We start from the raw sequence: 56,620 nt of genomic DNA on the forward strand, positions 1-56,620 counted from the left end.
TTCCATCTTCATCGCCTCGATCGACAGCAGCACGTCGCCGGCCTTGATGGGCTGGCCAGCCGCGACGGCCAGCGTCGAGACGACACCCGGCATCGGCGCGCCGATATGAGCATCATTGCCGGGCTCTGCCTTGCGCCTTGCCTTGGACGCGGATGCGCCATGCGCCCGATCCGGCACCTTGACGCGGCGCGGCTGGCCGTTGAGTTCGAAGAACACCGTCACCATGCCCTTTTCGTCGACATCGCCGACGGCGAGGCAGCGGATGACCAGCGTCTTGCCCTTCTCGATGTCGACGAAGACCTCGTCCTCGGGCTTCATGCCGTAGAAATAGACCGGCGTCGGCAACACGCTGACCGGGCCATAATTGTCCTGCGCGCCGACGAAATCCGAGAACACCTTCGGGTACATCAGGAAGGAAGCGAACTCGTTTTCCGAGAGCTTGCGGCCGAGCTTGGTCTCGACGTCACTGCGGTTGGCCTTGAGATCGGCCGCCTTGAGCAGCGAACCGGGGCGAGCGATGATCGGCTTCTCGCCCTTCAGCACCTTCTTCTGCAACGCTGCCGGCCAGCCGCCGGGCGACTGGCCGAGATCTCCGCGCAGCATCGACACGACCGAGTCCGGGAAGGCAATGTCCTTGGCCGGGCTCTCGACATCGGCGACGGTGAGTTCCTGGCTCACCATCATCAGCGCCATGTCGCCGACGACCTTGGACGACGGCGTTACCTTGACGATGTCGCCGAACATCAGGTTGACGTCGTGATAGGCCTGAGCCACCTCGTGCCAGCGGGTTTCGAGGCCGAGCGAGCGCGCCTGCTCCTTGAGGTTGGTGAACTGGCCGCCCGGCATCTCATGCAGGTAGACTTCCGAGGCCGGCCCCTTCAAGTCGCTCTCGAAGGCCGCATACTGGTTGCGCACGGCTTCCCAATAAAACGAGATGCGGCGGATCCATTCGGGCGCCAGGCCCGGATCGCGATCTGAGCCACGCAGCGCCTCGACGATCGAGCCCAGGCAAGGCTGCGAGGTATTGCCCGAAAAGGCATCCATCGCCGCGTCGATGGCATCGACACCGCTTTCCACCGCAGCCAGCACCGTTGCCGCCGACAGGCCCGACGTGTCGTGTGTGTGGAAATGGATCGGCAGGTCGGTCGCCTCGCGCAACGCCTTGAACAGCACCCGCGCCGCCGCCGGCTTGAGCAGGCCGGCCATGTCCTTGACGGCAATGATGTGAGCGCCGGCGGCCTCGAGTTCCTTGGCCAGCCCGACGTAATATTTGAGATCGTACTTGGCGCGATTCGGATCGAGGATATCGCCGGTGTAGCAGATTGCCGCTTCGCACAGCTTGCCCTCGGCGCCTACCGCATCCATCGACACGCGCATGTTGTCGACCCAGTTCAGGCAGTCGAAGACGCGGAACAGGTCGACGCCACCGGCCGCCGCCTGGCGCACGAAATGCTGGACGACATTGTCGGGGTAGTTGGTGTAGCCGACGCCGTTGGCGCCGCGCAGCAGCATCTGCAGCAGGATGTTCGGTGCCGCCTGGCGCACCTTGTCCAGCCGCTCCCACGGATCCTCGGTCAGGAAGCGCATGGCGACGTCGAAAGTCGCCCCACCCCAGCATTCGAGCGACAGGAGCTGCGGCAGCGCCCGTGCGTAGGTGCCTGCGATCCTGGCGATGTCATGGGTGCGGACACGGGTGGCGAGCAGCGACTGATGGCCATCGCGCATCGTCGTGTCGGTGATCAGCACCTGCTTCTGGCCGCGCATCCAGGCGGCGAATTTCTCCGGGCCAAGATCATCGAGCCGCTGCTTGGTGCCGTCCGGGATCGGGCCGGTGAACCAAGGCACCACCGGCGCAGCCGCTTCCGGGTTGGGCAGTGCGCGGCCACGCGTTTCCGGGTGGCCGTTGACGGTAACGTCGGCGAGATAGTTGAGCAGCTTGGTGGCGCGGTCCTGGCGCTTGACCTGGGCGAACAGTTCCGGCGTCGAGTCGATGAACCTCGTCGTATAGGAATTGTCGTGGAAGGCCGGGTGCGTGATGATCGCTTCGAGGAAGGTCAGGTTGGTCGCCACCCCGCGGATACGGAACTCGCGCAGTGCCCGGTGCATGCGCGCGATGGTCTCGTGCGGTGTCGGTGCCCAGGCCGTGACTTTCTCCAGCAGCGGATCGTAGAAACGGGTGATGACCGCGCCCGAATAGGCCGTGCCGCCGTCGAGGCGGATGCCGAAGCCGGTGGCACCGCGATAGGCGGTAATGCGGCCATAGTCGGGAATGAAGTTCTGCTCCGGATCCTCGGTCGTGATGCGGCACTGCAGCGCGTGGCCGTTCAGCCTGATGTCCGCCTGGACAGGCACGCCCGATTCCGGCGTACCGATGGCGAAGCCGTCGAGGATGTGGATCTGCGCCTTGACGATGTCGATGCCGGTCACCTGCTCGGTGACGGTGTGCTCGACCTGGATACGCGGATTGACCTCGATGAAATAGAACTTGCCGGTATCGGCGTCCTGCAGGAACTCGACCGTGCCGGCGCCGATATAGGCGGTGTCTCGCGCAAGCTTGAGGGCATAACCACACAGCTCCTGGCGCAGTTCCTCGCTGAGATAGGGCGCAGGCGCACGCTCGACGACCTTCTGGTTGCGGCGCTGGATCGAGCAGTCGCGCTCGAACAGGTGTACCGCATTGCCATGCGTGTCGCCGAGGATCTGCACTTCGACGTGGCGGGCACGCTCGATCAGTTTCTCCAGATAGACCTCGTCCTTGCCGAACGCCGCCTTGGCCTCGCGCTTGCCTTCCACCACTTCGCGGACGAGGTCGGCCTCGCTCCGAATAGCGCGCATGCCGCGGCCGCCGCCGCCCCATGACGCCTTGAGCATGACCGGATAGCCGACCTGTGCGGCAAGCCTCTTCACCTCGTCCATGTCGTCAGGCAGAGGATCAGTGGCTGGAATGACCGGCACGCCGACTTCGATCGCCAGATTGCGCGCGGCAACCTTGTTGCCAAGCCGGCGCATCGTTTCGGCCTTCGGCCCGATAAACGTGATGCCGTTTGCAGCGCAGGCATCGACGAATTCGGGGCTTTCCGACAACAGGCCGTAGCCGGGATGGATCGCGTCGGCGCCCGACAATTTGGCGACGCGCATGATTTCTTCGATCGACAGGTAGCTTTCGATCGGCCCCATGTCCTTGGCAAGATGCGGACCGCGCCCGACCTGGTAGCTTTCGTCGGCCTTGAAGCGATGCAGCGAGTATTTGTCCTCTTCAGCCCAGATCGCCACGGTTTTGATGCCCAGCTCGTTGGCCGCGCGGAACACGCGAATGGCAATTTCGGATCGGTTGGCGACGAGGATCTTGCTGATCGGCACGAAAACACTCCAGAAACCGGATATTTAAGAGGCGGCGCATGATTAGCGGGAAAATGCTGCGGTGCAACCGAAATCACACCCCCTTAAATCGATTTAATTTCCGCAGCGTCAGATAGATATTTTTTCCACGGCCACAAAAAAATGCCCGGCGCAAAGCGCCGGGCATCTATCGGTTAGCTGTGCTGGAGAATTACTTCTGCTGCACGTAGGTGTACTTGCCGTCGGCACCCTTCTGCCACTCGTACATGACGTAGCCGGGGAGCTTCGGATCGCCCTTCTCGTCGAAGGAGATATCGCCGAGCGCCGTCTTGAACGGGCCCTTCTCCTTGAGAGCCTTGGCCACTTCCTGCGTGTCGATCGAGCCGGCAGCAGCGGCGGCCGCTGCGATCGACTGCATCGCGGCATAGGAGTAGAGCGTGTAGGCTTCCGGCTCGAAGCCAGCGGCGCGGAATTTCTCGACCAGATCCTTGTTCTCGGGGATCAGGCGCGGGTCCGGGCCGAAGGTGTTGAGCGTGCCGGCAACGGCGTCGCCAGCGATCGAGGCGAGTTCGTTGGAGACGATGCCGTCACCCGAAACGAGCGTTGCCTTGAGGCCCTGGTCGGCCGACTGGCGGATGATCAGGCCGGCTTCGGTGTGAAGACCGCCCCAGTAGATGATCGAAACGCCGGCTTCCTTCATCTTGGCGATGAGCGCCGAGAAGTCCTTGTCGCCGATGTTGACGCCTTCATACATGACTTCGGTGACGCCCGCGGCGTTCATCGCCTTCTTGGTTTCGTCAGCGAGGCCTTGGCCGTAAGGCGTCTTGTCGTGGATGACTGCGATCTTGGCGTCCTTGAACTTCTCAGCGAGGTACGCACCGGCAATGCCGCCCTGCTGGTCGTCGCGGCCGCAGGTGCGGAACACGTTCCACAGGCCACGCTCGGTGAAGGTCGGGTTGGTCGCCGCCGGGGTGACTTCGAGGATCCCGTTCTCGGCGTAGACTTCCGAGGCCGGGATCGAAACGCCCGAGTTGAAGTGGCCGACCACGAACTTGACGCCGTCAGCAACGAACTTGTTGGCAACCGAGATGCCCTGCTTCGGATCGGAGACGTCGTCGCCGACAACAAGCTTGATCTGCTCGCCGTTGATGCCGCCAGCCGCGTTGATGTCGGCGACCGCCTGCTCAGCGCCCTTCTGGAGTTGCGCACCAAAGGCCGCGTTCGGGCCGGTGATCGGACCGGCGACGCCGACCAGGATATCGGCCCATGCGCTGCCGCTGAACGCTACGAGCGCGGTCAGCGCAACAGCCGACAAAAGTGACTTTTTCATTGAAACACTCCCATTAATTGAGTGGGCGTGGAGTTTCTTTCGTGCGATGCCCACCCATATCGCAGAAAGGTGAGTTTGCCGATTTTCCGGCAGTTGTCACGCCGATTCATTGGCGAACCGGCGTCGATATTGAAGTTCTGGTGTTCAGGACTTCGATTTCCAAGAAAGCGGCGATACCTTTTCATAAAGCCAGTTGTATTGCGTCACCATCTGGTTGGTGCGGGTGTATTTATATCCAAGGATTGCAAACGCCATCAGCACGATAGTGTCGACGATGTAATATTGCAGCGTGAACATCGTGCCGTCGAACAGCGCGTGATGGATGAAGCGAACCGCAATGCCAAGGCCCAGAATGTAAAGCACCAGCTGGCCGTAGCTGCGCCATGTCTGGGCGCAGGCGCGGCCTGTCATCCAGGCCGCCCATCCGCCCAGGAGGCAGGTGACGAAAAAGAACTGCCAGATCGAGGGTTCCTCGTAGAGAATGCCCTGCATGATGGAATCTCCTAGTGACGCCCGCCTTCGAGATAGGCAGCGCGAACCTCGGGATCGGCGAGCAGGTCCTTGCCGGTGCCGCTCATCGTGACGACGCCGTTGACCATGACGTAACCGCGCGTGGCGAGCTTGAGCGCGCCGAAGGCGTTCTGCTCGACGAGGAAGACGGTCAGGCCCTGGGTGCGGTTGAGCTCGCGAATGGCGTCGAAGATCTGCTTGACGATCAGCGGCGCCAGGCCCAGCGACGGCTCGTCGAGCAGAAGCAGCTTGGGCCGCGCCATCAGCGCACGGCCGATGGACAGCATCTGCTGCTCGCCGCCTGACAGCGTGCCACCGCGTTGGGCGATGCGTTCCTTGAGCCTCGGGAACAGGGTGAATACCTTCTCGACGTCCTCATCGAAGAATTTGAGGTTGTCGAGGCTGGCCCCCATCTGCAGGTTTTCCATCACCGTCATGCGCGGGAAGATGCGCCGTCCCTCGGGTGACTGCGCGATGCGCATCCGGGCGATCTCGTGCGTCGGCAGATCGGTGATGTCGGTACCGGCAAAAGTGATGGTACCGCGGCGCGCCCGAGGAGTGCCGAAGATGGTCATCATCAGCGTCGACTTGCCGGCGCCGTTGGCGCCGATCAAGGCAACGATCTCGCCTTCGTTGACCGAAACGTCGACGCCGTTCAGCGCGCGAATGTTGCCGTAGTAGGTCTCGACACCCCTGATGTCGAGCAAGCTCTTACCCGCCGTCACTTGCCACCTCCGCGCTTGGCTTTCGCCGGCTTGGCCGCTTCACGCGCCAGCGCCTTGGCCTGCCCCACCCAGTCTTCACGCTCTATCCGGCCATCGAAGGCGAGATAGGCCTCCGCCGCCGCAATGTCCGACTTCTTCCACGCCGCCACCTGGTCGAAATGGAAGATGCCGTGTTCGTTGAGCTTCTTCTCGTTGACCGGTCCGATGCCCTTGATCAGGATCAGCCGGTCCGGCACCCCGCCGCGCGGAGCGGCGAGCACATTGGAGATGGTCTTGGCAGCCGGGGCCTTAGCCACAGGTGCCTTGCCAGCCGGAGCCTTGGGCGCCGCAGTCTTGGCTGCGGGGGTCTTGGTTGCCGATTTCGTGGCCGCCTTGGCTGCTGGCGCGGGCTTCGGAGATGCCTTCGACGCAGCAGGAGCGGCCTTGGCTGCCTTTGGCGCCTCGGCCTTTACAGGCGTGGCTGCAGCTTTTGGAGCTGCCGCAGGCTTTGCCACGGGTTTCGCAGCGGCCTTCGCGGCCGGCGCTTTGGCCGGCTTGGAAGCAACCTTCGTCGCCTCTGCCTTCACCGCTGCCGGCTTCGCTTGTGCGTTAGCTGCAGGCATAGGCTTCGCAGATGCCTTGACCGGAGCAGGCTTAGGAACCGGAGGCGCCTTTGGCGCCTCGGCCTTAGCCGGCTTGGCCGCCGCTTTCGGAGCCGCCGCTGCAGGCTTTGCCACGGGTTTCGCCACTGCCTTCGGGGCTGCGGCCTTGACCGGCTTGGAAACCACCTTCGCCGGCTCTGCCTTAACCGTCGCCGGCTTGGTCGGCGCCTTGGAGGCCGGTACCACGACCTTCGAGATGGGAGCCGCCTTGGCCGGAGCCTTCGCAGGCGCCCCCTTCGCAGGCTTTGGCGCAGCCATCAGGCCGGCAGGTGGCGTGGCCGTCGACTTGGCCTTGGGCGTCTTGGCAGGGGCAGCCTTTGTCGCCGGCTTGGACGCGGCCCTGGCGTCGCGCGCCTCGACCTGTGCCGCCTTCGACGCGCCCTTGGAAACGGTCACGATCTCGCCGTGCCCGTCGCTGTGGCTGATCGTATCGCTGACCGGACCCGCCATCATCGAGGAAGACGAGCTCGGGCCATGCGCCGGATCGGGCACGCCCTCCAGTTCTTCGATCACCTGCTCGTCGCCGACTTCGACCAGGACGGTCGCGACTTCCTCATCGTCGACGCCGAGATAGGCGGCAATGACCTTCGGATCGGTCCTGACCGACATCGGGTCGCCGTCGGAGATCTTGCGGCCGTATTCGAGCACGACGACATGGTCGGAAATCTGCATGACCACCGACATGTCGTGCTCGATGAGCAGGATCGACGTGCCGGTGTTATCCTTGATGTCGTTGAGCAGCGTGTTGAGCGCCAGCGACTCCTTCGGATTGAGACCGGCCGCCGGCTCGTCGAGGCAGAGCAGTTCCGGCCCGGTGCACATGGCGCGTGCGATCTCGAGCCGCCGTTGCGCGCCGTAGGGCAGGTCGCCCGCCGGATCGTCCGCCCGCTCGATCAGCTCGGCCTTTTCGAGCCAGTGCTTGGCAAGCTCGACCGATTCTGCCGACGCCTTGCGGTAGCCGCCAAGTCCCAGCAGGCCCATGACGGTGTAGCCCGAGGCCTTCATCAGCTTGTTGTGCTGCGCCACCAGGAGGTTTTCGAGCAGCGTCATGCCCGAAAACAGCCGGATGTTCTGGAACGTGCGCGCCACCTTCGCCTTGGCAGTGATCTGGAAATCGGGCATGCGTTCGAGCAGAAACTCGCCGCCTTCCCGACCGTTGAAACGGATCATCCCTTCCGTCGGCTTGTAGAAGCCGGTGATGCAGTTGAAGACCGTCGTCTTGCCGGCGCCGTTCGGGCCGATCAGCGCGGTGATCTCGCCGCGCTTGGCTTCGAACGACAGGTCGCCGATGGCAACCAGGCCGCCGAACTTCATCGACAGATGCTCGACCTGCAGGATCGCATTGTTCATGGAGGTGCTCGCGTTCATCAGCCGTGTCCTTCCTTGGTGAAGGAACTGGAGACGGATTTTCGCTCATGCAGGAAGGCTGTGGGTTCTCGACTGCCGACGAAACCTCGCGGCTTCCACAGCATCACGATGACCATCGCCATGCCGAACAGCAGCATGCGGTAGAGTTCGGGCGTGAAGTCCGACCCGAACACCGCCTTCAGGAACTCCATCTCGCGCAGGATCTCGGTGCCGCCGATCATCACCGCCGCCGCTACCGCGATGCCGACCAGCGAGCCCATGCCGCCGAGCACGACGATGGCAAGGATGATCGCCGATTCCAGGAAGACGAAGGATTCGGGCGACACGAAACCCTGGCGCGCAGCGAAGAACGAGCCGGCGAAGCCGCCGAACATCGCGCCGGTGGCGAAGGCAGTGAGCTTGGTCGTTGTCGTGTTGATGCCGAGCGAACGGCAAGCGATCTCGTCCTCGCGCAGCGCTTCCCAGGCACGGCCGACAGGCATGCGCCGCAGCCGGATGGTGACGAATGCGGTCAGTAGGGCCAGGCCGAGGATGAGGTAGTAGAGGAATATCTTGTAGTAGGCGCCGGACTGGGCAATGCCGAACACCTTGGCGATGTAGTTGGGGTCGGACACGTTGAACGAAATCAGGCCAAAGAAGCTGACCTTGGGAATACCGGAGATGCCGGCAGCACCGTTGGTCACTTCGCGCCAGTTGATCAGCACCAGGCGAATGATTTCGCCGAACGCCAGCGTCACGATCGCCAGATAGTCGCCTCGAAGACGTAGCACCGGGAACCCGAGCATGACGCCCCAGAAGGCGGCCATGATGCCGGCTACCGGCAGCAGGATCCAGAACGACCATCCGAGTTGCGTCGCCAGCAGCGCATAGGCGTAGGCGCCGACGGCGTAGAAGGCGACATAGCCAAGGTCGAGCAGGCCGGCGAGGCCGACGACGATGTTCAGGCCCCAGGCGAGCATCACATAGATCAGGATCTGGATGCCGAAATTGTCGACCCATTTGAGCGAGCCCTGGAAGCCGCCTGCCATCGAACCCGAGATCAGGGTCAGGGCCACCACCACGACGATCGGATAAGCCACCAGAACGCCGATGCCGAGCGCCGAGAAATGCGCCTGGATGAAAGCGCGGAAATAGAACATCACCGATGCCAGCGCGTAGATGATCGCCAGCGCGCGGAAGAAGCGCATGTAGCCGGCGAGCGCAGGCCCGAAGATCCCATCGAGCGACCCGGCGAAAACCATGAGCAGCCCGACGACAACGAGTGACGCGATGAAGTAGGGCAACTTGAAGAACCGCGTCGCCACGCTGTCCGGCAACAGGCCGCTGGCAACATTGACGATCTTCTGCCTCGCCATGAACGGCTGGCCGTAGGCGACGTAGACGAAGCGTCCGAGCATCACCAGGCCGACGACGATGGCGAGCAGTCCCCAGCGCGGAACCAGGATCAGTTCGTTACGGATGTTCTGGTCGGTCCGCAGCCCGATGAACAGGAAGAACAGGCCGAAGGAGATGGCGCCCGCGTAGAGCGCCTCCTTGATGCCGCGCTGGAATGGGGTAGCGGATGCTTCGCGTGTGGCTTGAGCGATGTTGGCCATGGGCTCAGACCTTCTCGACTTCGGGCCGGCCAAGGATGCCGGAGGGCAGGAAGATCAGCACGATCGCAAGGATCGAGAACGCCGCGACGTCCTTGTAGTCGATCGAGAAGTACGCCGACCACATGCTTTCGATGAAGCCGATCAACAGCCCACCCAACATGGCGCCGGGCAGCGAGCCGATGCCGCCGAGAACGGCTGCGGTGAACGCTTTGACGCCTGGCACGAAGCCGTCGGAGAAGGCGACGACGCCGTAGTACATCAGGAACAGCGTGCCGGCGACGGCGGCAAGGGCCGCGCCCATGATGAAGGTGATGGAGATCGTGCGGTCGACGTCGACGCCGAGCAGGGCGGCCATCTTGCGGTCCTGCTCACAGGCCCTTTGGGCCCGGCCGAGCGAGGTCTTGTTGACCAGGTACCAGAACAGCGCCAGCAGCGAGACGGTGACGATGACGATGATGATCTGCTTGAGCGAGATCGAGATGCCGCCGACATTGTAGACCGTCGAGACCATCGGCGGGATCGGCTTGTTGCGCGGACCTTGCGTCACCTGGACGAAGTTCGACAGCGCGATCGACATGCCGATTGCAGTGATCAGCGGCGCCAGCCGGAACGAACCACGCAGCGGCCGATAGGCGACCTTTTCGATGGTCCAGTTGTAGAGGCTGGTCATCAGCATCGCCACGACCATCATGACCAGCAAGGCGACGACCACGGGCACCGAATAGAACATGGCGGTGAGGGTCAGGAACACGATCAGGGCGACAAATGCCCCAAGCATGAAAATGTCGCCGTGGGCGAAATTGATCATCCCGATGATGCCGTAGACCATCGTGTAGCCGATAGCGATGAGGCCATAGATGGACCCCAGCGTCAGCCCGTTGACCATCTGCTGGACGAAGTACTGCATGTGAATGCGGCTCCCCTGGAATGTCGCGCTATGCACGCATTCCTTTTGATATTTCCCCTAGTCCTAAAGTTTCGAGCCTGGATTGCAACGTGATTCTTACACCCGTTGCCGCCTGCCGGACGGCACTTGAAGCCGCCTCTGTTTTTATGTTGTCCAGGCCCTGGACCATTGCGCAACCTATCATTGGCTCAACGCAATGTCTTTGCCGATTCCGGTGATTTTGCGCGCCAGTTTCGAAGAATGTAGCGTCAAAATACACCCCGGCAATACTTCCTTGCGCCTTGCCGCCGATATCCTCCTTAAGATTGTCTAGACATATTTGCCGTTTCTGCCTCCCGCCATACGACTAAGTGACTACAAAGCCATGGGCGAACGGATCGCGGTCGTCGATGAAGATGGTGTTCAATCCGGTCATCCGCGCCCAACCACCGATCGAGGGGATGATAGCCGGTTTGCCGGCCACTTCGACCTCGCGCTCGACGCGTCCCTTGAACAGCGAACCGATGACCGATTCGTGCACGAAATCGTCGCCGGCCTTGAGCCTGCCCTTGCCATGAAGCTGCGCCATGCGCGCCGACGTTCCGGTGCCGCAAGGCGAACGGTCGATCGCCTTGTCGCCGTAGAAGACGGCATTTCGGGCATGCGCCTCAGGGTGTTTTGCGACACCGGTCCACAACAGATGGGACAGCCTGTTGATGCCGGGATTCTCGGGATGGACGAACGAATACTTGTCGTTGAGACGCTGGCGCACGATCGGGCTCCAGGCGATGAAATCGCCGGCGCCGTAATCGGCCATGTCGCGATAGTTCTCCTGCGGTTCGACGATGGCGTAGAAATTGCCGCCATAGGCGACATCGACCCTGATCTCGCCGAGACAGGGGCACTCGACCGACAGCCCTGCTGCGTAGAGGAAGGACGGCACGTTGGTGATGCGCACCTCCTCGACATAGTCGCCGACCTGCTTGTACTCGGCGATGACCAGGCCGGCCGGCGTGTCGAGACGAAGGATGCCCGGCGTCTTCGGTTTCACCAGCCCGTGCTCGATCGCCATGGTGACGGTGCCGATGGTACCGTGTCCGCACATCGGCAGGCAGCCGGAGGTCTCGATGAACAGGATGGCGACGTCGCAATCCTCGCGTGTCGGCGGGTAGAGGATCGATCCGGACATGACGTCGTGGCCGCGCGGCTCGAACATCAGCCCGGTGCGGATCCAGTCAAATTCAGCGAGGAAATGCGCCCGCCGCTCCATCATCGTCGAGCCTTCGAGGCGTGGACCGCCGCCAGCCACCAACCGCACCGGATTGCCGCAGGTGTGGCCGTCGATACAGAAGAAGGAATGGCGCGCCATGATGGGAGATACCTTGCGTCAGAAACGTTGGGCCGAAAAGGGGGTGAGATCGAGCGGCGGCTTCTGGCCCAGCATATGCTCCCGCACCAGCCGGCCGGTGGCCGCTGCCTGGGTCAGGCCGAGGTGACCATGGCCGAAGGCGTAGTGCACGTTGGGGTGATTGCGGGAGCCGCCGATGACCGGCAGCGAGTCGGGCAGCGACGGACGGAACCCCATCCACTCGCGCCCGCCTGACGGATCCAGTCCCGGCAGGAACTGCTTGGCCTTCTCTAGCATCGCTTTCGAGCGGGCATAGTTCGGCGCCCGCGAAAGGCCGCCGAGCTCGACCGCCCCGCCGACACGCAGGCCGGTGGCGAGCGGGGTGATGACGAAGCCGTGGCCCGGGAAGATGAGTTGACGCTTCACGTCGAAGGCAATGGTCGGAAGCGTGGTATTGTAGCCGCGCTCGGTTTCGAGCGGGATGACATCGCCAAGCTGGCGCGCGAGCAGATGCGACCAGGCCCCGGCAGCAATCAGCACCTTTTGCGCAAAAAGCGTGCGGCCCTGCTTGAGCTGGATCAGGACGCGGTCGCCGGCCGGATGAACCAGCCCGACATCTCCCTTGACGAAGGCCGCACCGTTGGTTTCGGCGTGGCGCCAGATCGACTTGCCGAGATCCTTTGGATCGGAGACGGTCTTCCAGACTGGCACGAAAGTGCCGCGCGTGAAGCGGTCGGCAAGGCCGGGCTGGTAGGCGGCCAGTTCGCGTTTATCGAGGTGCTGGTAAGCGATGCCGAAGCGGTCACGCGCAGCCCAGCTCGGTAGCGCCTCCTTGAACTCCGCCTCGCTCTCGTAAAGCTCGAGCGAGCCGTCTTCGCGCAGCAGCGAGCCGGTGCCGGAGCGTGCCATCAGCGACGCCCATTCCTGCTCGGCGAGCTTCATCAGCCCAGCTTGCGTCGCAAGGCTCGCCTCATAGTTAGCCGGCGCGCCGGCACGCCAGAAGCGATACAACCAGGGCAGGAGCTTTGGCAGGTAGGCGGGCGGGATGCTGAGCGGGCCGAGCGGATCGGCCAGCCATTTCGGCACGTTGCGCATCATGCCCTTGTGGGCGAGCGGTAGCACGTCGGAGAAGGCGAAAGCCCCGGCATTGCCGGAGCTGGTTTCCTCGCAGATGCCGGTACGGTCGAACACCGTCACCTTGCGCCCGGCATCGACGAGATAGGCAGCCGCCGCGATGCCGACGATGCCGGCACCGATGATGGCGATGTCGATCTCCTCGACCGCTGCGTTCATGCTTTGCTCCCCCCCGGGGTCTCCCCTCCCCGATCAGAACGACGGCAGTTTGGGCCGGATCGCCAGCGCATCCTTGATGATCTTCTCGGCCGCGTTACGGCGCTCGCCGGAAAGCGGCTTGCGCGGCATGCGCACACGATCATTGGAGCCGATCGCCAGCACCTCCGCCAGCTTGATGTTCTGGACCAGATAGGTCGAGACGTCGAGATCGAGCAGCGGGCGGAACCAGCGGTAGATGGCGAGCGCCTCTTCGCGGCGGCCCTGCTTCATCAGCTGGTAGATGGCGACAGTCTCGCGCGGGAAGGCGACGACCAGCCCCGCGACCCAGCCGATGGCACCGACCGACAGCGCTTCGAAGGCAAGATTGTCGACGCCGGTGAACAGGTCGTAGCGGTTGCCCAGGCGATTGATGATCTCGGTCGATCGGCGAATGTCGTCGGACGATTCCTTGACTGCGACGAAGCGCTTGTCCGACGCCAGCTCCTCCATCTGGTCGACGGTCACGTCGACCCGGTAGGCGAGACGATTGGAATAGATCATGACCGGCAGGTCGCCGGCCTCGGCCACGGCGCGAAGGGCCGCCACCGTCTCTTCCGGATTGGTGTGATAGATCGGGCTCGGCACGACCATCAGGCCGGACGCGCCTTCCTTGGCGGCGCGCTTGGCGATCGCTGCCGCCTCCCGCGTGCCGGCCTCGTTGACGGTCAAAAGCACCGGCTTGCCGGCGGCGACCTTCTGGGCGGTCTTCAGCACTTCGATCTTTTCGTCATGCGACAGCATCGGGCCCTCGCCGAGCGAGCCGGCGACGATCAGGCCGTCGCATCCCGCCTCCATCTGCAGCGCAAAGCAGCGCTCCATCTCGGCGTGGTCGAGGCGGTCGTCCGCGGTGAACTTGGTGGTGACTGCTGGAAAGACTCCGGCCCACATGGCGCTTCCTCCATCTGATATATCAGTGATATATGACGAAAAAACCAGTGCTGTCAATCCGGATTCGGCTCTGATATATCAAAAATATATCATTGCGCTTTCAAACGATTCGATCATGCAAGTTGAGAAACTGGAACCGGCAGCGACACGCGCCTATCACGAGCTGGAACGGCTGATCGTGACGCTTGAACTCGCTCCCGGCAGCGTCGCCACCGAAGGCGGGCTGATCGACCGGCTCGGCCTTGGCCGCACGCCCGTGCGCGAGGCGATCCAGCGACTGGCATGGGAAGGGCTTGTCGAGATCAGGCCGCGCGCCGGACTGGCGATCGCGCCGCTGCATCCCGGCGACTGGCTGCGCGTGCTCGACGCGCGCCGTGGCATCGAGGTGGTGTTGGCCCGATCGGCGGCACGTTTCGTCACCCGCGACGCCGCCAACCAGTTCCATGCCGCGGCCCTGGCCATGCAGAAGGCGGTGATATCAGCCGACGTGCTCGGCTTCCTCGAAGCCGACAAGGCGCTCGACGAAGCGCTGGCGCTCGCCGCCGACAATGATTTCGCCGCCCGGCTTGCGGCACCGTTGCAGACCCACAGCCGCCGCTTCTGGTTCCGCTACCAGCGCGACACCGGGCTCGCCGCATCGGCAGAGCACCACGTCGCGTTGATCCGCTCGATCCTCGAGCATGACGAGGATGGCGCTGCCCAGGAAGCTGAGCGGCTGATGTCGATGCTGCGCGCCCACGCCGAGGCCGCCGCTACGCGCTAAATTGCTGAGGTCCAGTTTCAGATTTCAAGCATCGCCGCAAAGAGCGGATGCGGGCTATCGGCGAACGGATTGACAACGGTGACTCCGCCCCATGTGAAGCCATCCTGCATGTCTTCGGACAGCAACAGGCGACACCCGGCGCCCGACGCGGCACAGAGTATGACAGCGTCCCAAATACTCAACTGATGGTCCACGGCGAGATCAGCTGCCTTGATCATTGTTTCAGGCGTTGTGTGGGCGACGGCGAACGTGTCACGCCACTGCAAGATCGCATCGCGTGCTTCCATTGGGGTACGCCCAGCCTTGCGCACAAGAACCGTGAAAAGTTCGCCCAGAACTTGGACAGGCACCAAGGTCTCGTCTTGTGGAATGCGCGCCAGAAGATCGAGCGCCAAGGCTGCTCGACCGGCGTCATTGACGCCTTCCGCATAAGCCAGGACGTTGGTGTCGAGCGCAAACCGCATCAGTCGTCGTAAAGCTCTTCGCGTGTCCACCGCCCAGCATTGGCAGAAGTCTGCAGGCGCAGGCGACCCAACAGGATCTGCTTTGCGGCACGCGACGCTTGGCTGGGTTCAGTGGCAGGCACAAGGCGCGCGACGGGCCGACCGTGGCTGGTCACCAAAAAACTGTTGCCGTCGCGCGTTTCCCGTAGCAAGCGCGAAAACTCCCGGTTGGCATCAGCGGCCGAAATTGTTTCGTCCATTCGATTTCACCAGAATGTAGTTATTTACACTACTATATGGCAATCATTCCTGGCCTTCAAGAGAGGCCGCCGCCACGCAGCCGTCTCGCCGAACAAGCAAGCCGGTCCAAACGTAAAACGGGCGCCCATTGGGCGCCCGCTTCATATTCAGTCTCGACAACGAGATCAGTTCATCGTCGGGATGACGAACTCCGCACCGTCCTTGACACCCGACGGCCAGCGCGACGTCACCGTCTTGGTCTTGGTGTAGAAGCGGAAGGCATCGGTGCCATGCTGGTTCAGGTCGCCGAAGGAAGACGCCTTCCAGCCGCCGAAGGTGTAGTAGGCAATCGGCACCGGGATCGGCACGTTGATACCGACCATGCCGACCTGGACGCGGGATGCGAAATCGCGCGCTGCGTCGCCGTCACGGGTGAAGATGGCAACGCCGTTGCCCATCTCGTGGTCGTTGGCGAGCTTGATCGCGTTCTCATAGGAGGGCGCGCGGACGACCGATAGCACCGGGCCGAAGATCTCTTCCTTGTAGATGCGCATGTCCGATGTGACATGGTCGAACAGGCAGCCGCCCATGTAGAAGCCGTTCTCGTAGCCCTGCATCTTGAAGCCGCGGCCGTCGACGACCAGCTTGGCGCCTTCGTTGACGCCGATGTCGACGTAACCCTTGATGCGCTCGAGCGCCTCGCGCGTCACCACCGGACCGAAATCGGCCGAGGAGTCGGTCGAAGGCCCGACCTTCAGGCTTTCGACGCGCGGGACGAGCTTTTCCATCAGCCGCTCGGCCGTGTCGTGACCGACGGGCACGGCCACCGAGATCGCCATGCAGCGCTCGCCGGCCGAGCCGTAGCCGGCGCCGATCAGCGCGTCGACGGTCTGGTCCATGTCCGCGTCGGGCATGATGATCATGTGGTTCTTGGCACCGCCGAAGCACTGCACGCGCTTGCCGTTGGCGCAACCGCGGCTGTAGATGTACTGCGCGATCGGCGTCGAGCCGACGAAGCCGACAGCCTTGACATCGGGATCGTCGAGGATCGCATCGACAACCGTCTTGTCGCCGTTGACGACGTTGAGAATGCCGGCGGGAAGGCCCGCTTCGAGGAACAGTTCGGCGATGCGCATCGGCACGCCCGGATCGCGCTCGGAAGGCTTCAGGATGAAGGCGTTGCCGCAGGCAATTGCCGGGGCGATCTTCCACAACGGGATCATTGCGGGGAAGTTGAACGGGGTGATGCCGGCGACGACGCCGAGCGCCTGGCGCATCGAGTAGACGTCGATGCCGGGGCCCGCGCCATCGGTGAACTCGCCCTTCATCATGTGCGGGGCGCCGATGCAGACTTCGACCACTTCAAGGCCGCGCTGGATGTCGCCCTTGGCGTCGGCAATGGTCTTGCCATGCTCGCGAGCGAGCAGTTCGGCCAGCGAGTCGTATTCCTTGTTGACCAGTTCGAGGAAGCGCATCAGCACGCGCACGCGGCGCTGCGGATTGGTCGCAGCCCATGCCGGCTGCGCTGCCTTGGCGTTTTCGACAGCGGCGCGCAGTTCCTGCGCCGAGGCAAGTGCCACGGTGGCGCGCACCGAGCCGTCCATCGGCTGCAGCACGTCCTGCTTGCGTCCGCTGGTGCCGGCAACATGCTTGCCGCCGATGAAATGACCGTAGTCGACCATTGCTTCTCTCCCAATTCCTTGATGATGGCCCATTGTCCCGCTTAACACGCGCCTTTGCAACGCGAGGGCGAACGCAACCGTTGTGCATGGAATAAAGTACGCAGGGAGCTTGAATGCGATTTCACGCATAGTAGGGTGAACGGACTGCAGCCTTCCTCGCCTTCACCATGGGAACCGCCGATGAACTGGGACGACGTACGCATCTTCCTCGCTGTCGCCCGCTCCGGCCAGATCCTGGGTGCTGCGCGCCGCCTGGAGCTCAACCACGCAACGGTTTCGCGTCGCGTGGCCGCACTCGAGGAGGCGTTGAAGACAAAGCTGTTCCGGCGGCTGACCACCGGCAGCGAACTGACGCCGGCGGGCGAACGCTTCCTCGAAGTCGCCGAGCGCATGGAAGCCGACATGCTGACCGCCCGCGCCGAGATCTCGGGCGAAGGCGACGAGGTGTCGGGCACCGTGCGCATCGGCGCTCCCGACGGCTTTGGCGTCGCCTTCCTGGCGCAGCGCCTGGGCGCGCTGACGGCCCAGCACGCCGACCTCCGCATCCAACTCGTCCCCGTGCCTAGGACCTTTTCGCTGTCGCGGCGCGAGGCCGACATCGCCATCACCACAGAGCGGCCCAGCGAAGGCAGGCTGGTGGCAGCCAAACTCGTCGACTATTCGCTCGGCCTGTTTGCCTCGCGCGCCTATGTCGAAGAACACGGCCTGCCCACCTCGCGCGAAGAGCTTTCAGCCCACCGCCTGATCGGCTACGTGCCGGACCTCGTGGTCAGCCCGTCGCTCAACTATGCCGCCGAGTTCAGCCCCTCCTGGGAGTCCGCCTTTTCGATTTCGTCCGCGCTCGGACAGGTCGAGGCCGTGCGCTCGGGCGCCGGCATCGGCATCCTGCACACCTTCATTGCCCGCACGATTGCCGAGATCGTACCGGTGACGGCCATCGCACCCATCCGCCGCGCCTACTGGCTGGTCTACCACGAGTCCGTGCGGCCGCTGCGCCGCATCCAGACGGTGGCGGGCTTCATCACCAAGGCGGTGGAGCGCGAACGGGCCCTTTTCATCTAGTCCCTTCCGACAATCTCGCACATCCGCTAACACTACAGCGCCGCGTCCAATTGAACGCGCAAAGGACGCTGTGGCATTTTGAAATGTGCATGATCCTTTCCGAAAATCAGTTCCGATTTTCGTGGGTCATGCACGCATTCCATGCGAGGAACCCGATTTGCTGCCCCGCCCCTACGCAGAATTGCTGCGCAAGGCCCGGCGCGCCACACGACGCGCCGACGAGGCTGAGGACCTGCTTCAAACGGTCCTTGTCGCGGCGCTCGAAGCGGGGCGCACCGACCTGTCGAAGATCGAGAACCGACGCTGGCTGGAAGGCGCGCTGCGGCGCCGCGCTGCCTTCGATGCGCGTTCGACCGTGCGGCGCCGAAAGCGCGAGGCGCCGTTTGCTGCCGGCAGTTGCGAACCGACCAGTCCCGAAACCGTGCCTGTGCGTTTCGTGGCAACCTTGCCGCCCAGCCTGCGCACGACGACGCTGCTGGCCCTGACCGGTCACACGCGGCAGGAAATCGCCTGGCTGCAGCGCCTTGCCGACCCGGCACTTCGCCAGCGCATCGCCGAAATCCGGCGGCGCTGGCTGGCCTTTGGTGGCGATCCCATTGCGGAAATCCCCGGCCTGACCGGGGCGCTCGCCTTCGGAAGCATCCGGCGCTCCTTGCTGGCGATAACGAAGCAACCAGGCACCCTGCTCGCAAGCCACGACCCCGACGGGCATCTTTTTGTGATCGGCACCTCACAAAACCCTATGCCGCGGCAACTCAACAGACGTGCAACCGAAATCACGGAGTGATCAAAATGTTCGGCAAACGCAAACTCGGCAACATCTGCTACTACGTCTCGGATATCGACAGGACCGAGGCCTTCTACCGCGACGTCATGGGGCTGGATGTCCAGCGCATGGAGGGCGACGGAGAGGGCGAGGGCGACTGGCTCATCGCAAGCACCGTCAACGGCATCGACCTCATCTTCTTCAAGATGGAATCGCACCCGGGCAACTCCCCCATCATCGTCTTCGAAATCGCCGACGGCGGCATCGACGACATCGTCTCGTCGCTGGCCGGCAAGGGCGTGACCATCGTCACCCCGGTGAGTCATGCGCCGGGCGGCTGGTCGTCCGAATTCGCCGATCCTGACGGCCACGTCATCTCGATGTACCAGACGACGGAAGTGCCGCGCTCGCTGAAGAAGGTCGCGTGAAAACTCAGGCCCAATAGCGCTCGGGGCCGAGGCCCCTGACGTCGATCTCCGGCTCGCGACCGGAAATCATGTCGGCCAGGATTTTCCCCGAGCCGCAGGCCATCGTCCAGCCAAGCATGCCGTGGCCGGAATTGATATAGAGGTTCGTCAGCTTGGTCCGGCCGACAATGGGCGGCCCGTCAGGTGTCATCGGCCGCAAGCCGCACCAGAAATGCGCCTCGCGCAGATCGCCTGCGCCCGGAAACAGTTCGCGCAGCGACCGTTCGAGTGGGGCGCGACGCGATTCATACAAGGTCAGGTCGAAGCCCGACATCTCCACCGTGCCACCGATGCGGATGCGATCGCCGAGCCGGGTGATGGCGACCTTGTAGGTTTCGTCGATGACGGTTGAAACCGGAGCACTTTCCGCATCCGCGACCGGAACGGTCAATGAGTAGCCCTTGAGCGGATAGATAGGCACACGCTGATGCAGCTTTCGCATGAAGCGTTCCGTATAACTGCCGGTGGCCAGCACCACAGCGTCGGCCCGAATGTGGCCGTCGGTGGAATCGATCTGCCGGACCCGGCCATCCCTATGGTCCAGCGAGTGGACGCCATTGCCGAACCGGAAGACGACACCGCGTTGCGCGCAAAGCTCCGCAAGGCGCTCGGTGAACAGCCGGCAATCGCCGGTCTCGTCATCAGCCAGCCGCAGGCCGCCGGCTATCTTCTGATGCCCTCCGGCCAGGCCCGGTTCGGCCGCGATGCAGCCCGCCGCATCGAGAATTTCGTAAGGCACTTCAAACTTGTCGAGCACCGCGACATCGGAGGCAATGGCGTCGAGCTGTTGCTGGGTGCGAAACAGCTGCAACGTGCCTTGGCTACGCTCGTCGTAGGAGATGTCGGTACCTTCGCGCAACACCCGTAGCATGTCGCGGCTGTATTCGGCGAGCGGCATCATGATCGCCTTGTTGGCGGCATAGCGAGCCGCCGTGCAGTTGCGCAGCATCCTCGCCAGCCACAACCACATCTTGGGATCGAATTTCGGCCGGAAGGAGAATGGCCCGTCCTTCATGGCGAGCCATTTGAGCGCCTTGAGCGGCACGCCGGGGGCAGCCAAAGGAGAGGCGTAGCCGGACGAAATCTCGCCCGAATTTGCAAAGCTGGTCTCCTGCGCCGGCGCCTTCTGTCGATCGCAGACGACCACCTCATGCCCCGCCTCGGCAAGATAATAGGCAGTCGTCACCCCTATGACGCCGCCGCCGACGACTATCACCTTCATTGCGCCCCCAGGTGCTTGTCCCTCCGATATCAGATTTTCGGAGGGGACCATGCACAAACACAAGATCCTACTGCGCTGTTGCGCAGCTTGGGGATGCGCAATGCGGTAGGGGGCGCCTCCTCAAGCCGCCGAAGGGCCTGGATCATCGCCATTGCTGGAGCTGTGCCGGATTTTTTTCTGCGCGCCAAGTGTTTGTGGCGCATCGGCGCTGAACACCAGCACCGGGAAGCGACGGATGGATGTTTCGGGGTCGACTTCCGGCGCCGTGATTGCCGGGCGGGCCGCTTCCGGCTGATAATGGATCTCGTCGACCCGGATGGTCTCGGTCGCGCCGCGGCCGCAATCGACCGAAATCGACTGGCCCTTGCGCAAGCCAAGCAGGGCCAGGCCGCGCGGCACGGTGATCGGAATGATCTGGCCGACCATGCCATCCATCGGCCCATGCGCAACGATGCGGGTGTGAGGCGCGCCACCGTCGACGCTGAAGGTGACTCGGCTGTTCAGCGTCACCACGTCGGCGTCCGCTTCGTTGGAGAACACCACCTGCGCCGAAGCGAGCTTGCGACGCAGGAGCGCAACGAGCGGGCCACCCGACCAGGCCAGGCGGTCGAGCATCGTTTTCACGATGGCGAAGTCCTTGGTCGTCAACTGACATTCGGTCATGGCGTGTCTCCGCAAGTGCTGCCATCGGCCCTGCACTCGCACAGTTCGAAACTGGGTTGGACGGGCGGTCAGTTGACGCCTTCGACTGGTGCTTCCACCGAAACGATCTCGATCTCGAGGCGGCGGCCGGCCCTGGAGGTCCAGGCAACCGACTGACCCTCGCGCAGGCCGATCAATGCGGCACCGACCGGGGTCAGGATGGACACTTTGCCCTCGGCGATATCGGCCTTGCCAGGATAGACCAGCGTGACTGTCTTGACCTCGCCGTCGCCACTGCGGAACGTCACCTTCGAGCCCATGCGGATGACATTGGCCGGGATGCGGCTGAGCGGCTTGATCTTGGCCCGATCCATTTCCGAGAGCAGTTCCTCGGCAATTTCGGGCAGCCGGTCGAGGCTGGATTCGGCAAGCCCGGTCAGCTTGGCGTGGTCGCTTTCGCTCAGCACGATCTCGTGCTCGCGACGCTGCTTGATGTTCTGGCGCAATGGAAGCCTCATGGATACTCACCCGGCCAGCGCTTCGATACGAGCGCGCGCAACCGGTCGTCCGCGGAACGGACTACCTAAATGTTCAAGCCGAACCGCAAAGCGGTTCGTTGCTCATGATTTTATGCGTTGAAGAATGTGCCCCAAGGGCTCGGAAGTCGCATGGCGACCGAGCCGGGGCTAGGATCCCGCGATGGGGCAGACCCGAAACAGGGCAAAACTGCCGATATGAGCGATGGTGCACATGCGTGAAGGGTCGCTGACCCGGCACGGCTTGTCAAGGGCAGCGGCCGCGGGCCTATGCCACGAGGTGCCTGAACGCCGCCACGACCTCGTCATAGACCCTGCGCTTGAACGGCACGATCAGCTCCGGCAACTCGACCATCGGCTTCCATGCCCAGCGGTCGAACTCGGCAGAATGCCCTCCCGGAGGTGGGTCGATGGCGATCTCGTTCTCATTGCCCTCGAAGCGGAAGGCGAACCATTTTTGCGTCTGGCCACGATATTTGCCCTTGAACGCAACGCCCAGGAGATGCGGCGGCAGGTCGTAGTTGATCCACTCAGGAGCCTCGGCGAGCAGCGTGACGCTGCGCATGCCGGTTTCCTCGTAGAGCTCGCGCGTGGCTGCCGGATAGGGCTCCTCGCCCTTGTCGATACCGCCCTGCGGCATCTGCCAGAGCTGGTTGGTATCGGACAGTTCGCTGTCGGGCTCGGCAATGCGGCGTCCTGCCCAGACCAGGCCCTTCGCATTCAGCACCATGATGCCGACGCACGGACGGTAAGGCAGATCCTCCGGAGCGATCTTGTTCTTCGACATGCTTTCCTATCCTCGTTCCGGATCACTCGCGACCGCCGAGATCGGCACGATCTCAATGCCGCGCTTGCGCGCCTCGCTAGCCCATGACGCCACCGCATCGACGGTGACGTCGAAAGCGTTGCCCGTGCCGATGGCAAAGCCCTTGGCGCGGGCCGTCCGCTCCAGTTCGTCGAGCTTGTTCAGGATCGCTCCGCGATCCTGAACGGCATCGATGACTGCGTCTCCTGCCGCGAACGGCACGCCGTTCTTCAGCGCCTGTTCCGGCGCCAGGCTGCGCGCCGACGAGCCGTCGTCGACATAGCCGATGCCGCGCTTGCCGAGTTCCGCCATCAGCAGGCCCATTGCTTCGGGGCTCGTCGAAAAACGCGCGCCCATATAGCTCATCACGGCGGTATAATTGGTCGTCCGCGACAGCGTCCAGCGCAGGTTCTTGAGGTTTTCGTCGGCGCTCGCGTCGACGGTCAGCGTATTGCGACCGGGATTGACGTTGGGAAAATCGAACGGCTCGAGCGGCACCTGCATGACGATCTCGTGGCCCTCGCGCCGCGCCGTCTGCATCCAGCGTCCAAGGCTGTTGCCTTGCGGCGCAAACCCCAACGTCACCTCGGGCGGCAGCTTGCCGATCGCTTCTTGCGTTCCGGTCTGCGACAGGCCGAGCCCGCCGATGACGATCGCCACCCGTGCGCCGCGCGCGCCAGACCACGCCCCCGCATAGACGTCGAACGCCCGCCGGCCATCGGCCGCGCGGATTGGCAACGGCCCGGTCGCGCTGTCTTCGATCAGCGCCTTGTCGGGAAGGTGCGCCATCCGCGGGTTCTGCCCCACCGCCGACGGGTCGCGAATGACTATGGCGCCACCGCCTTCGGTTGGATTGACCTTGATGATCGCCGGACCGCCGTTGGAGGCCGGGTTCGATGGTTTCGCCGCCAACGCCTCGACCGGGACTGAAACCGCCTCCGGTTTGGCCACGGCAACAACCTCGGGCGCCCGAAACGGCTTGTCGCGCAGCGCGATAGCCGCCGAAGCCGCGACGACCGCCAACAGGCAAATCCCGGCGACAACCGGCCCCTTGCGCAGCCGGGGCGCACGCACACCTCCGGAACGACGCCCTGGCGTCTGTCCGAGCGGACGGTCGATTTCCTTGTCGTTCTTTACCACGCCGTGCCCTGCGGCTAGCCCCCGAATCAAACTGCCGGAACCTTGCGGTCCCGGCAGCATCGCATTGCCCAGCTACGCAGGCCAGCTTTTCGCTGGCCATGCTTACTGGTTGTTCATCACGGCCTTGTCCGGATTCGGCGGGAATGCCGGATCCGTCTTCTGGCCGCGGAGCAGCTCGAGCGCATAGTTGAGCTGCAGATCGTCTTTCGGCTCCGGCGGCACATAGGCAGCCGAACCCGAACCGGTATCGCTCTCCTCGGCACCCTTGATGTGGCCCTTGAGCTCCGATTCGCCGCGGGTCACGTCGCGACCCTGCAGATCGGCCGGCAGCGGCTGATCGACCTTGATGTCGGGCGTGATGCCCTTGCCCTGGATCGACTTGCCCGACGGCGTGTAATAGAGCGCCGTGGTAAGGCGGAGCGCACCGTTCTCGGCCAGCGGTATGATGGTCTGCACCGACCCCTTGCCGAAGGACTGCGTGCCCACCACGGTTGCCCGGCGGTGGTCCTGCAACGCGCCCGCCACGATTTCCGAAGCACTCGCCGAACCGCCGTTGACCAGAACGATCAGCGGCTTGCCGTCGATGTCGTCTCCGGCACGCGAATCGAAGCGCGTGATGTCCTTCGGATCGCGACCACGCGTCGAGACGATCTCGCCGCGGTCGAGGAATGTGTCGGAGACGCTGACCGCCTGGTCGAGCAGACCGCCCGGGTTGAGGCGCAAGTCGAGCACGTAGCCCTTGAGCTTGTCGTCCGGCACCTGCTTCTTGATCTGCTCGATGGCATTCTGCAGGTCGTCGAACGTCTTCTCGGTAAACGAGGTGATTTTCATGTAGCCGACATCATTGTCGACGCGGAACTTGACCGCCTTGACCTTGATGACGTCGCGCATGATCGAAATCTCGATCGGCTTGTCGGCGCCTTCGCGCAGGATCGTCAGCTTGATCGGCGTATTGACCAGTCCGCGCATCTTTTCGACCGCGTCGTTCAGCGTCAGGCCGCGAACTTCCTCGCCATCGATCTTGGAGATGAAGTCGCCGGCCAGCACGCCCGCCTTGGCGGCAGGGGTGTCGTCGATCGGGGTGATGACCTTGACGAGTTCGTTCTCCATCGTCACCTCGATGCCGAGGCCGCCGAATTCGCCCTTGGTCTGGACACGCATGTCCTTGGCCGCTTCGGCGTTGAGATACGATGAATGCGGGTCGAGCGACGTCAGCATGCCGTTGATGGCATTCTCGATCAGCGACTTCTCGTCCGGCGGGGTCACATACTGGCCGCGCACGCGTTCGAAGATGTCGCCGAAGATGGCGAGCTGGCGGTAGGTTTCCGAACCTGCCGCGTTTGCCGTCGAGCCAGGTGCACCATACACCAGGCCCATGGCCGTGGCTCCCATCAGCGCCCCGGCAAGCAGAAGCGACAGTTTACGCATCATTTCATGTCCTTCCAGAGGTGCGGTCCGCCCACCACGGGGTCGGATCGACGGGTTTTCCATCCTTGCGGAACTCGACATAGAGTTCCGGCGTCGTATTCGCATTGTCAGAAGCAGAGGTGCTCGCCACCCTCGCCTCTCCCATCGCACCGATCGGTTCGCCAGCTAGTACGGACTGACCCGGCGCAACGGTGATTCTGCTCATCCCCGCCAGGACGACATGATAGCCGTCGCCGGCATTGAGGATCAAGAGTTGACCATAGGAGCGGAAAGGCCCCGCATAAAGAACGCTTCCATCCGCCGGAGCGGTCACGATGGCGCCCGATTGTGTCGCAACCATGTCCCCGAGCATGGTTCCGCCGATGCCGTCGTCGGCGCCAAAGCGGCGCTTGATGCGTCCCGTGACCGGTAGCGAAACTTGCCCTTGAAGAACGGAAAATGGAGCGGAAGCAACAAGTTGGTTGGCTTCCGGCACTGCCGCGACGACCGGTTCGTTTGCAGCTTTTGCCGCCTCTTCGGCAGCCTTCCTCGCGGCCTCCGCATCGGCTGCTTTCTTGGCCGCCAGCTTGTCGAGCGAAGCGATCAAATCTTTGAGACTGTCGGCGCGCGCGGCCAGTTGGGCTGCATTTTTGGATTCTTCGGCAAGTGCAGTCTCGGTATTCGAGCGCAGCCGGCTCTTGGCTTCGAGCAGCAGATCGAGTCGCGCCTTTTCGCCGGCTTGCGCAGTCATCGCTGTGGTCAGGCGGTCGCGCTCGCCTTCGATCGAGGTCACGACCCGCGACAATTCCCTGAGGTCGGCCATCAGGATCTCGGTCTCGGATCGCAGTTCAGGCACCACCGCGCCGAGCAAGATGGCGCTGCGCACCGATGACAATGCATCCTCCGGCTTGACCAGGATCGCTGGCGGCGGATTGAGCCCCATGCGCTGCAACGCGCCCAGCACCTCGGCCAGCACGGATTTACGCATGTTGAGCGAAGTGCGGATGCCTGCCTCCTGCTCCTTCAGCCCTTCGAGCTTGCCGGCGATGTCTTCTATGTCCTGCGAAAGCTTGCGTTCGGTCTTGGCCGACTGGATGAGCACCGCGGTGATCGAGGCGTGGTCCTTTTTCACCTGGGCGATTTCGGCTGCCAGCTTCTCGCGACGTTCGGACGAAACCTGGATGTCGCGCGACAGGTTTTCGAGTTCCGATCGCGTCCGGTCGGGGTCGGGCAAGGGCGGTCCCATCTGGGCGGACGCGGCCCCGCAGGCGAGCGCAATCCAGCCCGCCGCGACGATGCCGCGGCATGGCTGAAGCCACGCCTTCAGGGGAAAATTCCGCGCCATGCGATGATCCGGTTCTATGTCTGCGACCTTAGCGGCGGCATCGTTAACGAACCATCAACCATGTTTGCCGGGCGCGACCGCATGCGGACTTTTGCCCGGCCATTTTGTCGAATTCCGGGCACTCACGCGCGATGGTACGGATGCCCTGAAAGAATGGTCGCGGCGCGATAGAGCTGCTCGCCGAGCATGATGCGGACCATCTGGTGCGGCCAGGTGGCGGCACCGAACGAGATCAGCATTTGCGCCTCGTTGCGCAGCGCCTCGTCATGGCCGTCTGGGCCGCCGATGGCGATCATCAGCCCGCGCTGCCCGCCATCGCGCAGCGATGCGATCTTGTCGGCGAATTGTTGTGATGAGAGGTTCTTGCCGCGCTCGTCGAGCAGGATCAATGCCGTTCCGGATACCATCTGGGCGCGCAGCCTGTCGGCTTCCTCACGCCGCCGTTCGTCGACATTCTGCGCCCGGCTTTCGGAAATCTCGGCGACCCCTGAAAAATCGAGGCCAAGCGGCCCGCCGCTTTTCGAGAACCGGTCGAGATAGCGGTCGGCAAGCTCCTTCTCGGGGCCGGCTTTCATCCGGCCCACGGCATGTATCGCGACCTTCATCCCTGTCGTCTAACGGTTCAATGAACGGTTTCTTCCTCGAGATCCGGCGCCTGCCACATCTTTTCGATGTTGTAGAACTCGCGGATCTCGGGCCGGAAGACATGCACGATGACATCACCGGAATCGATGAGCACCCAGTCGGCGCCCGACATGCCCTCGACGCGGGGCGTGCCGAGACCGGCATCCTTCAGCGCCTTGAGGAGATGATCGGCTACCGCCGCGACATGACGGTGCGACCGGCCCGAGGCTACGACCATGTAGTCGCCCAGGCTCGATTTCCCCTGAATGTCAATGGAGACGATGTCTTCGGCCTTGGAGTCTTCCAGACTGGCAAGGACTGTCTTGATGGCGCGGGCAACGGCGTCGATTTCGCCTATCCCGGCCGGCGAAGGCAGGATTTCCGCCCTCTTCCGAAGTGCTGTTCTCAGTGTCTTTCCTTTCCGACAGGAACAACCAAATCACCCTGAACTCGGGTAACACCAGTTAGATAGGCAGAGTTGGGGTACAGTTTCAAGACAAGGACCAACAAGTTGATCTCCCAAGGCCGGCCGTGCACCACTTTCCCTACGGATCGACAGACGGCGGCAACTGCGCGGACATCGGCGAAAAGCTGCCCGCTTCACCCGCCGGTACGGCGCGGCTGATGCGGAGCCGCCACAGGACGAACGCCGTGAACAAGGCAGCTATCACGACCGCCACGTGCATGAAGGCCTGGGTGCCGTAGATCGCGGTCAGCACGGTGCCGAGGCCGGGCACGATGAAACCTGACAGCGACCAGGCGAACAGCATGCTGCTCGACAGCGCCACCAGGTCGTCCTTGTGGGCCCGGTCGCTGGCATGCGCGCTCGACAGCGAATAGATCGATTCGCTCGCCCCGCTCCACACGACATAGATCGCAACCATGATCGGCAGGGCGCTACCGTCGAAACGGCTTGCGGCAAGGCCGCCGATCACCACCAGCAGTCCGGCCGCCACCAGAACATGACGCCGGTCGGTGCGGTCGGAAATCCAGCCGAACGGTATCTGGAACAACAGCGTGCCGAGCGGCATGGCAAACAACAGCGTCGCCACCTCCTGCTGGCTGAAGCCGCTGGCCGTCGCATGGATGGGTGCGAAACCGGTGACCAGCATCGACACGCCGCCGACGGCCAGCATGCCGGCGACGCCGACGGGCGAGATGCGCCAGGCACGGGCCAGGGCGACCGAAGCCGCCTGCGGCGCCGGCGGCTGGCGCAGGCGCGTGAGCCCCACCGGCAGGATGGAAATCGCATTGAAGGCGATGCCAAGCAGCGCCGCATCTGCGCCAGAGATGTCGACGAAGCGCAGCAGGAACGAACCGACGCCCAGGCCGACGACGTAGGCGACATAGAAGATCGCCATGACCCGGCCGCGAATGTCGTTGCCCACGGCATCGTTGAGCCAACTCTGCGCGACGATGAACAGTCCGCATATGGCAAAGCCGTAGAGCACCCGCGCCGCGATCCAAATGACAGGATAGGTGCCCGCCCCTATCGCCACGTTGGACAGCACGATCAGCGCGGAAAACACCATGTAGGCCCTGGCATGGCCGACGCGGCGGACCAGCATGCCGGTGAGCAGGCAGCCGGCGAGACCGCCGGCCGACAGGCCGGTCAGGATCGAGCCTGCCCAGGTTGGCGCATAACCCGCCGCTCCGAGGCTGATGGGAATGTAGCCGAACATCAACCCATTGCCGACGGCAACCAGCGCCATCGCCAGGATCACGCCGGCAACGGCTATGGCCGGCGTCTGTTCGCCCTCATCTACCGCAACCGCAACATCGTCCCGCTGATCCATGTACCAAGTCTCGCCTGCCTGTGGCATTTACGCAGCCGCAATTGCGACATGGACGGCGCTGGCTTGGCCGATATAGCGGGCTGGATCAAAGGCCGGCGGCCCGCGTTTTGCCATCGACATCGGCGCAAAAAGAGCGCTGGCAGCAAGCACGATCAAATGGACCGCCCCGCAAGCGGGCATATCGGGGGCATCCTTGTGCCGGAAAGACCAATGACCCCTGTTCAGAAAGCCATCTGGTTCATCGAAAGCCACTATTCCAGCGACATCGGGCTCGACGAGATGGCCGCCATCGGCGGTGTCTCGCGCTTTCACATGTCCCGCGCCTTCGGGGCCGCCACCGGCCATTCGATCATGGGCTACATCAGGGCCCGCCGCCTGACCGACGCAGCGCTTTCGCTGGCCAGGGGAGCGCCCGACATATTGGCGGTCGCACTCGATGCCGGTTACGGCTCGCATGAGGCGTTCACCCGGGCCTTCCGCGACCGCTTCGGGCAGACGCCCGAGGACGTTCGCGCCAATGGCACCGTTCCCCAACCCGAATATGTGGAGCATCTCAAGATGGACGAAACCTTTGTCGAAAACCTTGCCCCGTCGCGCTTTGTCGACGGCGGCGCCTTGCTCATCGCCGGCTTCAGTGAGCGCTACACCAGCGAAACGAGCCACGGCATACCTGCGCTGTGGCAGCGTTTTGGACCGCATTTCGGCAGCGTTCCCAACCAGAAAGGCATGGTCGGCTACGGCGTCTGCTGCAACTTCGACGACGACAGCTTCGAATACATCGCCGGCGTCGAGGTCTCCGACTTCTCCGGCCTGACGTCGGAATACGGCCGCCTCCGCATTCCGCCGCAGCGTTATGCCGTGTTCGCCACCACCGACCACATCTCGATGATCCGGCGCATCACCCACACCGTCTGGAGCAAGTGGCTACCAAGTTCCGGACATCAGGCCGCCGACGGCCCGAACTTCGAGCTCTACCCCGAGAGCTTCGACCCGGAGACGGGTCATGGCGGCTACGAGCTCTGGATCCCGATCAAGACTTAGTTGACAACGCCGTCTATTGTGATCACATATCGAGATCACTTAACTGGCCGACCTGACGGAAATTCATGTCTCCTTGCTGGGAGAACGCATGACTTGTGCTGTCTGGCTGCGCGAACGTGAGGGAGTGGGGGAGAAATGTTGTTACCGGAATTGCGAAAACTGCTGGGCATTCTTTTGTTCGGTGCGGCACTTGCCGCCGGAACGGCGAATGCACAGATCAACTCGGATATCCGTGTCATCAAGGTGACGGACTACATGTTGGCGTTCTACGATGGCAGACCGTCGACGCCACCCAAAACTGGAGGAACTGAGAATTGGGCTGACAGCGGGTCCATGGATCTCGGCGTAGCGACCTATGCGATCTATCGCGGTGACGAAGCCCTGGTGTGGGATACGTTTCCGACCATGCAGCAGTCGAAATGGGTTCGCGACCATCTTGAGCAGATGGGAATCAAGCGGATCACCGTCGTGAACAGCCACTACCATCTCGATCATATCGGCGGTAACGGCACATATGCGAATGCCCCCATCATCGCGAGCAAGGGGACGCTGGAGAGCCTCCTTGAAAAGCGTGCGGCCATCGAAAGCGGAAATCTCTGGGGGCCGCCCGCTATCCTGCCCCTCGTTCTTCCCAACAAGGTGTTCGAAGGAAAGATGGAAGTCATGGTCGGCGACGTGAAGGTCGAACTTCACAATGTCGACATACATACGCCGGACAGCCTGGTGGCCTTCCTTCCTGCCGACAAGATCCTACTTGCCGGAGATACTATGGAGGACACGCTCGTGTATATTTCTACGCCAGCTAGCGTGCCCGCTCAGATCGACAATCTCGAAGCATTGAAGCAATTCGGGATCGCCCGCATCTACCCCAACCATGGGAACATCGACGTAATCGAGAACGGCGGTTACGACGACACTCTGATCGACGCCACGAAAATCTACCTGCGGAATATGACCCTGAGAGCCAAGGACGCCGATTTTCTAACGATGCCGCTGGAGACGGCTGTCGAGGAGTCCCTTACGAAGGGATGGATAAGCGTGTGGAAGCCTTATAGGCACGTCCACCAGTCCAATCTGGAGAGTCTCCAAGAGTACTACAAGGATCGGCCGCTGCCGACCCTCCGGGACTAGGCTCAGGACCTAGGCTTGTCCTTGGCCGTGCCGTTCCGCAGCGCCGTCGACGACAGCAGCGAACGCGGCCCGTGGATGAAGGTCCAGGCCGGGGCCTTCATTCGCGCCAGGCGTGGCGCGTCGCCCTCGTCCACGCGCGCATAGTCGAAGGTCTTGGCGACCGCCGACGACAGGAACGACAGCGTCGCCCCCGGCCGGTCGATGACCGCGATCGGAAAGGTCATGACGATCTGCCGCCAGCGCTGCCAGCGGTGGAAATCGCGCAGATTGTCGGCCCCCATGATCCAGACGAAATCGACGCCCGGATTTCGCGCCTTGATCAGCGCCAGCGTGTCGGCGGTGTAGCGCACATTGTGCCTCGCCTCGAAGGCGGTGACCTTGATGCGCGGGTCTTTGGCGATCTGCTCCGACAGGTCGATCCGCTTTGCCAGCGGCGCAAGTTCGCGCGTGCTTTTCAGCGGATTGCCCGGGGTGACGATCCACCACAGCTGGTCGAGCTGCAGGCGGCGCATGGCGATTTCGGCGACGAGGCCATGGCCGGCATGCGGCGGATTGAACGAGCCGCCGAACAGCCCGACCTGCATGCCCTTCATCGCATGCGGCATGCGCAGGTATTTTTGGGGAACTGGCGGCTCCAGGGGGGAGAGCATGATGCTAGGCGCCCCCCTTGAGGGGGAGATGCCCGGCAGGGCAGAGGGAGGTGATTGCGCGCAAAGCCGTCACACCAGCCCGATGCTTTCCGTCACGGCCTGAGCTGGCCGGTGCCGCGCACGCGGTACTTGAACGAGGTCAGCTGCTCGACGCCGACTGGCCCGCGCGCATGCATCTTGCCGGTGGCGATGCCGATCTCGGCACCCATGCCGAACTCGCCACCGTCGGCGAACTGCGTCGAGGCGTTGTGCAGCAGGATCGCCGAGTCGATTTCGTTGAAGAAGCGCTCCACGGCCTTGGCATCCTCGGCGACGAGCGCCTCGGTGTGGTGCGAGGAAAACGTCTCGATATGCTCGATGGCGCCGGCAACGCCGTCGACAAGCTTCACCGAGATGATGGCGTCGAGATACTCGGTCACCCAATCTGCATCGGTCGCCGGCTTGGCATCATTGAAAGCAGCCAGGACCTCCTCGTCGGCATGGATTTCGCAACCCGCCTTGCGCAGCGCTTCCAGCACCGGCACCAGATGGGTCGCGGCAACCGCGCGATCGACAAGCAGGGTCTCGGCCGCGCCGCAAATGCCGGTGCGCCGCATCTTGGCGTTGACGGCAATGCCCACCGCCATGTCGAGCTTGGCCGACTTGTCGATGTAGAGGTGGCAGATGCCTTCGAGATGGGCGAATACCGGCACCCGCGCCTCGTTCTGGACGCGCTCGACAAGGCTCTTGCCGCCGCGCGGGATGATGACGTCGAGATTGCCCGACAGACCCTTCAGTATCTCGCCGACCGCGGCACGGTCTGCCACCGGCACCAACTGGATCGCGTCTTCAGGCAGCTTGGCCGCCTTCAGCCCTTCGACCAGGCAGGCATGGATCGCCAGCGACGAATTGAGCGAATCCGAGCCGCCGCGCAGGATTACCGCGTTGCCGGCCTTGAGGCAGAGCGCGCCGGCATCGGCAGTCACATTGGGACGGCTCTCGTAGATCACGCCGATGACGCCGAGCGGCGTGCGCACGCGCTCGATATGCAGCCCGTTGGGGCGGTCCCATTCAGCAATCACTTCGCCGACGGGATCCCTGAGGTCGGCAATGGCGCGGATGCCGTCGGCCATGTCGCGGATACGGCCCGGCGTCAGCTGGAGCCGGTCCATGAACGAGCCGCTCAGCCCGGCCTCCTCGCCATTCTTCACGTCGATGGCGTTGGCGTCGAGGATGTCCTCCTGACGGCGCAGGATAGCGTCGGCCATGCCGATCAGGGCGGCATGCTTGCGTTCGGCACTGGCGATGGCGAGTGGGCGGGCCGCAGCACGGGCCTTGCGCCCGATCTCAGTCATCAGCCGCGTCGTGTCTCCGCTCTCATGCGCCTTCAGCATGTCCTACCCTTCCGCACCACAACCGCATCCGCGTGGCTGACAACGAGATCGTCGCGATGGACCATCGCAGAACGCGCCTCGTAGCCAAGCACGGTTTCGATTTCCGCCGTTTTCAGTCCAGCGATCCTTACGGCATCCGCTGCGTCATAGGCAACCAGCCCGCGCGCGATCTCGCGCCCCTCGGGCGCCAGGATCGCCACCGTATCGCCGCGCGAGAAATTGCCGCTGACCAGCTTCACGCCCGCCGGCAGCAGCGACTTTCCGGACAATAGCGCACCAACAGCACCGGCATCGACCGTCAGTCGGCCTGCCGGCTCGAGCTGGCCTGCGATCCAGGTCTTGTAACCCTTCACCGGATTGCCGCTCGGGCGGAAATAGGTGGCGCGCTCGCCGCGCTCGATCGCCATCAGCGGCGACAGCCGCGTGCCGGCGGTGATGATCATCGCCGTGCCTGCGGCGGTGGCGATCTTGCCGGCGTCGAGCTTGGTGCGCATGCCGCCGCGCGACAGCTCGGAGGCTGCGGCACCGGCCATCGCCTCGATGTCGGGCGTGATGCGATCGACGACCGGAATGAACCTGGCGTTCGGATCATGCGCCGGCGGCGCGGTGTAGAGCCCGTCGATGTCGGACAAAAGCACCAGGAGATCGGCGCCCATCATGGTCGCCATGCGTGCAGCCAGCCGGTCGTTGTCGCCGTAGCGGATCTCGGTGGTGGCGACCGTGTCGTTCTCGTTGATGACGGGCACGGCCTTCATCTTGAGCAGCGTCGAGATGGTGGCGCGTGCATTGAGATAGCGCCGGCGCTCCTCGGTGTCGCCGAGCGTCACCAGGATCTGGCCCGACTTCATCCCCTTGCGCCCGAGCTCTTCCGCCCATGCGCTGGACAGCGCGATCTGGCCGACGGCTGCCGCCGCCTGGCTCTCCTCGAGCTTCAGCGCACGCTTGCCAAGGCCCAAAATGGTGCGGCCTAGCGCGATGGCGCCCGAAGACACCACCAGCACGTCGGCGCCTCTTTCTGCAAGCGTTGCAATGTCATCAGCCATCGAGGCCAGCCATTCGCGCTTGAGGCCGGTCGAACGATCGACCAGCAGCGCCGAACCGATCTTGACGGTGATGCGCTTGTAGGTCCGCAGCGAAGGGATCGTCATGTCGGTCGGCCTATTTCGTCCAGCGCGCATCAGAAGGTGCGACATCGCCGCTTGCCAGGCGGGCTTCCTCGACGACGCTCATCAGCGCCCGCAGCGTCTCCTCGACGCCCTCGCGCGTGACCGCCGACAGCAGGATCGGCGCGCGGCCGGCAGCGCGCTTCAGCGAAGCGATCTTCTTCTTGCGCTCGTCCGGGTCGAGCGTGTCGACCTGGGAAAGCGCCACGATCTCGATCTTGTCGGTCAGCCCATGGCCATAGGCTTCGAGCTCGCCGCGCACCACCTTGTAGGCCTTGCCCGGGTTTTCTTCCTGCGCCGAAACCAGATGCAGCAGCACGCGCGTGCGCTCGACATGGCCGAGGAAGCGGTCGCCGATACCGACACCCTCATGGGCGCCCTCGATCAGGCCGGGAATGTCGGCGATGACGAACTCGCGGGCGTCGATGCGGGCGACTCCGAGGCCCGGATGCAGCGTGGTGAACGGATAGTCGGCGATCTTGGGCTTGGCCGCGGTGACGGAAGCGAGGAAGGTCGACTTGCCGGCATTGGGCAGGCCGACGAGGCCTGCATCGGCGATCAGCTTGAGCCTGAGCCAGACCCACATCTCCTGGCCTTCAAGGCCGGGATTGGCGCGCCGCGGCGCCTGGTTGGTCGAGGTCTTGAAGTGCTGGTTGCCGAAGCCGCCATTGCCGCCCTTGGCCAGCAGGTAGCGCTGGCCGACCTGGGTCAGGTCGCAGATCAGCGTCTCGTTGTCTTCTTCATAGACCTGCGTACCGACGGGCACTTTCAGGATGATGTCGGAACCCTTGGCGCCGGTCATGTTGCGGCCCATGCCGTGCACGCCGGTCTGCGCCTTGAAATGCTGCTGATAGCGATAGTCGATCAGCGTGTTCAGCCCGTCCACCACCTCCAGCCAGACGTCGCCGCCACGGCCGCCGTCGCCGCCGTCCGGGCCACCGAACTCGATGAATTTTTCGCGCCGGAACGACACTGCGCCCGCGCCGCCATTGCCGGAGCGGATGTAAACCTTGGCCTGATCGAGAAATTTCATCGGACTCTTCGTCTTCTGCTGTTATTTCGTTGTTTCAGCGCACTTGCCATAGCGCAAGGCGCGGCGAAGGGCGAGAGCGGATTGGGCGCGGAGCCGCGCACGGAAAGGAAGTAGATGAAACTGGTCACCTACAACACCCAATATGGTGTCGGTCGCGACGGACGCTACGACCTCGGGCGCATTGCCGCCGCGGTCGAAGGTGCCGACATCGTCGCGCTGCAGGAGGTGACCCGCAACTTCATGCGCAACAATGGCGCCGACATGGTCGAGGGTCTGGCGAGGCTGCTGCCCGACTACTTCCACGTCTATGGCGTCGCCATGGACATCGACTTCGGCATGGTCGGCGACGACGGCAAGCCGGCAAACAAACGGCTGCAGTTCGGCAACATGGTGCTGTCGCGCTGGCCGATCGTGGCGTCGCGCAACCTGCTTCTGCCGCGCAGCCGGCGCTTGAGCCGCGGCAACCTGCAGCGCGCGGCGCTGGAAGCGCTCGTCATGGCGCCGTCCGGTCCGTTGCGCGTCTATTCGGTGCATCTCGACCACGTCAATCTCGAAGAGAGGATCGCGCAGATCCGCCACCTCAAGGAGCGGGTCTACGCCTATCCGATGGAAGGCGGCGCCATCTCGGGCGCTGTCGAATACGGCTTTCCCGAGCTCCCCTGCCCGGAAGAATTCATATTGATGGGCGACTTCAACATGGTCCCCGGCTCGCCCGAACATGTCGTCATGGCCGGCGCGCCCGACCCGGTGGAGGGCACCCAGATCGTCGCCCACCACCCTGTCGACGCCTATGCGCTGGCAGGCGGCGTTCCGGACGGATCGGTCTCCTGGACCGACACGACCCATCCGGAAAAATCCCGCCTCATCGACTACGCCTTCGTCCAGGCCGGCCTCGCCGCCAGGGTCAAATCCATCCGCATCGACAAAGATGCGCAAGGCTCCGACCACCAGCCGGTGTGGCTCGAACTGGCCTAGCGCTCACCTCAGCTGCGTGCCCAAGACCTGAGGCTCGCCCAGGTCTTGCGGTCGAGGCGGTAGCGCTCGACCGGCACCTGGCCGGCGACGATCGAGTTCAGCATGCCCTGCCCGGCATACTGGAAGCCGCACTTGTGGATGACGCGGCGCGACGCCGGGTTGATGACCCGGCACGAGACGTTGAGCACGTTGACGTCGGTCGCACGGAAGGCGAGATCGACCAGCGCGTGCGCCGCCTCGGTGGCGTAGCCATGCTTCCAGTGGGGTTCGCCGATCCAGTAGCCGAGTTCGAGGCCGCGGTCGGTGTAGTTGAGCCCGGCCGAACCGACGAAGGCACCGGTGTCGGCAAGCGTGATCGCGTAGACCACGCCACCGCGCTGGCCGCGCGCCATCGACAGGAAAGCACGCGCTTCGGCTTCGCCGTAGGGGTGCGGCATGCGCGACAGCATTTCGGCGACGTGCCGGTTGTCGGCAAGCTGCACCAGCTCGGGGACGTCGTCCTCGTGCGGCGGCCGCAGCACCAGCCGTTCTGTCAGCAGTATCGGGCAGTCGATCGACAGTCTTTCGTCTTCGACGTCGTCCTTCTCGGCAACCATGTCAAATATCCTCCAGGAAATGAAAAAGGGGAGATGGCGACCCATCTCCCCTGATCCTTTTCCTGGCTTGGCCAGACACCGGTTCCCGAGATGGGGCGCCGGTGTTGTAGTGCGGAACCGGCTACTCCGCGGCCTTGAGAATCGGATTAACCGATACGTAGGTTCGGCCATTGGCTTTTTTATTGAAGGTCACGGCGCCGGCTTCGAGCGCAAAAAGGGTGTGATCCTTGCCCATGCCGACGTTGACGCCGGGATGCCAGGTGGTGCCGCGTTGACGAACGATAATGTTGCCGGGAATCACGGCTTCGCTGCCGAACTTCTTGACGCCAAGGCGCTTGGATTCTGAATCGCGACCGTTGCGCGACGAACCGCCAGCTTTTTTATGTGCCATGGATGTTCTCCTTCAGTCGCTCTGATTACTCTGATTCCGCGACGGCTGCAGCCTTTTTCGGCGCTGCCTTCTTCGCGGGCTTCTCTGCGGCGTCTTCGGCCACGGCATCGATCTTGGCTGCCGCCTTCTTCGAAGGCTTCGCACCGCCCGTCAGAATCTCGGCGATCCGGACAGTGGTCAGGTGCTGGCGATGGCCGCGCGAACGGCGCGAGTTCTGGCGACGACGCTTCTTGAAGGCGATGACGGTCTTGGCGCGGCCCTGCTCGACCACTTCCGCCGTCACCACGGCGCCGGCCACGAAGGGCGCGCCGATCTCTGCGTTGTCGCCTTCGCCAACGGCGAGCACTTCGACGAATTCAACGGTATCGCCGGCGACGCCGACGAGCTTCTCGATCTTGATCACATCATTGGCGGCAACGCGGTACTGCTTGCCGCCCGTTTTGATGACTGCGAACATTTTATGCCTTTCGCTGTTCGGTCGACCTTGTTGAACCACTTGAAGCGGTCCCGGCCGTCTTTTTGTCAGTCGTTACGGGTTCAAAACAAACGGCGCAGAGAATCCTCCACGCCGAATGCAGGGCGTCCCGTAACCGAAGGTTGCTATCGAGTCAAGGCAAACAGGCCGGAAAATGGCCTTCCGGCGGCATAGCACGGCTGATCCCGATATGGCATCACCGAGAATGCCACCTTTTGGATACGCGCTCGAACCGCAAGGAACAAGCCAACCGGGCACCCCTGGAACCGGTGCAGGCGAGACTTTAGAACGAGTTACGCCGCCACTGTCGCCAGATTGCCCGGACATCTGACGCAGCGTCCTGCAGGCCAATTCGGAGCCACCGGAAAAGACGCGCGACGACAGGCATATTTGGCCTTGTGCGACAGGCGATGAGCCGCTATCTAGTGCGCCGCGCCGGCAACGGCCGATCACGACCGCGGAGAGGTGGCAGAGTGGTCGAATGCACCGCACTCGAAATGCGGCATGGGTGCAAGCCCATCGGGGGTTCGAATCCCTCCCTCTCCGCCATTGCCTTCTGAGGCCATTAAGCGACATCAAATCAATCGTTTAAGGGCGAGGCTAAATGCCTTGTGTCCCTAAGATTGACGCAATTAACTTGATCTGCGCCTTTTTCAGCGCCGTTTCATCCTTTTCCCGCTCTGTGCCGCTTGCCGGGCGTCGGCAGCTCCCGACTCGATCCTCTCGATGAACGCCTCCCACCACTTCAAGGCAGCAGAGACGGCTTCGGCCGGATCATATAGTTCGGTCCCGACGAGGATATTGGTTACGGCCATCTCTGACTTGCTATCCTCCGATGGCATCGGGAGCAGCGGTATCGGTTCCTGGATCGATTATTACAATCGGCGACGCCCACACTCATCCTTCAACGGCAGGACACCCGATGAGGACTATGCTACCACCACCACGACGGACCAATTGGCGGCGTAGAAACACCCCAGATTCACCTTAGCCAAGCCGCCAAACGGTCTCACCGGCGGACCGCCGCAAACTGCCTGGCTAGTCGTTCGGTCAAGGGCTCGGTCTAGCACCGCACCTGCACAAAATGGTCTTTGCTGACTTCCTTGTAGACGCTCTTAGGCGGCACAAATCCGGGTATCCGGAAGGGGCTTTTGATCTCCTCGACTTCGGTATTGCGGCGCATGCGGCGGCGGGAGGGGTCTGGGACGGGAACGGCGGCCATCAGCTTCTTGGTATAGGAGTGCTGCGGCGCCTCGAAGACCGCGCTGCGCGGCCCGATCTCGACGATCTCGCCGAGATACATCACCGCGACGCGATGGCTGACGCGCTCCACGACCGCCATGTCGTGACTGATGAAGAGGTAGGCGAGCCCGAGGCTTTCCTGAAGCTCCATCAAAAGGTTGCACACTTGCGCCTTGATCGACACGTCAAGCGCGGAGACCGCCTCATCGGCAATGATCACCTTGGGATCCAGCATCAGCGCACGGGCTATGCAGATACGCTGACGCTGGCCACCGGAGAATTCGTGCGGCAAACGGCTCATCATGGTCGGCAAAAGGCCCACTCGGTGCATGAGTGCGGCCGTCTTGTCCCGCGCCTCGGCCTTGCCGCCGAGCTTCTGTTCGAGGAAGGGTTCGGCGATGGAGGCGCCGATCGGAATGCGCGGGTTGAGGCTGGCGAAGGGATCCTGAAACACCATTTGCACGGCCCGCCTCGCCGACTTTAGCGCTTCTCTGTCGGTGGCACCGACCTCCTGTCCATTGACCAGCACCGTGCCGGAAAACGGTTTCGTCAACCGTAGGATGGTGCGACCGGTCGTGGACTTGCCGCAGCCGGATTCGCCGACCAGCGACAGCGTTTCGCCCGGCTGGAGCGAGAAGGAAACATTCTCGACGGCATGAACCGCCCCCGTGACCTTCGAGAACAGTCCGCTGCGCACGGCGAAACGCGTGGTCAGGTTCTTTACCTCTAGCACCGCCGGTTTGTCCGCAACCGGCGGCGCCGCTTCTCGCTCCGCACCGCGCGAACCCGTCGCGGTGTCGATCAGGCCAAAAGTGGAGGGCAGAGCACGGCCCGCCATGGACCCGAGCCTCGGTACGGCCGCGAGAAGCGCGCGCGTGTAGGGATGGCGACCATTGCCGAATATCTCTGCGGTCGGTCCGTCCTCCACCACGTCGCCACGCAGCATGACGAGCGTGCGGTCAGCGACTTCCGCCACCACGCCCATGTCGTGGGTGATGAAAAGAACCGCCATGCCGGTTTCTTCCTGCAGTTCCTTGACGAGGTCGAGGATCTGGCCCTGGATCGTCACATCGAGAGCCGTTGTCGGCTCGTCGGCGATGAGCAGCTTCGGCCGCGTCGCAAGCGCCATGGCGATCATCACGCGCTGCCGCTGGCCGCCGGAAAGCTTGTGCGGATAGACGTCGTAACGCTCCTTCGCATTGGGAAGGCGCACCTTCTCGAACAGGCGGATCGTTTCCTGCCGGGCCTCGGCAGAGCCGATGGAAAGATGACCGCGAATGGCTTCGGCGATCTGCTCGCCCACTGTCATCATCGGGTTGAGCGATGTCATCGGCTCCTGGAAGATCATGGCAATGTCACCCCCGCGGACCTTTCGCATCTCCTGCTCCGGCAGCGCCAGCAAATCACGACCCGCAAGTCGGATTTCACCCTCGATGCGGCTGCCGCGCGGTGGCAGGAGCCGCATGACGGACAGCGAGGTCACGCTCTTGCCCGATCCGCTTTCCCCGACGATGGCGAGCGTCTCGCCCGCCGCGACGTCGAAACCGATATTGCGGACGACCGGCGTCCAGGGCGAATAGATGTCGGGCCGGAACGATGTGGTGAGGTCGCGGACGGATAGAACAGGCTTCGTCATTCGGGTGGCCCTATCTTCGGTGGGTTGCCATACGGTCCGGAGAACAATCACATCCGGCGTGACATGCGTGGATCGAGAAGATCGCGCAGTCCGTCGCCCAGCATGTTGACGCTGAGGACGACGAGGGCGAGCGCGAAACCCGGCGCGAACACCGTCCAGGGCGCGCGCGGCAGATACATGCGCGACTGGGCGATCATGCTTCCCCAGGTCGGTGTTTCAGGCGGCACGCCTGCGCCGAGGAAAGAAAGGGTCGATTCCACGATGATCGCCGAGGCGCAAATATAGGTTGCCTGCACGATGAGCGGCGGCACTGTCGAAGGCAGGATGTGCCGCACGAGGATGACAGGGAGCCGCGTTCCACCAACCTGCGCCGCCTCGACATAGGGCGCCTCGCGCACCGAAAGCACTACGGAGCGCACGAGGCGCACGACCCGGGGTATCTCCGGAATGACGATGGCGAGCATGACAACGCCGACCGAGGCGCGCATGACGGCCACCAGCGCGATAGCAAGCAGGATGGCGGGAATTGCCATCAGCGCGTCCATAACCCGCATGATGACCGGGTCGGCCTTGCGGAAATAACCCGCGATCATGCCGATCACCACGCCAATGGCGATAGAGGAGACTGCAACGACGATGCCGACCGCAAGCGAGACTCGCGCGCCGTGAACAACCCGTGCAAAGACGTCGCGTCCGAGATGGTCGGTGCCGAGCCAGTAGCGCGCCGAGGGTGACTGGAGCCGCTCGGACGGCATCATCGTTGCAGGATCGCCAGCGAAAAAGGGTGCCAGCAGCGCGGCAAGCGCGATGGCGGCGAGAACCGTACCGCCGGCAATCATCGTGGGATGGCGGCGCAGGAACCGTGGGATTCCCGCCCGGACGGGGGGAGCCAACTGAGCGGCATTCGTCATTCTTGGCGACCTTTCGTCAGTAGCGGATGCGGGGGTCGATCAGCGTGTAGGACAGATCGGTGGCGAGGTTCACGAACACGTAGATGCCGGAGAAGACCAGGATGACGCCCTGGATCACCGGGTAGTCGCGGCGGGCAATGGCATCGACGACGAGGCGGCCGACGCCCGGAATGTTGAACACCGTTTCCGTCACCACCACGCCGCCGATAAGCAGCGCGATGCCGATACCGATCACGGTGGCGATGGGCACCCCGGCATTGCGCAGCGCGTGTTTGACGAGAATGCGCGGCACGGCCACGCCCTTGGCGCGTGCTGTGCGGATGAAGTCCTCCGACAGGACCTCGAGCATGCTCGTGCGGGTGATGCGGGCGATCAGCGCGGTGTAGGTCATGCCGAGCGTCACCGAAGGCAATATGAGGTTGCGCGCCCAGGGCCAGATCCCCTCGCTGATCGGCGTGAAGCCCTGTACCGGCAACAGTTTCCACTCGATGGCGAAAAGCCAGCTCAGCATGTAGCCGAGGACGAAGGCCGGTAGCGAAAACCCCATGACCGAAAACAGCATGAGGATCCGATCGACCGTCGTGCCGGCCCGGTGCGCGGCTATGACGCCAAAAGCGATGGCGATCGGCACCGCGAAGGCTAGGGTCGCGATCGCCAGCGATACCGTGGCCTCCATGCGCTGCATGATCAGCTGAGCCACCGGTTCGTTGGAATAGATCGACACGCCGAGGTCGCCTTGCACGACATCGCCCATCCAGCGGAGGAATTGCACCGGCAGGGGATCGTCAAGGCCGAGCATCTGTCTCAGCTGCGCGATCTGTTCGGGCGTAGCATTGTCGCCGGCAATCACCGCCGCGGGATCGCCGGGCGCGAGATGCAGCAGCACGAAGACCATGAGGCCGACCAACCCCATCACAATCAGCGTCGCGCCCAGCCGGCGCAGAATATAGATGATCATGCGCGCGTCCTTTTCGATTGAAACTCAGACCAGCTGTCGCCCCTCGACTTCGCCGTCCAGCGGCCAGATCGGCCGGATCACCTTTTTCCAGGGGTGGCGGCGGTAGTCGGTCGGCAGCAGGCCGTCGCCGGTCGCGTAGATCACCTCCTCCGAGATCGGGGCGAAGGCGGCGTGGAAATGCTGGTTGGACTTGACCACCAGCAACCGTTCGCCACGCGGGTCGATGCCGAGATTGGCGAAGAAGTCGATCCCCATCGCCTGACAGCGGTTGGACACCAGCACCGCGCCTACTCCTTCCAGGGTACGAATGCCGACCGCGTCGCCGAGATCCACCGGAGAGCCTGCGAAGGTCTGCTGCGCGCCGGGCACGCAGGCGAGCACCTCCACCTCCGCATCGATGGGCTGGGCGGAGGCCCAGCAGGCCTTGCCACCGAAGCGCAGCTTGATCCGCGCGCCCGGACCGGCGTCGAAGGCAAGGCGTACGGCCATCGGATCCCAGATAGGTCCGACCGAGGCGGAGGAAACGCCGCCCGTGATAAGCAGCCTCAGGAAAGTGGTGTTGTCGGACGGCGCACCGCCACCGGCATTGTCGGAAGTGTCGGCAATCGTCACCGGCTTCGAAGCGCCGGCCGCAATCTCCAGAGCGCGGGCGACCGCTGCCGACGGTTCGAGGAAGCGTTGAGCGGAGATTTCCTTGATCGCCGCCATTTCCTCGCCGAATTCGCGGGCAAGGCGGTCGCCCAGCGGCTTGTTGCCATCGGTGATGACGAGAACGCGCGCACCGTTGTCCGGCACATCACCGGAGGGGAAGCCATGACCGAGCGAAATTGAAAGGACGCCGTCCTTGCCTTCCAGCGCCATTGCCTTGTCGACGATACCGCGCATGGGCTGCGTCGTCGTCGGATAGGAGGCGATGACGCGGGTGTCCCACAGTGATTTCACCGGGCGGATCTGCTTGCGGATCGTCGCGAGAACGAGGCTGACGACCTCCTCGCCGCGTTCGACGAAGTCGGTATGCGGATACTCCTTGTAGAGGACGATGATGTCGGCGAGTTCGCAACGCTTCACCGTAAAATGGCAGTGAGGATCGAGCTCGACGCCGATCACCGCGTCCGGCCCCGCTATGCGGCGCACATGTTCGAGAAGGTCGCCCTCGCAATCGTCGTAGCCGTCGGCGACCATCGCGCCGTGCAACGTGAGGATCACGCCGTCCAGGGGCAAAGCGGCCGACAGTTGCTCGAGGATTTCGGCGCGAATGCGCTCATACGCATCCCGGGTCGCCGTGCCGTTCGGCGTCGACCAGAAACAGGACCCTGGAATGAATGTGTAGCCCTCGGCTTCGGCACGGCGGCGGGCCACCCAGAAGGCGGCGGTCTGCATGGTGGGCTCGGCGGGATGTTCGCCGGGCCGCCAGGCCTGCTCGGCGAGAAAGGTCTGGTAGCTGGTCGCCATCGGCGAGAATGTGTTGGCTTCGAGTGACAGACAGGCGGAGAAGATGCGCATAGGCTTAAAACCTTGACTGGAAAAACTCGGATTCGCTGACAGAATCCGCAGACGCCTTTGGTTAAAACAGGGGGGCTTGTCGGCGGCATGGAACCGGGCGCGGTTCCATGCCGAGCGCGTCAGCCGCGCGAGACGTTCCAGAAGGGCACGAGATCGGGCAGCCCGATCATGCCGTTGACGTCGCTGCGCATGGCCGCCGTGTCGAACCACTGGCCGAGATAGACGTGCGGCACGAAATTCCAGGCGTTCTCCTGCATCTCGTGGGCGATCTTCTGGCGCGAGGCGAGATCGGGAGCAGCCGCCCAGGCGTCGCGAAGCTGTTCATGCTTCGCATCCTCCGGCCATCCGAACCAGCCCTTCTCGCCCGTGGCGGCATGACCCGCCAGCGCGATCGGGTTGTTGTAGGCGCTGCCGGAAGCATAGGTCATGAAAATGTTCCAGCCGCCTTCGGAAGCCTTGCCCTTGTTGGAGCGGCGGGCGACGATACCGGCCCAGTCTAGGGGCACGAGTTCGACGTTGACGCCAGCTTGGCGAAGCCATTGGGCGAGGAGCAGCGAAGCATTGCTGAGCACCGGCAAGGTGGTCTGCTGCATGATGACGACAGGCGTCCCGTCATAGCCCGCTTCCTTGAAGAGGGCCGCGGCCTTCTCGATGTTCTGCCCGCCCTTGAACCAACCGGTATTGGCATCGCTTTCCATCGTCGTGCCGCAGGCGAAGAGCGAAGCACAACCCTTGTAATGTTTCGGGTCGCCGAAGGTCGCCTGCATGACGGCCGCCTGATCGATGAGGTACAGCATCGCTTGGCGCGCCTTGACGTTGTTGAAGGGCGGCTGGAGCGTGTTCATGCGCAGCCAGCCCATAGCGCCGGTCTTGTTCAGCACTTCGAGCTTCACCGAACTGTCGCCCTCGAGCTGGCTCAGCAACTCCGGGGAAATCTTCTCGATGAAGTCGATCTCGCCAGCCTGGAGGGCGGAAACCGCCGTCTGCTCGTCAGGCATGTTCTGGAGGATGATGCGTTCGAATTTGGCGACCTTGCCGCCGGCGAAACCCGAGGCGGGCTCGGCAACGGCAACGTATTCCGGGTTACGGTCATAGACATACTGCGAGCCGGTACGGGTCTCGGCGCGGTTGAACATGTAGGGACCGGAACCGACAGCTTCGGTGATCGGTTTGCCCGGATCGGTCGAGGCGTCGGCCTCGCGCATGATAAAGCAAATCGACGGCGAGGACTTGCCGAGCCAGTCGAGGATCAGCGGATAAGGCTCATTGAGGACGATGGAGAAGGAGGAGTCATCCTTGGCGGAAACGTCGGCCACGCGCTTGAAGAGATGCTGTCCGGCGCCGTCGCGGGCGCCCCAGCGCTTGATGGAAGCGACCGCGTCGCGGGCCGTGACCGGCTGGCCATCGTGAAATTTCAGGCCTTTGCGCAGGATGAAGACATAGGTCAGGCCATCGTCGGAAACAGTGTAGTCCGAAACCATCTGCGGCCGGGTGATCGAATCCGCGTCGTGACCGAACAGCGTGTCGTAGATCAGCGCGCCGTGATAGGCGGTGATGCTGGCGGTGGTCGCGATCGGGTCGAGCGATGCCAGATCGGCGTGCATGACGCAACGCAACGTTGTCGACCGGGCAGTGGCAAAAGAGAAACGTGGAGCGGCGATCAGGATGCCGGCAAAAGCGGCGCCCTGCAGAAGCGTGCGGCGAGTAGTTTTCATTTTTATCCCCCTGGTGATTTGCCGGGGTCCACGGACGCGCCTCCGCAAACCTTGATGAAAAGATGACAGCAGACCGGGATCGAGAATTTTATTTTTCAGCCATGTTGTTTTACTTTTCGACGTTTTTTCATCCGCCGGTTGCGGAGAGCGCCAGCTGAAAGCCGAGCAGCGACAATTCTTCAAAGAGAATGGCTTTTTTTCAAAATTCAATCGCCGACTCTCCTGCCACAGTCTGGGGCTCCAGATGTAACGAACGCGGGAAAGTGGGCCGTTCCCTAGCCGCGTCATTGCCCCGAAAGCACCCCGGTATGAACGAACGCCTTTTGCGCAAAGACGACATGAAAGCCGCCGCAATCCAGGGGCCCCTCATTCTGATATCGCCCGACATCACAGACAGCGCCGAGCCGGAATATGCCGTCCGCGCAAATTATGCCGAGGCTATCGCCGAGGCGGGGGGCGCCCCCTTGATCCTGCCCTGCGAAATCGCCTTTCTGGAAACGGCACTCGCCGTCGCCGACGGCATCCTGATCGCAGGTGCGAACCCGGGCGCCGATGTGACCGACAAGCGGACCGAATTCGAGAAGGCACTGGTCCAGGGTACGCTGGCGCGGCAGATTCCGCTGCTGGGCATTTGCCACGGCATGCAGCTCATCGGCGAGCATCTGGGCGGACATGTGGTGCGCGACGATCCCGCACTTCTTGCCGAAGTGACGCCGCATATCCCGCAGGCTGTGCCGAACGCGGTCGCGCACGAAATCCTGATCGAACCCGGCAGCCATCTCGCCCGCTTGAGCGAGGCAACCCGCGCAGACGTCAACAGCTTGCACCGCCACGCGCTGGCGGATACCGGTCGCTTCAGGGTCGCGGCACGCGCGCCGGACGGCGTGGTGGAGGCGATTGAGGCGGACGGTCAAGGCTTCTGCATGGGCGTGCAGTGGCACCCGGAATACCGGCTGACAGAACTCGACCGCCGCATTCTGGCAGGCTTCGTCGGGGAATGTTCGGCGAGAGCGCGGACGGTGGCGAGAGGCGGTGTCGCCTCGCGGCTTGCCGCGCTCGGGCTTGCCCTTCCCGATGCACCGGTTCCGCCCGGCGCTTTCGTCGGCGCTGTGCGCCACGGCAATGTCGTCACGGTCTCCGGCCAGGTGCCGTTGAAGGATGGAACCGTGATGACGACTGGCAGGCTCGGCCAGGACGTGTCCCTCGAAGAGGGGCAGGACTGCGCACGCTACGCGCTGCTTAACGCTCTCGCCCAACTCGGCAAGGTGGCCGGCGGACTGGAGCGCGTCGCCGGCTTCGTGCGCCTCGCGGGCTATGTCGCCGCCGCCCCGGATTTTACCCGCCACGGGGCTGTGATCGACGGCGCCTCGGAACTCTTGCGGACGCTTTTCCCGGAAAACTGGGCCCATGCCCGCGTTGCGCTCGGCGTTTCCTCGCTACCGCGCGGCGTTCCGGTCGAGATTGAACTCTCCGCTGTGCTGAAGGAGGGGGAATGAAATGGCGAAGGTTGCCATCATCGGGGCGGGCGTCGTCGGAACCGCCTCCGCCTATATGCTGTGCAAGGCTGGCCTGGACGTCACGCTGATCGACCGCAACCCCGGTCCGGCGCAGGGTGCAAGCCGCGCCAACGGCGCCCAGCTTTCCTACGCCTATGGCGATGCGCTGGCCTCGCCTTCCTTCCTCGCCCACATGCCGGAAATCCTTCTGAAGCGTGATCCCGCCTATCGCGTGCGGCTTCAGGCCGATCCCGAATTCCTGATCTGGGGTCTCCGCTTCCTCTTCAACAGCCTGCAATCACGCTTCATCGCCAACACACGATATCTGCTGCAAATGGCGGCTGAAACAAGCGATCTGCTCGGGGATGTGCTGAAGGAATTCGACCTGTCCTTCGACTACCAATCCTCCGGCAAGATGATCCTCTATTCGACCGCCGCTGCTTGCCAGGCGACTGCCGGCACGCGCCGGCTCAAGCAGTCGATGGGTATCCGGCAGGAAGTGCTCGACCGCTCCGGGGCAACCGCCATCGAACCCGCGCTGGCCCATTACCCGGACGAGATCGCGCGGGTGATCTACAGCGAAGGCGACGCCGCCGGCAGGCCGGATGTCTTCTGCACCACATTCATCGAACGACTTCGCGAGCGCTACGGCCTCAAGACCATTTTCGGTGAGGAGGTCGAGAAAATCCTCAGCCATGCCGGCCGCGTGAGCGGGCTCGCATTCCGCTCCCGCGAGCCGCTGGCCTGCGATCTCGCTGTCGCCGCCTCCGGGTGCTCGACGGAACTGCTACCCTGGCGCGACCGCCTGCCAGGCGCGCTGTGGCCGGTACAGGGATATTCCATTAGCGCGCCAGCCACCGAGAAGGCGATGCGCGTATCGATCACGGACCTCCAGCGCAAGATCGTCTTCGCGCGGCTCGGAAATACAATACGGGCGGCAGGGCTGGCCGACATAGGGGCGCGACCTTACCACTTCAATGGCGAACGATTCGAGAGCTTCCGCTCCGCTGCCGTGGAAGCCTTCGGGCAGAGTTTCGCCCATTCCAGCAACGCCGACCTCAACGCCTGGTCGGGTGTACGCCCGTGCACACCCTCCTCGCGACCGCTCATCCGGCCCGGCAGCCTGAAGGGTCTCTATCTCAATCTCGGCCACGGCACACTTGGCTGGACACTCTGCCTCGGCTCGGCCAAGCGGCTGGCCACCGTCATCAAGGAAACCAAATAAAGCCGTTAAGTATAGAATGTTTCAACATTCGCCATCTTCTATAAAAACTCCGTAGACATAGTAATCAGGAGATCGGCGGGATGACGGAAGACGGAGTTGCGGTGGGGCCGGCTGGGACGGAGTATGTCCGATGGCTGGACGGGCTCTGGACGGAAAGGCTTCTTTCCGTGCAAGACCGCAAACCGGATATTTCAGTCGGCATCCTGCTGTGGCCCACCTTTCCGATGATGTCGCTGACGGGCATCATCGAGCCACTCCGTCACGCAGCGGATTTCGGCGACAACTCCCGTCCCCTCCACTGCCGCTGGTCGATCATGGGCAAGCCGGATTATGCAGCCGTCGCCAGTTGCGGCATTCGCGTGCAGGCGGACTCGCCCTACATCAATCCGACGGATTTTGACTACGTCATCGTTGTCGGAGGCCTTTTGCCACGCCTGCGAACCGCCCCTTCCACCCACCGCGATTACATCCGCGTCGCGGCTTCGGCCGGCGTAACGATCGTCGGCGTCTGCACCGGCTCGTTCATCCTCGCACAAGAGGGACTGCTGGTTGGAAGGAAGGCCGCCATCCACCCCTATCACCGGGACGATTTTCAGGTCGCCTTCCCACGCCAGCCCCTGTCGACCCGCGACGATTACCTGATCGAGAACGGCCGGGTGACCGTGCCCGGCGGCATTTCCATTTTTTCGCTGATGACCGAACTCATCCGCAACCATTGCGGACCGGACCGCGCCGCCAAAGCCGTCTACCAGCTATCGCTGACGGATCAGAAAAGCATGAGCGCCTTCGATCAGGAACGGGCATCATCGTTCCGCCATGTTGGAGATGCCCGTGTCCAGCGGGCTGTCGTTTTCATTGAGAGCCGCAAGGGCCGCGACGTCTCCCCGGAAATGGTGGCTGCCTCCGTCGGTCTCTCTCCCCGACAGTTCGCACGGTTGTTTCAGGATCATATCGGCATGACGCCTAAACACTTCATCCTGGAAACACGTCTCCGGTACGTGCATTTTTTGCTTGAGAACAGCGTCCTTCCCATTACCGCCATTGCCTTCGAGACGGGCTTTGCCGACTCGGCGCACCTGGCGACCGCTTTTCGTAAGAAGTACAACACGTCGCCGAGCGAGTTCCGTCACCGCCGAAGTTGAGCGGAGACCGTGACGGTGGGGTGGGATCACACACCCCGTCATGCGTGCTCGGCGATCACCGCGAGGAAGGCGGGGCCGTAGCGGTCGAGCTTGGCTTCGCCGACACCGGGCACGTTCGCCATCTCGGCGCGCGACGCGGGTCGCACTGCTGCAAGCTCGATCAAAGTCTTGTCGTGGAAAATCACATAGGGTGGCACGTTCTGCGTGCGCGCTATGTCCGTGCGCTTGCGCCGCAGGGCCTGGAACAGGTCATGGTCCGCATCGGAGACAGAGGACTGTGCCGTGCTGAGCGCAACCTTGCCGCGTTTGGCGCGCGTTGGCGCCGGTACGCGCAGCATCAGCGCCGGCTTGTCGCGCAAGAAGTCGCGGCCGGCAGGTGCGATCGATAGGCCGCCATGACCTGTGAGGTCGACGTCGATGAGGCGCAGCGCGATGAGCTGGCGCAGGATCGCCCGCCACGTGCGGTTGTCGTGCTCGGTGCCGATGCCGAAGGTGGAGATGCGGTCATGGCCGAACTGGGCGATGCGCTCGTTGTCGACGCCCAGCAGCACGTCGACAACATAGGCTTGCCCGAAACGCTCGCCGGTGCGGTAGATGCACGACAGCGCCTTTTGCGCCGCAATGGCGCCGTCGAACAATTTTGGCGGCTCCGCGCAGGTGTCGCAATTGCCGCATGGTTCGCTATGGTCACCGAAATAAGACAGCAGAACCTGTCGGCGGCAGCTTGCCGTCTCGGCCAGCCCCAGCAGCGCATCGAGTTTCTGCCGCTCCATGCGCTTGCGCTGGTCGGGCGCCTCCGATTCCTCGATGAAGCGGCTGCGCAGCGCGATGTCGTCGTAGCCGTAAAGCATCAGCGTATCGGACGGCAGGCCGTCGCGTCCGGCACGCCCAGTCTCCTGATAATAGGCCTCGATGCTGCCCGGCAGGTCGATATGGGCAACGAAGCGCACGTCCGGCTTGTCGATGCCCATGCCGAAGGCGACGGTGGCGACCATGATGACCGCCTCGCCATGCTGGAAGCGCATCTGGTTGGCTTCGCGCGCCGCCTTGTCCATGCCGGCGTGGTAGGCCAGCGCATCGTAGCCGAGGCCCTGAAGCCAGGCGGCGGTTTCCTCGGTCCGGCGTTTCGACAGGCAGTAGACGATCCCGCTCTCGCCTTCATAGCGCTTGAGGAACTCCTTGAGCTGGGCGCGCGGATTGTCCTTTTCCTCGATGGCGTAGCGAATGTTGGGCCGGTCGAAACCGGCGATGAAGGCGTCGGTCTCGTCGATTTCGAGGTGCGACAGGATTTCCGCGCGGGTCGGCTCGTCCGCAGTGGCCGTCAGCGCCATGCGCGGGGTGCCGGCAAAGCGCGAAACGACAGCGTCGAGCTGGCGATAGGAAGGACGGAAATCGTGCCCCCACTGCGACAGGCAATGCGCCTCGTCGATGGCGATCAGCGACAGCTTCACGCCGTCCAGCATCTCCAGCACATCAGGCCGCAGCAAGGTTTCGGGTGAGACATAGAGGAGGTCGAGCGCACCAGTGCGGATATCGTGCCACAGGCTGCGGCGCCCGTCGGGTGAAAGGTCGGAGTTGAGCCCCGCCGCCCGCACCCCAGCTTGGCGCAGTGCCGACACCTGATCGGCCATCAGCGCCAGCAGCGGCGAAACGATGAGCCCCATGCCGGGACGGACGATTGCGGGGATCTGGTAGCACAACGACTTACCGCCGCCAGTCGGCATCAGCACGAAGGCGTTGTTGCCGGCGATGACATGCTCGACGATCCGCGCCTGCGGTCCCCTGAACGCATCATAGCCATAAATGGTCTTGAGAATTTCGAGGGCGGTGGCGGTCATCGGTGGCTGCAACGGAGAATCATGGAAACGTCCTTCATAGCAGCTTCGCCGTGTCAGCGATCGTTGATGCGCCTTTCTGTCGGGCTACTTGCAACAGTTCGTCGGTTTGCTCCTCAGGCCGAGTGAACGTCGTGGTCGGGGCTTGGCCTGGTAAAGCCCAGCCTAGCCAAGCCCAAGCGAACCTCCGGTGCGCTCATGAACAGTTTCCACAAAAGCCCAGTCCGATGGTTCTCGATCATCGCAACAATCGGCCCCTGATTGATGGCGAGGAAGGTTCGCGCGTACCAGTTCCGGTTCTCGCAGAACGCGTCGACAAAACCGAAGCGGCCCCAGATGCGTTTACCCGGCTTGGCCAGGAAACCGCGCAAGGCCGACATCGCCTGGTCGGGCATGTAGGGAAAGCTCGACAGGGCGGCGCTCGGCGTGATGACGCCAATGTCCCTATCCGGCGCATGCGCGACATAGCCCGTCGGGCCATGCGATGCGGTCAGTCCCCAGCAATCGGCACCATATCCCTGATGGCCATGGGGGTTGAGTACGCAATGCCGATGATTGATCCGCGCGTGGCGAACGTTCTGCTCCCAATAGTCGGCATGGCGGTCTCTCAGCTCTCTCGGATCGAGGCCGCAGAAGGAATAGTGCGCGAAAAACAGCGGGCCGCCAAAATCCGTTCCGAGCGGCAATTCGATGCCGTGATGTTCCCGCCTGTTATGAAAAGCTGGTCCGGCCGCAAAACCGTTGTGGTAGCAGCCGGGATCGATTGCGTGATGCTGCGATCCCGCCGCCAGCACGAAAGCAAGCAGGCACTCGTTCCAGCCTGCGATCGGGTTGTTCATCGCCCATCCGTGCTTCGGGCTCCAGTGCCAATAGAGCTTGCCCTTCCGCTGAAACCAGTCCCATTCGGCCTGCGCCAGCAGCGCATTCACACGTCCGCGAAAACGCTGTTCCTCGCCTGCGCTCCGATCGAGATATTCGCGGGCACAAATCAATCCCTGGAACAGAAACGTCGTCTCGACAATGTCCGCACCGTCGTCCTTGCGTCGGAAGGGAATGGTGGCACCGGTGCGGCCGTCGATGAAATGCGGGAACATGCCGTGGTAGCGCGGCGAGCCCTCCAGCAAATCGAGCATCCGATGCAGGCGGCCCAGCGCTTCAACGCGATCGACCCAGCCGCGCTCGACCGCGACGATGATCGCCATGATGCCGAAGCCGGAGCCCCCGATCGCAACGAGATCGTTTGGTTTGTTGCCTGTCGTCTTCAGGCGGTCCCGCGCAAGGCCACTGACGGGATGGCCGCCTTCCCAGAAATAGCGCACAGTCTGCCGCTGCACGAGGTCAAGCAATGCGTCATCGGCAAGCATTGATGGATCGGGCGCAAGGTCGGGCATGCGAGGCAAAGGGACGTGTGGGCTTGGCAAACTCAAAGAACCCCACCTAACAACCCAGGCGTCGGCAGCCGCGCGTCGCGGCCTCGCATGGGCCAAGGGCCGCCCGCAACAGATCAGCCTATTGGCCTCACCGGAAATCGGCGGCGGTCAGGGTATAGTAGGTGCGGCGACCGTGGGAATAGGCTTCGCGTGCGACATCGTAGATTGATTTGCGCGCTGCGTCGAAGGCCGTCAGGCATTCTGACTCGGACAGCTGCGTCCTGCCTGCCCTGGCCCCTGCTTTCGCCAATGCGCCGGCTTCGACGAAGAAACGCACTTCGAACATGCCGTCATGACCGATGAAGCGGACAGCTTTTTTGGCTTCGTCGAAGCTGCGGCTCGGATTGAGAAAAGCGAGTGTCATGAGTTGCCTGCCGTGGTGCTGTTAGGTCCAAGTGCCTCCAACCTGATCCGTTCCCTGCGGCGCCCGGCGTTGCGACGATTGAGCGACATCATCCCGCTCGTTGCGTCCGACCGGGTCATGCCCGTCATTGCCTGGCCGTCGACATGTACCGGTATGCCGGTGAAGACATGATAGACGGTCCACGAGCGATCCGCCTCGATACGCCGCCCGACCTGGTGCTCGATGGAGCACGGCGCCCCGCCTTCATTGTCCCAGATGGCGATCGCGGCCGCATCGCGTCTGCGTTGGCTTTGGTTGATGCGGTCATTCATGGTCGTGACCTTCCTTCATGGAGTGCGTCGGTATCGATAGCCCCGGACTGGCCATGATGCCTTCACCGGGGCCCGGGATACCGCAACGTTCCGGTCCGAACCGGAATGACACTGATGCTGCCAGTACATCCGTGGTCAGCGTCAGGTTTCATTCCAGGATTCGAACCGAGCGACAGGCGCGCCGGATCGGCGTCCTGTATTCGCTATCGAAAATTCGGTGGTGAATGGCGGGTCGAAGGTCTCTGACACCGCGAAAAGCCAAGTCGGCCAAATCAACGAAATCCATATATACGCCGATTTATGATATTTATCAAGGATACATCCGGAAATTATAATTCTTAAATAAATCTTTTGGTGCTAGTTTTAAACATCAAAAAACCGAATGGATCTTTCTATTTTACAAAAGCATCCATATTATACTAAAAAGTCCGATCAATATTATCCCGAAATTTCCGGCCAATCTGGAATTATTTTTGGCACTCCTATCATTCGAGTGCCAAGGGCGCTATATATGTGCGGTGGTCGCCCTATGCGCCGGCCGCAGAAAGAATCTCATGAAATTCCGGCCGCTTCACGATCGCGTCGTCATTCGACGCGCCGAAGGCGATATCAAATCCAAAGGCGGCATCATCATTCCCGACAATGCCAAGGAAAAACCCCAGCAAGGCGAAGTCATAGCCGTCGGCCCCGGCCCACGCGACGACGGCGGCAAGCTGATCCCGCTCGACGTCAAGACCGGCGACACGGTGCTGTTCGGCAAATGGTCGGGCACCGAGGTCAAGATCGACGGCACCGATCTCCTGATCATGAAGGAGACCGACATCATGGGCATCGTCGACACGAGCGAAGCGGCCAAGAAAGCCGCCTGAACCGGCTGCGGCCTCAAGAACGAACTGGACGAAAAAACATGTCTGCCAAGGAAATCAAATTCTCGACCGATGCCCGCGACCGCATGTTGCGCGGCGTCGAACTGCTCAACAACGCCGTCAAGGTGACGCTCGGCCCGAAAGGCCGCAATGTCATCATCGACCGCGCCTTTGGTGCGCCGCGTATCACCAAGGACGGCGTCACCGTCGCCAAGGAGATCGAGCTTTCCGACAAGTTCGAGAACATGGGCGCGCAGATGGTGCGCGAAGTGGCCTCGAAGACCAACGATCTCGCCGGCGATGGCACAACGACAGCAACGGTGCTCGCCGCGTCCATCCTGCGCGAAGGCGCCAAGCTGGTAGCCGCCGGCATGAACCCCATGGATCTCAAGCGCGGCATCGACCTTGCCGTGGCTGCCGTGGTCAAGGACATCCAGGCTCGCGCCAAGAAGGTCAAGTCGTCGGACGAGATCGCCCAGGTCGGGACCATCGCCGCCAATGGCGACGCTACCGTCGGCGCGATGATCGCCAAGGCGATGGACAAGGTCGGCAACGAGGGCGTCATCACCGTCGAGGAAGCCAAGACCGCCGAGACCGAACTCGACGTCGTCGAGGGCATGCAGTTCGACCGTGGCTACCTCAGCCCCTATTTCGTCACCAATGCCGACAAGATGCGTGCCGAACTGGAAGACCCCTACATCCTCATCCACGAAAAGAAGCTCGGCAATCTGCAGGCCATCCTGCCGATCCTCGAAGCCGTGGTCCAGAGCGGCAAGCCGCTGCTGATCATTTCCGAGGATGTCGAAGGCGAGGCGCTGGCGACACTGGTCGTCAACAAGCTGCGCGGCGGCCTGAAGGTCGCCGCCGTCAAGGCTCCGGGCTTCGGTGATCGCCGCAAGGCGATGCTGGAAGATATCGCGGTTCTGTGCGCCGGCCAGATGATCTCGGAGGATCTCGGCATCAAGCTCGAGAATGTCACCATCGATATGCTTGGCCGGGCCAAGCGCGTGCTGATCGACAAGGACACAACCACGATCATCGACGGCGCCGGCGACAAGGCCGGCATTGCCGCCCGTATCGCGCAGCTGAAGATGCAGATCGAGGAAACCACCTCCGATTACGACAAGGAAAAGCTGCAGGAACGCCTGGCCAAGCTCGCCGGCGGCGTCGCGGTCATCCGCGTCGGCGGTGCGACCGAGACCGAGGTCAAGGAAAAGAAGGATCGCATCGACGATGCGCTGAACGCCACACGCGCTGCCGTGGAGGAAGGCATCGTTGCCGGCGGCGGCGTGGCGCTCCTGCGCGCCAAGGCGGCACTGGCGACACTTACCGGCGCCAATGCCGACGTGGCCGCGGGCATATCGATCGTGCTGAAGGCGCTTGAGGCGCCGATCCGGCAGATCGCCGAGAACGCTGGCGTCGAGGGCTCCGTCGTCGTTGGCAAGCTGATGGAAAGCAAGGAGGCCACCCAGGGTTTCAACGCGCAGACGGAAGACTATGTCGACATGATCAAGGCTGGCATCGTCGACCCGGCCAAAGTCGTGCGAACGGCATTGCAGGATGCGGGCTCGATCGCAGCCCTGCTGATCACCGCCGAAGCGATGATCGCCGACATTCCGGCAAAGGACGCGCCTGCAGCCGCCGGTGGCATGGGCGGCATGGGTTACTAGGCTACGCCTGAACATCCGGTCGCCGTGCGGCCGGATGGCCACGACCTCACTGTCAACAAGGAGCATTCCATGGCTATGCAGACCAACCAGAAGCAGTCCATTGCGGCACGATGGGAGAACTACCAACCGACCAAATCGACGCTCGTCTGGACATGCGTCGGCACGGCCGTCGCCACCATGATCGTCGGCTTCAGCTGGGGCGGCTGGGTCACGGGCGGCACTTCGCAGGAGCTTGCGCTGACGGCCGGCGACGTGGCGCGCGGTCAGCTCGCCTCGACCATCTGCGTCGAGAGGTTCAATGCAGCACCCGATGCAGCGGCAAAATTGACCGAACTGAAGGCAAAGACAGCCGGCTACGACAGGCAGAAGTTTGTCGAGACGGGCGGCTGGGCGACAATGCCCGGAGAGACGTCTCCCGACCGTCGCGCTTCGGTCGGCTGTGCCACGGCGCTCGGGGCCTGAACCAAAGGCCACAACGATCGCCTCGGGGTTCGCCGTTCCCTCAATCCGTAAGAGCAAGGAGCGTGACGCATGATCTCTTTTGTGAAGAAGGGCGAACTGCAGCCGCCAAAAGTCGAACGGAAGC

The 56,620-nt window shown here is 63.1% G+C and carries 55 protein-coding genes and 1 tRNA gene (2 of these 56 running past the window's edge); 16 read left to right on the plus strand and 40 right to left on the minus strand.

Features of this window, described 5'->3' with window-relative positions:
• The 10 genes from pyc to GGQ99_RS12365 all read right to left on the minus strand — a co-directional run.
• Positions 1-3,360: the 5' portion of a pyruvate carboxylase gene (gene pyc / locus GGQ99_RS12320; protein WP_108606472.1), read on the minus strand. The gene continues 99 nt to the left of window position 1, outside the view; only the first 3,360 of its 3,459 coding nucleotides appear in the window; the start codon lies at positions 3,358-3,360; its stop codon lies beyond the left edge, outside the window.
• 190 nt (positions 3,361-3,550) lie between these two features.
• The gene (locus GGQ99_RS12325; protein WP_108606471.1) at positions 3,551-4,669 is read right to left on the minus strand and encodes a branched-chain amino acid ABC transporter substrate-binding protein; all 1,119 of its coding nucleotides are present in this window, start codon (positions 4,667-4,669) and stop codon (positions 3,551-3,553) included.
• A gap of 144 nt (positions 4,670-4,813) precedes the next feature.
• Positions 4,814-5,161 (minus strand): DUF6867 family protein, encoded by a 348-nt coding sequence (locus tag GGQ99_RS12330; RefSeq protein ID WP_108606470.1) that lies wholly within the window; start codon positions 5,159-5,161, stop codon positions 4,814-4,816.
• 11 nt (positions 5,162-5,172) lie between these two features.
• A complete protein-coding gene (locus GGQ99_RS12335) occupies positions 5,173-5,904 on the minus strand; it encodes an ABC transporter ATP-binding protein (RefSeq protein WP_108606469.1) in 732 nt (243 codons plus the stop codon).
• The gene (locus tag GGQ99_RS26425) at positions 5,901-7,913 is read right to left on the minus strand and encodes an ATP-binding cassette domain-containing protein (RefSeq protein ID WP_246389558.1); all 2,013 of its coding nucleotides are present in this window, start codon (positions 7,911-7,913) and stop codon (positions 5,901-5,903) included. Before GGQ99_RS26425 ends, GGQ99_RS12335 begins: the two co-directional genes overlap by 4 nt.
• Positions 7,913-9,508: a high-affinity branched-chain amino acid ABC transporter permease LivM gene (gene livM, locus GGQ99_RS12345; RefSeq protein WP_183262760.1), complete on the minus strand. Its 1,596-nt coding sequence runs from the start codon at positions 9,506-9,508 to the stop codon at positions 7,913-7,915. Before livM ends, GGQ99_RS26425 begins: the two co-directional genes overlap by 1 nt.
• A gap of 4 nt (positions 9,509-9,512) precedes the next feature.
• A complete protein-coding gene (locus GGQ99_RS12350) occupies positions 9,513-10,415 on the minus strand; it encodes a branched-chain amino acid ABC transporter permease (protein WP_108606466.1) in 903 nt (300 codons plus the stop codon).
• A gap of 346 nt (positions 10,416-10,761) precedes the next feature.
• The gene (locus tag GGQ99_RS12355) at positions 10,762-11,763 is read right to left on the minus strand and encodes a 4-hydroxyproline epimerase (protein ID WP_183262761.1); all 1,002 of its coding nucleotides are present in this window, start codon (positions 11,761-11,763) and stop codon (positions 10,762-10,764) included.
• A gap of 18 nt (positions 11,764-11,781) precedes the next feature.
• Entirely contained in the window at positions 11,782-13,035 is a 1,254-nt protein-coding gene (locus tag GGQ99_RS12360) for an NAD(P)/FAD-dependent oxidoreductase (RefSeq protein WP_183262762.1), read from the minus strand.
• 33 nt (positions 13,036-13,068) lie between these two features.
• Positions 13,069-13,962: a dihydrodipicolinate synthase family protein gene (locus tag GGQ99_RS12365; protein WP_183262763.1), complete on the minus strand. Its 894-nt coding sequence runs from the start codon at positions 13,960-13,962 to the stop codon at positions 13,069-13,071.
• A gap of 115 nt (positions 13,963-14,077) precedes the next feature.
• Here GGQ99_RS12365 and GGQ99_RS12370 point away from each other — a divergent pair, with 115 nt between their 5' ends.
• Positions 14,078-14,725: a GntR family transcriptional regulator gene (locus tag GGQ99_RS12370; protein ID WP_108609668.1), complete on the plus strand. Its 648-nt coding sequence runs from the start codon at positions 14,078-14,080 to the stop codon at positions 14,723-14,725.
• Positions 14,726-14,742: 17 nt separating this feature from the next.
• On the opposite strand, the gene GGQ99_RS12375 is transcribed toward GGQ99_RS12370, so the two are convergent.
• The 3 genes from GGQ99_RS12375 to GGQ99_RS12385 form a co-directional block, all read right to left on the minus strand.
• A complete protein-coding gene (locus GGQ99_RS12375) occupies positions 14,743-15,189 on the minus strand; it encodes a PIN domain-containing protein (RefSeq protein WP_183262764.1) in 447 nt (148 codons plus the stop codon).
• Positions 15,189-15,428, minus strand: coding sequence for a type II toxin-antitoxin system Phd/YefM family antitoxin (locus GGQ99_RS12380; protein ID WP_183262765.1), 240 nt, complete (start codon positions 15,426-15,428; stop codon positions 15,189-15,191). Before GGQ99_RS12380 ends, GGQ99_RS12375 begins: the two co-directional genes overlap by 1 nt.
• 165 nt (positions 15,429-15,593) lie before the next feature.
• On the minus strand, positions 15,594-17,090 hold the full coding sequence (locus GGQ99_RS12385) for a CoA-acylating methylmalonate-semialdehyde dehydrogenase (protein ID WP_183262766.1): 1,497 nt from the start codon (positions 17,088-17,090) through the stop codon (positions 15,594-15,596).
• Positions 17,091-17,270: 180 nt separating this feature from the next.
• Here GGQ99_RS12385 and GGQ99_RS12390 point away from each other — a divergent pair, with 180 nt between their 5' ends.
• The 3 genes from GGQ99_RS12390 to GGQ99_RS12400 all read left to right on the plus strand — a co-directional run bounded on the left by GGQ99_RS12390 (position 17,271) and on the right by GGQ99_RS12400 (position 19,346).
• Positions 17,271-18,152, plus strand: a complete 882-nt coding sequence (locus tag GGQ99_RS12390) for a LysR family transcriptional regulator (protein ID WP_183262767.1) — start codon at positions 17,271-17,273, stop codon at positions 18,150-18,152.
• 157 nt (positions 18,153-18,309) lie between these two features.
• Positions 18,310-18,939, plus strand: coding sequence for a transcriptional regulator (locus GGQ99_RS12395; RefSeq protein WP_183262768.1), 630 nt, complete (start codon positions 18,310-18,312; stop codon positions 18,937-18,939).
• A gap of 5 nt (positions 18,940-18,944) precedes the next feature.
• Entirely contained in the window at positions 18,945-19,346 is a 402-nt protein-coding gene (locus GGQ99_RS12400) for a VOC family protein (protein WP_183262769.1), read from the plus strand.
• A gap of 4 nt (positions 19,347-19,350) precedes the next feature.
• On the opposite strand, the gene GGQ99_RS12405 is transcribed toward GGQ99_RS12400, so the two are convergent.
• From GGQ99_RS12405 to GGQ99_RS12450, 10 genes are all read right to left on the minus strand, one after another.
• Positions 19,351-20,607 (minus strand): D-amino acid dehydrogenase, encoded by a 1,257-nt coding sequence (locus GGQ99_RS12405; protein WP_183262770.1) that lies wholly within the window; start codon positions 20,605-20,607, stop codon positions 19,351-19,353.
• A gap of 120 nt (positions 20,608-20,727) precedes the next feature.
• On the minus strand, positions 20,728-21,270 hold the full coding sequence (locus tag GGQ99_RS12410; RefSeq protein ID WP_108606457.1) for a GreA/GreB family elongation factor: 543 nt from the start codon (positions 21,268-21,270) through the stop codon (positions 20,728-20,730).
• A gap of 68 nt (positions 21,271-21,338) precedes the next feature.
• Positions 21,339-21,767, minus strand: a complete 429-nt coding sequence (rnk, locus tag GGQ99_RS12415; RefSeq protein WP_055974756.1) for a nucleoside diphosphate kinase regulator — start codon at positions 21,765-21,767, stop codon at positions 21,339-21,341.
• A 286-nt stretch (positions 21,768-22,053) separates the two neighbouring features.
• Positions 22,054-22,572 (minus strand): RNA pyrophosphohydrolase, encoded by a 519-nt coding sequence (locus tag GGQ99_RS12420; RefSeq protein ID WP_108606456.1) that lies wholly within the window; start codon positions 22,570-22,572, stop codon positions 22,054-22,056.
• A gap of 6 nt (positions 22,573-22,578) precedes the next feature.
• The gene (locus GGQ99_RS12425) at positions 22,579-23,730 is read right to left on the minus strand and encodes a divergent polysaccharide deacetylase family protein (RefSeq protein WP_318763451.1); all 1,152 of its coding nucleotides are present in this window, start codon (positions 23,728-23,730) and stop codon (positions 22,579-22,581) included.
• A 102-nt stretch (positions 23,731-23,832) separates the two neighbouring features.
• Complete coding sequence (locus GGQ99_RS12430; RefSeq protein ID WP_108606454.1) at positions 23,833-25,161, minus strand: S41 family peptidase; 1,329 nt, start codon at positions 25,159-25,161, stop codon at positions 23,833-23,835.
• A gap of 1 nt (position 25,162) precedes the next feature.
• Positions 25,163-26,482 carry a murein hydrolase activator EnvC family protein gene (locus tag GGQ99_RS12435; protein ID WP_183262772.1) on the minus strand — a complete coding sequence of 440 codons (1,320 nt, stop codon included), beginning with the start codon at positions 26,480-26,482 and terminating at the stop codon, positions 25,163-25,165.
• A gap of 122 nt (positions 26,483-26,604) precedes the next feature.
• Complete coding sequence (rlmH, locus tag GGQ99_RS12440; protein WP_183262773.1) at positions 26,605-27,087, minus strand: 23S rRNA (pseudouridine(1915)-N(3))-methyltransferase RlmH; 483 nt, start codon at positions 27,085-27,087, stop codon at positions 26,605-26,607.
• Positions 27,088-27,104: 17 nt separating this feature from the next.
• Positions 27,105-27,482 (minus strand): ribosome silencing factor, encoded by a 378-nt coding sequence (gene rsfS, locus GGQ99_RS12445; protein ID WP_108606451.1) that lies wholly within the window; start codon positions 27,480-27,482, stop codon positions 27,105-27,107.
• A gap of 169 nt (positions 27,483-27,651) precedes the next feature.
• Positions 27,652-28,902 (minus strand): MFS transporter, encoded by a 1,251-nt coding sequence (locus tag GGQ99_RS12450; protein WP_183262774.1) that lies wholly within the window; start codon positions 28,900-28,902, stop codon positions 27,652-27,654.
• A gap of 210 nt (positions 28,903-29,112) precedes the next feature.
• Between GGQ99_RS12450 and GGQ99_RS12455 the strand changes: the two genes are divergently transcribed.
• Positions 29,113-29,943 (plus strand): AraC family transcriptional regulator, encoded by an 831-nt coding sequence (locus GGQ99_RS12455; protein ID WP_183262775.1) that lies wholly within the window; start codon positions 29,113-29,115, stop codon positions 29,941-29,943.
• 135 nt (positions 29,944-30,078) lie between these two features.
• Positions 30,079-31,074, plus strand: coding sequence for an MBL fold metallo-hydrolase (locus GGQ99_RS12460; RefSeq protein ID WP_183262776.1), 996 nt, complete (start codon positions 30,079-30,081; stop codon positions 31,072-31,074).
• A gap of 2 nt (positions 31,075-31,076) precedes the next feature.
• Here GGQ99_RS12460 and GGQ99_RS12465 read toward each other — a convergent pair whose 3' ends face one another.
• The 4 genes from GGQ99_RS12465 to obgE all read right to left on the minus strand — a co-directional run bounded on the left by GGQ99_RS12465 (position 31,077) and on the right by obgE (position 35,293).
• Positions 31,077-31,724 carry a nicotinate-nucleotide adenylyltransferase gene (locus GGQ99_RS12465; RefSeq protein WP_183262777.1) on the minus strand — a complete coding sequence of 216 codons (648 nt, stop codon included), beginning with the start codon at positions 31,722-31,724 and terminating at the stop codon, positions 31,077-31,079.
• Positions 31,725-31,816: 92 nt separating this feature from the next.
• Complete coding sequence (locus tag GGQ99_RS12470) at positions 31,817-33,097, minus strand: glutamate-5-semialdehyde dehydrogenase (protein WP_183262778.1); 1,281 nt, start codon at positions 33,095-33,097, stop codon at positions 31,817-31,819.
• Complete coding sequence (gene proB / locus GGQ99_RS12475) at positions 33,091-34,239, minus strand: glutamate 5-kinase (protein ID WP_183262860.1); 1,149 nt, start codon at positions 34,237-34,239, stop codon at positions 33,091-33,093. The genes GGQ99_RS12470 and proB overlap by 7 nt, the downstream gene beginning before the upstream one ends.
• A 16-nt stretch (positions 34,240-34,255) precedes the next feature.
• Positions 34,256-35,293, minus strand: a complete 1,038-nt coding sequence (gene obgE / locus GGQ99_RS12480; protein ID WP_108606445.1) for a GTPase ObgE — start codon at positions 35,291-35,293, stop codon at positions 34,256-34,258.
• A 114-nt stretch (positions 35,294-35,407) separates the two neighbouring features.
• On the opposite strand from obgE, the gene GGQ99_RS12485 reads away from it, so the two are divergent.
• A complete protein-coding gene (locus GGQ99_RS12485) occupies positions 35,408-36,268 on the plus strand; it encodes an endonuclease/exonuclease/phosphatase family protein (RefSeq protein WP_108606444.1) in 861 nt (286 codons plus the stop codon).
• Between the two features lie 8 nt (positions 36,269-36,276).
• Here the strand turns inward: GGQ99_RS12485 and GGQ99_RS12490 are convergent, their stop codons facing one another.
• The 3 genes from GGQ99_RS12490 to rplU all read right to left on the minus strand — a co-directional run bounded on the left by GGQ99_RS12490 (position 36,277) and on the right by rplU (position 37,712).
• Positions 36,277-36,864: a GNAT family N-acetyltransferase gene (locus GGQ99_RS12490; protein ID WP_183262779.1), complete on the minus strand. Its 588-nt coding sequence runs from the start codon at positions 36,862-36,864 to the stop codon at positions 36,277-36,279.
• A 121-nt stretch (positions 36,865-36,985) separates the two neighbouring features.
• Positions 36,986-37,255, minus strand: a complete 270-nt coding sequence (rpmA, locus tag GGQ99_RS12495; RefSeq protein WP_108606442.1) for a 50S ribosomal protein L27 — start codon at positions 37,253-37,255, stop codon at positions 36,986-36,988.
• Positions 37,256-37,280: 25 nt separating this feature from the next.
• Positions 37,281-37,712 carry a 50S ribosomal protein L21 gene (gene rplU / locus GGQ99_RS12500; protein WP_108606441.1) on the minus strand — a complete coding sequence of 144 codons (432 nt, stop codon included), beginning with the start codon at positions 37,710-37,712 and terminating at the stop codon, positions 37,281-37,283.
• A 477-nt stretch (positions 37,713-38,189) separates the two neighbouring features.
• On the opposite strand from rplU, the gene GGQ99_RS12505 reads away from it, so the two are divergent.
• Positions 38,190-38,279 (plus strand) — tRNA-Ser (locus GGQ99_RS12505).
• 104 nt (positions 38,280-38,383) lie between these two features.
• Here GGQ99_RS12505 and GGQ99_RS26130 read toward each other — a convergent pair.
• Positions 38,384-38,545, minus strand: coding sequence for a hypothetical protein (locus GGQ99_RS26130; protein WP_246389559.1), 162 nt, complete (start codon positions 38,543-38,545; stop codon positions 38,384-38,386).
• Positions 38,546-38,552: 7 nt separating this feature from the next.
• Between GGQ99_RS26130 and GGQ99_RS26430 the strand changes: the two genes are divergently transcribed.
• Positions 38,553-38,699 carry an integrase core domain-containing protein gene (locus GGQ99_RS26430; RefSeq protein WP_406873913.1) on the plus strand — a complete coding sequence of 49 codons (147 nt, stop codon included), beginning with the start codon at positions 38,553-38,555 and terminating at the stop codon, positions 38,697-38,699.
• Between the two features lie 94 nt (positions 38,700-38,793).
• Here the strand turns inward: GGQ99_RS26430 and GGQ99_RS12515 are convergent, their stop codons facing one another.
• From GGQ99_RS12515 to GGQ99_RS12535, 5 genes are read right to left on the minus strand one after another with little or no spacing between them, the layout of a single operon-like run.
• On the minus strand, positions 38,794-40,608 hold the full coding sequence (locus tag GGQ99_RS12515; RefSeq protein ID WP_183262861.1) for an ABC transporter ATP-binding protein: 1,815 nt from the start codon (positions 40,606-40,608) through the stop codon (positions 38,794-38,796).
• 47 nt (positions 40,609-40,655) lie between these two features.
• Positions 40,656-41,519, minus strand: a complete 864-nt coding sequence (locus GGQ99_RS12520; protein ID WP_183262781.1) for an ABC transporter permease — start codon at positions 41,517-41,519, stop codon at positions 40,656-40,658.
• A gap of 16 nt (positions 41,520-41,535) precedes the next feature.
• On the minus strand, positions 41,536-42,477 hold the full coding sequence (locus GGQ99_RS12525; RefSeq protein WP_183262782.1) for an ABC transporter permease: 942 nt from the start codon (positions 42,475-42,477) through the stop codon (positions 41,536-41,538).
• Positions 42,478-42,501: 24 nt separating this feature from the next.
• Positions 42,502-44,190: a M81 family metallopeptidase gene (locus tag GGQ99_RS12530; RefSeq protein WP_210307841.1), complete on the minus strand. Its 1,689-nt coding sequence runs from the start codon at positions 44,188-44,190 to the stop codon at positions 42,502-42,504.
• Positions 44,100-45,695, minus strand: coding sequence for an ABC transporter substrate-binding protein (locus GGQ99_RS12535; RefSeq protein WP_183262783.1), 1,596 nt, complete (start codon positions 45,693-45,695; stop codon positions 44,100-44,102). The genes GGQ99_RS12530 and GGQ99_RS12535 overlap by 91 nt, the downstream gene beginning before the upstream one ends.
• 338 nt (positions 45,696-46,033) lie before the next feature.
• On the opposite strand from GGQ99_RS12535, the gene GGQ99_RS12540 reads away from it, so the two are divergent.
• The 3 genes from GGQ99_RS12540 to GGQ99_RS12550 all read left to right on the plus strand — a co-directional run bounded on the left by GGQ99_RS12540 (position 46,034) and on the right by GGQ99_RS12550 (position 49,558).
• Positions 46,034-47,191: an Atu1372/SO_1960 family protein gene (locus tag GGQ99_RS12540; protein WP_246389560.1), complete on the plus strand. Its 1,158-nt coding sequence runs from the start codon at positions 46,034-46,036 to the stop codon at positions 47,189-47,191.
• A gap of 1 nt (position 47,192) precedes the next feature.
• Positions 47,193-48,416 carry an FAD-dependent oxidoreductase gene (locus tag GGQ99_RS12545; protein WP_183262785.1) on the plus strand — a complete coding sequence of 408 codons (1,224 nt, stop codon included), beginning with the start codon at positions 47,193-47,195 and terminating at the stop codon, positions 48,414-48,416.
• An 80-nt stretch (positions 48,417-48,496) separates the two neighbouring features.
• Positions 48,497-49,558 carry a GlxA family transcriptional regulator gene (locus tag GGQ99_RS12550; RefSeq protein ID WP_183262786.1) on the plus strand — a complete coding sequence of 354 codons (1,062 nt, stop codon included), beginning with the start codon at positions 48,497-48,499 and terminating at the stop codon, positions 49,556-49,558.
• 38 nt (positions 49,559-49,596) lie between these two features.
• Here GGQ99_RS12550 and recQ read toward each other — a convergent pair whose 3' ends face one another.
• From recQ to GGQ99_RS12570, 4 genes are all read right to left on the minus strand, one after another.
• Entirely contained in the window at positions 49,597-51,396 is a 1,800-nt protein-coding gene (gene recQ / locus GGQ99_RS12555; RefSeq protein WP_183262787.1) for a DNA helicase RecQ, read from the minus strand.
• A 113-nt stretch (positions 51,397-51,509) separates the two neighbouring features.
• The gene (locus tag GGQ99_RS12560; protein ID WP_343061718.1) at positions 51,510-52,595 is read right to left on the minus strand and encodes a glucoamylase family protein; all 1,086 of its coding nucleotides are present in this window, start codon (positions 52,593-52,595) and stop codon (positions 51,510-51,512) included.
• A 316-nt stretch (positions 52,596-52,911) separates the two neighbouring features.
• Complete coding sequence (locus GGQ99_RS12565; protein WP_108606421.1) at positions 52,912-53,187, minus strand: DUF1488 family protein; 276 nt, start codon at positions 53,185-53,187, stop codon at positions 52,912-52,914.
• Positions 53,184-53,498, minus strand: coding sequence for a hypothetical protein (locus GGQ99_RS12570; protein ID WP_183262788.1), 315 nt, complete (start codon positions 53,496-53,498; stop codon positions 53,184-53,186). Before GGQ99_RS12570 ends, GGQ99_RS12565 begins: the two co-directional genes overlap by 4 nt.
• 554 nt (positions 53,499-54,052) lie before the next feature.
• Between GGQ99_RS12570 and GGQ99_RS12575 the strand changes: the two genes are divergently transcribed.
• The 4 genes from GGQ99_RS12575 to GGQ99_RS12590 all read left to right on the plus strand — a co-directional run.
• Entirely contained in the window at positions 54,053-54,367 is a 315-nt protein-coding gene (locus tag GGQ99_RS12575) for a co-chaperone GroES (RefSeq protein WP_183262789.1), read from the plus strand.
• A 38-nt stretch (positions 54,368-54,405) separates the two neighbouring features.
• Entirely contained in the window at positions 54,406-56,034 is a 1,629-nt protein-coding gene (groL, locus tag GGQ99_RS12580; RefSeq protein WP_108606418.1) for a chaperonin GroEL, read from the plus strand.
• 69 nt (positions 56,035-56,103) lie between these two features.
• The gene (locus GGQ99_RS12585; protein ID WP_108606417.1) at positions 56,104-56,496 is read left to right on the plus strand and encodes a hypothetical protein; all 393 of its coding nucleotides are present in this window, start codon (positions 56,104-56,106) and stop codon (positions 56,494-56,496) included.
• Positions 56,497-56,565: 69 nt separating this feature from the next.
• On the plus strand, positions 56,566-56,620 hold the 5' end (the start) of the coding sequence (locus tag GGQ99_RS12590; protein WP_183262790.1) for a hypothetical protein. Its footprint extends 134 nt past the window's final position; 55 of the gene's 189 nt are visible here — the first part of the coding sequence; its start codon is at positions 56,566-56,568; the stop codon falls past the right edge of the window.

Origin of the sequence: Aminobacter niigataensis, assembly GCF_014200015.1 — a bacterium.
In the GTDB taxonomy this organism is placed as follows: domain Bacteria; phylum Pseudomonadota; class Alphaproteobacteria; order Rhizobiales; family Rhizobiaceae; genus Aminobacter; species Aminobacter niigataensis.

Coding starts and splice junctions, on each gene's coding strand:
- GGQ99_RS12410 (WP_108606457.1), bottom strand. CDS start 21,270: ATGACCGAATGTCAGTTGACGACCAAGGACTTCGCCATCGTGAAAACG.
- GGQ99_RS12575 (WP_183262789.1), top strand. CDS start 54,053: ATGAAATTCCGGCCGCTTCACGATCGCGTCGTCATTCGACGCGCCGAA.
- obgE (WP_108606445.1), bottom strand. CDS start 35,293: ATGAAATTTCTCGATCAGGCCAAGGTTTACATCCGCTCCGGCAATGGC.
- GGQ99_RS26130 (WP_246389559.1), bottom strand. CDS start 38,545: ATGGCCGTAACCAATATCCTCGTCGGGACCGAACTATATGATCCGGCC.
- GGQ99_RS12560 (WP_343061718.1), bottom strand. CDS start 52,595: ATGGCGATCATCGTCGCGGTCGAGCGCGGCTGGGTCGATCGCGTTGAA.
- GGQ99_RS12325 (WP_108606471.1), bottom strand. CDS start 4,669: ATGAAAAAGTCACTTTTGTCGGCTGTTGCGCTGACCGCGCTCGTAGCG.
- GGQ99_RS12330 (WP_108606470.1), bottom strand. CDS start 5,161: ATGCAGGGCATTCTCTACGAGGAACCCTCGATCTGGCAGTTCTTTTTC.
- rlmH (WP_183262773.1), bottom strand. CDS start 27,087: ATGAAGGTCGCGATACATGCCGTGGGCCGGATGAAAGCCGGCCCCGAG.
- GGQ99_RS12370 (WP_108609668.1), top strand. CDS start 14,078: ATGCAAGTTGAGAAACTGGAACCGGCAGCGACACGCGCCTATCACGAG.
- GGQ99_RS12450 (WP_183262774.1), bottom strand. CDS start 28,902: ATGGATCAGCGGGACGATGTTGCGGTTGCGGTAGATGAGGGCGAACAG.
- rplU (WP_108606441.1), bottom strand. CDS start 37,712: ATGTTCGCAGTCATCAAAACGGGCGGCAAGCAGTACCGCGTTGCCGCC.
- GGQ99_RS12515 (WP_183262861.1), bottom strand. CDS start 40,608: ATGACGAAGCCTGTTCTATCCGTCCGCGACCTCACCACATCGTTCCGG.
- GGQ99_RS12385 (WP_183262766.1), bottom strand. CDS start 17,090: ATGGTCGACTACGGTCATTTCATCGGCGGCAAGCATGTTGCCGGCACC.
- GGQ99_RS12485 (WP_108606444.1), top strand. CDS start 35,408: ATGAAACTGGTCACCTACAACACCCAATATGGTGTCGGTCGCGACGGA.
- GGQ99_RS12375 (WP_183262764.1), bottom strand. CDS start 15,189: ATGCGGTTTGCGCTCGACACCAACGTCCTGGCTTATGCGGAAGGCGTC.
- GGQ99_RS12550 (WP_183262786.1), top strand. CDS start 48,497: ATGACGGAAGACGGAGTTGCGGTGGGGCCGGCTGGGACGGAGTATGTC.
- GGQ99_RS12455 (WP_183262775.1), top strand. CDS start 29,113: ATGACCCCTGTTCAGAAAGCCATCTGGTTCATCGAAAGCCACTATTCC.
- livM (WP_183262760.1), bottom strand. CDS start 9,508: ATGGCCAACATCGCTCAAGCCACACGCGAAGCATCCGCTACCCCATTC.
- groL (WP_108606418.1), top strand. CDS start 54,406: ATGTCTGCCAAGGAAATCAAATTCTCGACCGATGCCCGCGACCGCATG.
- GGQ99_RS12390 (WP_183262767.1), top strand. CDS start 17,271: ATGAACTGGGACGACGTACGCATCTTCCTCGCTGTCGCCCGCTCCGGC.
- GGQ99_RS12430 (WP_108606454.1), bottom strand. CDS start 25,161: ATGATGCGTAAACTGTCGCTTCTGCTTGCCGGGGCGCTGATGGGAGCC.
- GGQ99_RS12460 (WP_183262776.1), top strand. CDS start 30,079: ATGTTGTTACCGGAATTGCGAAAACTGCTGGGCATTCTTTTGTTCGGT.
- GGQ99_RS12545 (WP_183262785.1), top strand. CDS start 47,193: ATGGCGAAGGTTGCCATCATCGGGGCGGGCGTCGTCGGAACCGCCTCC.
- GGQ99_RS12400 (WP_183262769.1), top strand. CDS start 18,945: ATGTTCGGCAAACGCAAACTCGGCAACATCTGCTACTACGTCTCGGAT.
- GGQ99_RS12465 (WP_183262777.1), bottom strand. CDS start 31,724: ATGCTCTCCCCCCTGGAGCCGCCAGTTCCCCAAAAATACCTGCGCATG.
- GGQ99_RS12420 (WP_108606456.1), bottom strand. CDS start 22,572: ATGTCGAAGAACAAGATCGCTCCGGAGGATCTGCCTTACCGTCCGTGC.
- GGQ99_RS12405 (WP_183262770.1), bottom strand. CDS start 20,607: ATGAAGGTGATAGTCGTCGGCGGCGGCGTCATAGGGGTGACGACTGCC.
- rnk (WP_055974756.1), bottom strand. CDS start 21,767: ATGAGGCTTCCATTGCGCCAGAACATCAAGCAGCGTCGCGAGCACGAG.
- GGQ99_RS12540 (WP_246389560.1), top strand. CDS start 46,034: ATGAAAGCCGCCGCAATCCAGGGGCCCCTCATTCTGATATCGCCCGAC.
- GGQ99_RS12570 (WP_183262788.1), bottom strand. CDS start 53,498: ATGAATGACCGCATCAACCAAAGCCAACGCAGACGCGATGCGGCCGCG.
- GGQ99_RS12365 (WP_183262763.1), bottom strand. CDS start 13,962: ATGTGGGCCGGAGTCTTTCCAGCAGTCACCACCAAGTTCACCGCGGAC.
- GGQ99_RS12435 (WP_183262772.1), bottom strand. CDS start 26,482: ATGGCGCGGAATTTTCCCCTGAAGGCGTGGCTTCAGCCATGCCGCGGC.
- GGQ99_RS12565 (WP_108606421.1), bottom strand. CDS start 53,187: ATGACACTCGCTTTTCTCAATCCGAGCCGCAGCTTCGACGAAGCCAAA.
- GGQ99_RS12360 (WP_183262762.1), bottom strand. CDS start 13,035: ATGAACGCAGCGGTCGAGGAGATCGACATCGCCATCATCGGTGCCGGC.
- GGQ99_RS12470 (WP_183262778.1), bottom strand. CDS start 33,097: ATGCTGAAGGCGCATGAGAGCGGAGACACGACGCGGCTGATGACTGAG.
- GGQ99_RS12490 (WP_183262779.1), bottom strand. CDS start 36,864: ATGGTTGCCGAGAAGGACGACGTCGAAGACGAAAGACTGTCGATCGAC.
- GGQ99_RS12585 (WP_108606417.1), top strand. CDS start 56,104: ATGGCTATGCAGACCAACCAGAAGCAGTCCATTGCGGCACGATGGGAG.
- GGQ99_RS12525 (WP_183262782.1), bottom strand. CDS start 42,477: ATGATCATCTATATTCTGCGCCGGCTGGGCGCGACGCTGATTGTGATG.
- GGQ99_RS12350 (WP_108606466.1), bottom strand. CDS start 10,415: ATGCAGTACTTCGTCCAGCAGATGGTCAACGGGCTGACGCTGGGGTCC.
- recQ (WP_183262787.1), bottom strand. CDS start 51,396: ATGACCGCCACCGCCCTCGAAATTCTCAAGACCATTTATGGCTATGAT.
- GGQ99_RS12355 (WP_183262761.1), bottom strand. CDS start 11,763: ATGGCGCGCCATTCCTTCTTCTGTATCGACGGCCACACCTGCGGCAAT.
- GGQ99_RS12380 (WP_183262765.1), bottom strand. CDS start 15,428: ATGGACGAAACAATTTCGGCCGCTGATGCCAACCGGGAGTTTTCGCGC.
- GGQ99_RS26425 (WP_246389558.1), bottom strand. CDS start 7,913: ATGAACGCGAGCACCTCCATGAACAATGCGATCCTGCAGGTCGAGCAT.
- GGQ99_RS12520 (WP_183262781.1), bottom strand. CDS start 41,519: ATGACGAATGCCGCTCAGTTGGCTCCCCCCGTCCGGGCGGGAATCCCA.
- GGQ99_RS12535 (WP_183262783.1), bottom strand. CDS start 45,695: ATGAAAACTACTCGCCGCACGCTTCTGCAGGGCGCCGCTTTTGCCGGC.
- rpmA (WP_108606442.1), bottom strand. CDS start 37,255: ATGGCACATAAAAAAGCTGGCGGTTCGTCGCGCAACGGTCGCGATTCA.